The sequence below is a fragment of the Aquirufa salirivi genome, assembly GCF_045310485.1.
Taxonomy (GTDB): domain Bacteria; phylum Bacteroidota; class Bacteroidia; order Cytophagales; family Spirosomataceae; genus Aquirufa; species Aquirufa salirivi.
Genome location: NZ_JBEWZH010000003.1, coordinates 288357 through 346027, shown reverse-complemented (window position 1 = coordinate 346027; position 57671 = coordinate 288357). Strand labels below are relative to the sequence as shown.

At 38.0% G+C, this 57671-nt stretch carries 47 protein-coding genes and 2 tRNA genes (2 of these 49 cut by a window edge); 20 read left to right on the top strand and 29 right to left on the bottom strand.

Annotated elements, in window-relative coordinates; all coding sequences use genetic code 11:
* Positions 1-1227, top strand: the 3' portion of a protein-coding gene (locus tag U0R11_RS05930) for a M61 family metallopeptidase (RefSeq protein ID WP_406750520.1). Its footprint begins 573 nt before the window's first position; 1227 of the gene's 1800 nt are visible here — the last part of the coding sequence; its start codon lies off the left edge, out of view; it ends in the stop codon at positions 1225-1227.
* Here U0R11_RS05930 and U0R11_RS05925 read toward each other — a convergent pair.
* Together U0R11_RS05925 and U0R11_RS05920 are read right to left on the bottom strand one after the other, a co-directional pair.
* Positions 1220-1456 carry a hypothetical protein gene (locus U0R11_RS05925; RefSeq protein WP_406750519.1) on the bottom strand — a complete coding sequence of 79 codons (237 nt, stop codon included), beginning with the start codon at positions 1454-1456 and terminating at the stop codon, positions 1220-1222. The genes U0R11_RS05930 and U0R11_RS05925 overlap by 8 nt on opposite strands.
* Before the next feature lie 3 nt (positions 1457-1459).
* Positions 1460-1900 (bottom strand): peptidylprolyl isomerase, encoded by a 441-nt coding sequence (locus U0R11_RS05920; protein WP_406750517.1) that lies wholly within the window; start codon positions 1898-1900, stop codon positions 1460-1462.
* Positions 1901-1990: 90 nt separating this feature from the next.
* Here U0R11_RS05920 and U0R11_RS05915 point away from each other — a divergent pair, with 90 nt between their 5' ends.
* Positions 1991-2746 carry a tetratricopeptide repeat protein gene (locus U0R11_RS05915; RefSeq protein ID WP_406750515.1) on the top strand — a complete coding sequence of 252 codons (756 nt, stop codon included), beginning with the start codon at positions 1991-1993 and terminating at the stop codon, positions 2744-2746.
* Here the strand turns inward: U0R11_RS05915 and menD are convergent.
* From menD to U0R11_RS05885, 6 genes are all read right to left on the bottom strand, one after another.
* Positions 2732-4420 (bottom strand): 2-succinyl-5-enolpyruvyl-6-hydroxy-3-cyclohexene-1-carboxylic-acid synthase, encoded by a 1689-nt coding sequence (gene menD / locus U0R11_RS05910; protein WP_406750514.1) that lies wholly within the window; start codon positions 4418-4420, stop codon positions 2732-2734. The two genes, U0R11_RS05915 and menD, sit on opposite strands and share 15 nt — an antisense overlap.
* Before the next feature lie 34 nt (positions 4421-4454).
* Entirely contained in the window at positions 4455-5318 is an 864-nt protein-coding gene (locus U0R11_RS05905) for a sigma-70 family RNA polymerase sigma factor (RefSeq protein ID WP_377982372.1), read from the bottom strand.
* A gap of 56 nt (positions 5319-5374) precedes the next feature.
* The gene (pnp, locus tag U0R11_RS05900; RefSeq protein WP_406750511.1) at positions 5375-7522 is read right to left on the bottom strand and encodes a polyribonucleotide nucleotidyltransferase; all 2148 of its coding nucleotides are present in this window, start codon (positions 7520-7522) and stop codon (positions 5375-5377) included.
* A gap of 117 nt (positions 7523-7639) precedes the next feature.
* A complete protein-coding gene (gene rpsO, locus U0R11_RS05895) occupies positions 7640-7915 on the bottom strand; it encodes a 30S ribosomal protein S15 (protein WP_406750510.1) in 276 nt (91 codons plus the stop codon).
* Between the two features lie 77 nt (positions 7916-7992).
* Positions 7993-9453 carry an LptF/LptG family permease gene (locus U0R11_RS05890; RefSeq protein ID WP_406750508.1) on the bottom strand — a complete coding sequence of 487 codons (1461 nt, stop codon included), beginning with the start codon at positions 9451-9453 and terminating at the stop codon, positions 7993-7995.
* Position 9454: 1 nt separating this feature from the next.
* Positions 9455-9874: an START-like domain-containing protein gene (locus U0R11_RS05885; protein ID WP_406750506.1), complete on the bottom strand. Its 420-nt coding sequence runs from the start codon at positions 9872-9874 to the stop codon at positions 9455-9457.
* Between the two features lie 135 nt (positions 9875-10009).
* On the opposite strand from U0R11_RS05885, the gene U0R11_RS05880 reads away from it, so the two are divergent.
* Positions 10010-10083: transfer RNA gene (locus U0R11_RS05880), tRNA-Met, on the top strand.
* A 434-nt stretch (positions 10084-10517) separates the two neighbouring features.
* Positions 10518-10985: a deoxycytidylate deaminase gene (locus U0R11_RS05875; RefSeq protein WP_406750504.1), complete on the top strand. Its 468-nt coding sequence runs from the start codon at positions 10518-10520 to the stop codon at positions 10983-10985.
* 80 nt (positions 10986-11065) lie between these two features.
* On the opposite strand, the gene U0R11_RS05870 is transcribed toward U0R11_RS05875, so the two are convergent.
* A complete protein-coding gene (locus U0R11_RS05870; RefSeq protein ID WP_406750502.1) occupies positions 11066-11581 on the bottom strand; it encodes an FKBP-type peptidyl-prolyl cis-trans isomerase in 516 nt (171 codons plus the stop codon).
* Between the two features lie 122 nt (positions 11582-11703).
* Between U0R11_RS05870 and holA the strand changes: the two genes are divergently transcribed.
* Entirely contained in the window at positions 11704-12753 is a 1050-nt protein-coding gene (holA, locus tag U0R11_RS05865) for a DNA polymerase III subunit delta (RefSeq protein WP_406750501.1), read from the top strand.
* Here holA and U0R11_RS05860 read toward each other — a convergent pair.
* Positions 12750-13394, bottom strand: a complete 645-nt coding sequence (locus tag U0R11_RS05860) for a hypothetical protein (protein ID WP_406750499.1) — start codon at positions 13392-13394, stop codon at positions 12750-12752. The two genes, holA and U0R11_RS05860, sit on opposite strands and share 4 nt — an antisense overlap.
* Positions 13395-13621: 227 nt before the next feature.
* Between U0R11_RS05860 and U0R11_RS05855 the strand changes: the two genes are divergently transcribed.
* A tRNA-Lys gene (locus U0R11_RS05855) sits at positions 13622-13694 on the top strand.
* A gap of 64 nt (positions 13695-13758) precedes the next feature.
* Positions 13759-13971, top strand: coding sequence for a GDCCVxC domain-containing (seleno)protein (locus U0R11_RS05850; RefSeq protein ID WP_406750497.1), 213 nt, complete (start codon positions 13759-13761; stop codon positions 13969-13971).
* Between the two features lie 46 nt (positions 13972-14017).
* Here the strand turns inward: U0R11_RS05850 and U0R11_RS05845 are convergent, their stop codons facing one another.
* From U0R11_RS05845 to U0R11_RS05835, 3 genes are read right to left on the bottom strand one after another with little or no spacing between them, the layout of a single operon-like run.
* Complete coding sequence (locus U0R11_RS05845; protein ID WP_406750495.1) at positions 14018-15010, bottom strand: zinc-dependent alcohol dehydrogenase; 993 nt, start codon at positions 15008-15010, stop codon at positions 14018-14020.
* Complete coding sequence (locus U0R11_RS05840; RefSeq protein ID WP_406750493.1) at positions 15007-16212, bottom strand: MFS transporter; 1206 nt, start codon at positions 16210-16212, stop codon at positions 15007-15009. Before U0R11_RS05840 ends, U0R11_RS05845 begins: the two co-directional genes overlap by 4 nt.
* Positions 16212-17321, bottom strand: a complete 1110-nt coding sequence (locus U0R11_RS05835) for an alpha/beta hydrolase family protein (RefSeq protein ID WP_406750492.1) — start codon at positions 17319-17321, stop codon at positions 16212-16214. The genes U0R11_RS05840 and U0R11_RS05835 overlap by 1 nt, the downstream gene beginning before the upstream one ends.
* A 216-nt stretch (positions 17322-17537) precedes the next feature.
* On the opposite strand from U0R11_RS05835, the gene U0R11_RS05830 reads away from it, so the two are divergent.
* The 4 genes from U0R11_RS05830 to U0R11_RS05815 all read left to right on the top strand — a co-directional run bounded on the left by U0R11_RS05830 (position 17538) and on the right by U0R11_RS05815 (position 22430).
* Positions 17538-18911: a M20/M25/M40 family metallo-hydrolase gene (locus U0R11_RS05830; RefSeq protein ID WP_406750490.1), complete on the top strand. Its 1374-nt coding sequence runs from the start codon at positions 17538-17540 to the stop codon at positions 18909-18911.
* Positions 18912-18987: 76 nt separating this feature from the next.
* A complete protein-coding gene (locus U0R11_RS05825) occupies positions 18988-19839 on the top strand; it encodes a ThuA domain-containing protein (RefSeq protein WP_406750489.1) in 852 nt (283 codons plus the stop codon).
* A 147-nt stretch (positions 19840-19986) separates the two neighbouring features.
* The gene (locus U0R11_RS05820; protein WP_406750487.1) at positions 19987-21225 is read left to right on the top strand and encodes a YaiO family outer membrane beta-barrel protein; all 1239 of its coding nucleotides are present in this window, start codon (positions 19987-19989) and stop codon (positions 21223-21225) included.
* A gap of 5 nt (positions 21226-21230) precedes the next feature.
* Positions 21231-22430 carry a hypothetical protein gene (locus U0R11_RS05815; protein ID WP_406750485.1) on the top strand — a complete coding sequence of 400 codons (1200 nt, stop codon included), beginning with the start codon at positions 21231-21233 and terminating at the stop codon, positions 22428-22430.
* Here U0R11_RS05815 and U0R11_RS05810 read toward each other — a convergent pair.
* Positions 22404-23930 carry an LTA synthase family protein gene (locus U0R11_RS05810; protein WP_406750484.1) on the bottom strand — a complete coding sequence of 509 codons (1527 nt, stop codon included), beginning with the start codon at positions 23928-23930 and terminating at the stop codon, positions 22404-22406. The genes U0R11_RS05815 and U0R11_RS05810 overlap by 27 nt on opposite strands.
* A 660-nt stretch (positions 23931-24590) precedes the next feature.
* Between U0R11_RS05810 and U0R11_RS05805 the strand changes: the two genes are divergently transcribed.
* Together U0R11_RS05805 and U0R11_RS05800 are read left to right on the top strand one after the other, a co-directional pair.
* The gene (locus U0R11_RS05805) at positions 24591-24971 is read left to right on the top strand and encodes an iron chaperone (RefSeq protein WP_406750483.1); all 381 of its coding nucleotides are present in this window, start codon (positions 24591-24593) and stop codon (positions 24969-24971) included.
* Positions 24972-24990: 19 nt separating this feature from the next.
* Positions 24991-26178 (top strand): alpha/beta hydrolase family protein, encoded by a 1188-nt coding sequence (locus tag U0R11_RS05800; protein ID WP_406750481.1) that lies wholly within the window; start codon positions 24991-24993, stop codon positions 26176-26178.
* Between the two features lie 92 nt (positions 26179-26270).
* Here U0R11_RS05800 and U0R11_RS05795 read toward each other — a convergent pair whose 3' ends face one another.
* Positions 26271-27236 carry a zinc-dependent alcohol dehydrogenase family protein gene (locus U0R11_RS05795; protein ID WP_406750479.1) on the bottom strand — a complete coding sequence of 322 codons (966 nt, stop codon included), beginning with the start codon at positions 27234-27236 and terminating at the stop codon, positions 26271-26273.
* Between the two features lie 111 nt (positions 27237-27347).
* Between U0R11_RS05795 and U0R11_RS05790 the strand changes: the two genes are divergently transcribed.
* The 4 genes from U0R11_RS05790 to U0R11_RS05775 are packed head-to-tail and all read left to right on the top strand — an operon-like array spanning position 27348 to position 31198.
* Positions 27348-28115 carry a glucose 1-dehydrogenase gene (locus U0R11_RS05790; protein WP_406750477.1) on the top strand — a complete coding sequence of 256 codons (768 nt, stop codon included), beginning with the start codon at positions 27348-27350 and terminating at the stop codon, positions 28113-28115.
* 5 nt (positions 28116-28120) lie between these two features.
* Positions 28121-29332: an acyl-CoA dehydrogenase family protein gene (locus U0R11_RS05785; RefSeq protein WP_406750475.1), complete on the top strand. Its 1212-nt coding sequence runs from the start codon at positions 28121-28123 to the stop codon at positions 29330-29332.
* Complete coding sequence (locus tag U0R11_RS05780; RefSeq protein ID WP_406750473.1) at positions 29329-30354, top strand: phosphotransferase family protein; 1026 nt, start codon at positions 29329-29331, stop codon at positions 30352-30354. Before U0R11_RS05785 ends, U0R11_RS05780 begins: the two co-directional genes overlap by 4 nt.
* Position 30355: 1 nt before the next feature.
* The gene (locus U0R11_RS05775; RefSeq protein WP_406750471.1) at positions 30356-31198 is read left to right on the top strand and encodes a 3-hydroxyacyl-CoA dehydrogenase; all 843 of its coding nucleotides are present in this window, start codon (positions 30356-30358) and stop codon (positions 31196-31198) included.
* Between the two features lie 126 nt (positions 31199-31324).
* Here the strand turns inward: U0R11_RS05775 and U0R11_RS05770 are convergent, their stop codons facing one another.
* The 10 genes from U0R11_RS05770 to U0R11_RS05725 form a co-directional block, all read right to left on the bottom strand.
* Positions 31325-33412, bottom strand: coding sequence for a penicillin acylase family protein (locus tag U0R11_RS05770; RefSeq protein ID WP_406750469.1), 2088 nt, complete (start codon positions 33410-33412; stop codon positions 31325-31327).
* A complete protein-coding gene (locus U0R11_RS05765; protein WP_406750467.1) occupies positions 33409-35892 on the bottom strand; it encodes a PIG-L family deacetylase in 2484 nt (827 codons plus the stop codon). Before U0R11_RS05765 ends, U0R11_RS05770 begins: the two co-directional genes overlap by 4 nt.
* Positions 35893-35921: 29 nt before the next feature.
* On the bottom strand, positions 35922-37316 hold the full coding sequence (locus U0R11_RS05760; protein WP_406750465.1) for a sialate O-acetylesterase: 1395 nt from the start codon (positions 37314-37316) through the stop codon (positions 35922-35924).
* A 10-nt stretch (positions 37317-37326) separates the two neighbouring features.
* Entirely contained in the window at positions 37327-38697 is a 1371-nt protein-coding gene (locus tag U0R11_RS05755) for a Gfo/Idh/MocA family protein (protein ID WP_406750463.1), read from the bottom strand.
* On the bottom strand, positions 38694-40100 hold the full coding sequence (locus tag U0R11_RS05750; RefSeq protein ID WP_406750461.1) for a glycoside hydrolase family 30 protein: 1407 nt from the start codon (positions 40098-40100) through the stop codon (positions 38694-38696). Before U0R11_RS05750 ends, U0R11_RS05755 begins: the two co-directional genes overlap by 4 nt.
* A gap of 130 nt (positions 40101-40230) precedes the next feature.
* A complete protein-coding gene (locus tag U0R11_RS05745) occupies positions 40231-42096 on the bottom strand; it encodes a proton-conducting transporter transmembrane domain-containing protein (protein ID WP_406750460.1) in 1866 nt (621 codons plus the stop codon).
* 4 nt (positions 42097-42100) lie between these two features.
* Positions 42101-44605 (bottom strand): YbcC family protein, encoded by a 2505-nt coding sequence (locus U0R11_RS05740; RefSeq protein ID WP_406750459.1) that lies wholly within the window; start codon positions 44603-44605, stop codon positions 42101-42103.
* A gap of 91 nt (positions 44606-44696) precedes the next feature.
* Complete coding sequence (locus tag U0R11_RS05735; RefSeq protein WP_406750457.1) at positions 44697-46295, bottom strand: SulP family inorganic anion transporter; 1599 nt, start codon at positions 46293-46295, stop codon at positions 44697-44699.
* A 142-nt stretch (positions 46296-46437) separates the two neighbouring features.
* Positions 46438-46803: a hypothetical protein gene (locus tag U0R11_RS05730; protein ID WP_406750456.1), complete on the bottom strand. Its 366-nt coding sequence runs from the start codon at positions 46801-46803 to the stop codon at positions 46438-46440.
* 28 nt (positions 46804-46831) lie between these two features.
* Complete coding sequence (locus U0R11_RS05725) at positions 46832-50221, bottom strand: HEAT repeat domain-containing protein (RefSeq protein WP_406750454.1); 3390 nt, start codon at positions 50219-50221, stop codon at positions 46832-46834.
* 186 nt (positions 50222-50407) lie between these two features.
* Between U0R11_RS05725 and U0R11_RS05720 the strand changes: the two genes are divergently transcribed.
* Genes U0R11_RS05720 through U0R11_RS05710 form a run of 3 tightly spaced genes read left to right on the top strand, consistent with a single transcriptional unit; the run spans position 50408 to position 54929 of the window.
* Positions 50408-52594, top strand: coding sequence for a penicillin acylase family protein (locus U0R11_RS05720; protein WP_406750453.1), 2187 nt, complete (start codon positions 50408-50410; stop codon positions 52592-52594).
* A gap of 54 nt (positions 52595-52648) precedes the next feature.
* Entirely contained in the window at positions 52649-53872 is a 1224-nt protein-coding gene (locus U0R11_RS05715; RefSeq protein WP_406750451.1) for a PAS domain-containing sensor histidine kinase, read from the top strand.
* On the top strand, positions 53862-54929 hold the full coding sequence (locus tag U0R11_RS05710; RefSeq protein ID WP_406750449.1) for a response regulator: 1068 nt from the start codon (positions 53862-53864) through the stop codon (positions 54927-54929). The genes U0R11_RS05715 and U0R11_RS05710 overlap by 11 nt, the downstream gene beginning before the upstream one ends.
* Here the strand turns inward: U0R11_RS05710 and U0R11_RS05705 are convergent.
* The 4 genes in view from U0R11_RS05705 to U0R11_RS05690 are tightly spaced (at most 33 nt apart) and all read right to left on the bottom strand, a layout consistent with a single transcriptional unit that may run on beyond the window.
* On the bottom strand, positions 54913-55608 hold the full coding sequence (locus U0R11_RS05705; RefSeq protein WP_406750447.1) for a sulfite exporter TauE/SafE family protein: 696 nt from the start codon (positions 55606-55608) through the stop codon (positions 54913-54915). The genes U0R11_RS05710 and U0R11_RS05705 overlap by 17 nt on opposite strands.
* Complete coding sequence (locus U0R11_RS05700) at positions 55608-56063, bottom strand: FixH family protein (RefSeq protein WP_406750445.1); 456 nt, start codon at positions 56061-56063, stop codon at positions 55608-55610. The genes U0R11_RS05705 and U0R11_RS05700 overlap by 1 nt, the downstream gene beginning before the upstream one ends.
* Positions 56056-57459 carry a cytochrome c oxidase accessory protein CcoG gene (gene ccoG, locus U0R11_RS05695; RefSeq protein WP_406750443.1) on the bottom strand — a complete coding sequence of 468 codons (1404 nt, stop codon included), beginning with the start codon at positions 57457-57459 and terminating at the stop codon, positions 56056-56058. The genes U0R11_RS05700 and ccoG overlap by 8 nt, the downstream gene beginning before the upstream one ends.
* A 33-nt stretch (positions 57460-57492) precedes the next feature.
* A protein-coding gene (locus U0R11_RS05690) for a YgaP family membrane protein (protein ID WP_406750442.1) crosses the window boundary here: on the bottom strand, positions 57493-57671 show its 3' portion. 34 nt of this gene lie beyond the right edge of the window; 179 of the gene's 213 nt are visible here — the last part of the coding sequence; its start codon lies beyond the right edge, outside the window; its stop codon occupies positions 57493-57495.

Here is a 57671-nt window from a genome sequence, read left to right as displayed (position 1 = left end):
GATTCCCCGATTGAGATTGGAAATCATCAATTGTTTGAATTCAAAGTTGGAAATATTCCGCATCAAATTGCCTTTTATGGTCCTGCTAAGGTAGATACGACCAAATTCATAGCGGATGTGAAGAAAATGTGTGAAGAAGCAGCTCGCGTGATTGGCCAACATCCTTGTGATCATTATCTATTTATTATCCATAATTTACAAAAAGGATCAGGTGGTTTGGAGCACTTATATTCTACCACTTGTCAAGTTGCTCGAACGGCCTATGAAACAGAAAATGGTTACCATGGTATTCTGGGTTTATTATCTCATGAATATTTCCATTTATGGAATGTGAAGCGTATTCGTCCGAAGGCCCTAGGACCATTTGATTATGAGAATGAAAATTACACACATAATTTATGGTTGTCTGAAGGGATGACATCCTATTACGGAGCTTTGATTTTGCAACGTTCTGGTCAAACAAATACAGATGCTTATTTAAAAGGAGTTGCTGATGAAATCACAACTGTAGAAAATACACCTGGAAATAAGATAGAATCAGCCGCATCAGCTTCTTGGGATGCTTGGATTAAATACTATCGTCCCAATGAAAATAGTCGAAATTCCACGGTATCGTATTATTCCAAAGGATCTGTGCTTGGAACGGTATTGAATCTTTGGATTATCAAACATAGTCAAGGTAAAGCGAACTTAGATGATGTATTTCGTTATTTATACCAAAATTATTATGTGAAACAACAAAGAGGATTTACGGATGCTGAATTAGAAAATGCCTTTTCTCTAGTAGCAGGAATTTCAGCGAAATCGATATTTGAGCAATTGGTATATGGAACAGTAACACCTGATTATACTAATTTATTTAAGGAAGTTGGATACGAGTGGGTAAATGCCAATCTAGGAAAATCGACACCTTATTTAGGTTTTACTGTTATTGCTGGGAAAATTTCAACAGTCTTAAAAGGCAGTACTGCTTATGATCACGGGTTGAACGTAGGAGATGAAGTTTTAAAAGTGAATGCAGAAACTTTTGAAAGTGTGGATAAAACCTTGAAAGACAAACATGTAGGAGATACTATTTTGTTTACAGTTCGTCGAGATGGATTAGAAAGAACCTTAGCTATACCTGTGGGTAAATCCAATTTGGCAGCTTATAAAATTAGTTCACTGCCGAATTTGAAAGAAAGTCAGAAAACATTACGCATGAAGTGGTTGGGAAAAATTAATTGATATGTTTGCTCATTTCGGCATACATGGAATGGAAATTATTCAGGACATAAGTTTGAAAGGAGGAGCTGGATACCAGCTCCTCTATTTCTTTTTGAGAGGAAAAGTCCAAAACTGAAAATTTGTAGCTCTGTTCTACATTAGGCGCTTCAAACTTCACAATGTATTTGGAGTTCCATTCAAACAAGGAAATTCGCATGGATTCGTGGGGAATTTCTTTGATGAAATGCATATACTAAGCCTCTTCTACGATTTTGATACTTTGGATTTTATCTCCTTCACGGATTAAATCAATCACTTCTAAACCTTCAACCACCTTTCCAAAACAAGTATGCTTGCGATCTAAATGAGCTGTATTGTTTCTTGAATGACAGATGAAGAATTGAGAACCACCTGTATTGGGTCCACGGTGAGCCATCGACAATACACCACGATCATGGAATTGATTATTTCCTGTTAATTCGCAAGGAATAGAATATCCAGGGCCACCTGCGCCTGTTCCTGTTGGATCACCCCCTTGAATCACAAAATCAGCAAGTACTCGGTGAAATGTTACCCCATCATAAAATCCTTTATTGGACAAATCAATGAAGTTTTTCACGTGAATGGGAGCATCTTCCTCATAAAATTTAATTTTCATCAACCCTTTATCGGTTAACATTTCTGCGTATGCCATAATTTCATTTAATTTTGAGGCACAAAGATGCGAATGAAATTTGAATTATTTAAATTGAATTCTTTTAATTGACTAAACTAAAGCCACCACATGTTTTCTACCAAAGGACTAAGCTCTTTCATTTTCCTGCTGATTTTCGTGGGGCTATTTTCATGTGATACTGAAAAAGAGAAAAAAGAGGCAACTCAATTCTTTTTGAGAGGAAATCAAAAGTTTAAGGAAAAGGAATATTTTGAGGCTATTAAATGGTATAGTGAGGCTATTTTAAAGAAAAAGGATTTTTCAGATGCCTATTATAATCGTGGTTTGATTTATGAGCAATTGGAAAAAAATGAGGAAGCATTAACAGATTTTTCAGAAGCTGTTGCATTGGATGCTGAATTTGGTCCTGCCCTATTTAAAAAGGTGGAGATGCTTCAAAATATGAAACGTTTGGATGAGGCAGAGTTGGAGGTACAAAAATTAGTTAAGCTATTTCCTGATTCATCCGCATGTCATCGTTTGCAGGGTGACATCTTTTTTGAAAAGGAATCCAATAATCAAGCTTTGGCTTCTTATGAGAAGGCCATTCAATTAGATAGTAATTTGGTGGAAGCCTTGATTAATAAAGGAGTGGTGCTTCAGACGATGGGTGAGCTGGATTTAGCAGAAAAAGCATTTCGACGAGCTCTCACTAAGGGGAAATATAAGCATCTGATTTACAATAATTTGGGTTATTTGGAAATCGAAAGAAGGCAATGGAAGTTAGCTGAAAAGTGGGTGCGAAGAGCATTGGAAATAGAACCTAACAATGCCTTATTTTTGAAAAATTTAGAGAAAATCAATAAAGAATTAGCTCTTAAATAATGTCATATATTCGGCTAAAGCGGCTGCGTTAATGCTAGAATTACTTTCAATTTCCATTAACTGAGCCTTTTCTGATTCTAAGAAAAAGTAGCTTAAAGCATGAAGTAATTCATGTTTGTTTTTTACACTGATGTAATTGATACCTGCGTCCTTAGCTGTATTTTCAGCATGAAATACTTGCTGAGTTTCCATGAATCTTTCCAATTCAGGTAGGTCTTTGGCTCCATCTAAATTTCTGAAGATGCCCCCACCCTGATTATTCATCACGAAAATCCTTAAGTTATTGGGAATATACGCGTTCCAAAGGGCATTTTTATCATAGTGAAAAGCGACATCACCTATGATGGAAATCACCAAATTGGGATTGCCTTGGGCTGCTCCTAAGGCTGTACTCAAACATCCATCTATACCTGAAGTGCCCCTATTTGCCAATACCTCAATACCTTTTGGAACAAAATTTACCCAATTTAAATATCTGACAGAAAGCGAATTAGCTACGTGTATTTCCGCATTGGATGATGGTAATGCCTGAGCTATATTTTGAAAAATGCCTAGTTCATTCCATTCGTTCATGCTTGTTGATCGTTTTGTAGAAACGATTTCATCTGCCTTTTTCCATGCTTGGAAATAGGCCTGTTGTTTTTCAGAAAAGTTAAGTAGAACTAATTCATTCAAGAAGTCTACTTCATCAAATTCAAATACATGTTGCAATCCTTTGAAAGGATCGGAGAAGAGAGTTTGGGGGTATGGATTAATTTGCCACTCTTGTTTTTTGTCATTTGACCTTAAAAATTGCTTGATTCTTTTGGTCACAAAGCTTTTTCCTAAGTGAATGTGTAAATCAGGTTGGAGGCATTCCCAAGTTTTAGTGTTAGCCAGTATTAAATCATGGCTATCAAAGGCTATACCGGATAAATTAGCAATGGAATCAGCTATAACAGGAATTCCTTTCTTCATTAAATCAGCTATAGCCGATTGAATGGCAGGATTTTGTTGAAATTGACCTACTGTAACAACGATTTTAGATGAAATACTAATTTGTCGTTGGATGTATGTTTTGGTAGCTATATCCAAGGATTTAGGAGCAATCCATTTTTGAATTTTTCTAATTGGTTTAGCGATTGGAAGAGCCGCACCCTTTTCTGGATAAAATGGCTCTTTTATTGGAATATTAATTTGAACAGGACCTTGAGGAGCTGAAAAAGCAGACCAGAAAGCATCATTGGCTATTCTATTTCGGTACCAAATTTCATCTGGAGACTCGTGGTCTTGCGTCGAATAAGAAAAATATTGTTTGGCATTTGCTCCAAAAATACGCTCTTGATATATGGTTTGTCCATCCCATTGACCAATCCATTCTGCTGGACGATCGGCAGTTAGAACAATCAGTGGTATTTCTTGAAAATAGGCCTCTGCAATGGCGGGAGCCATATTTAGAGCAGCTGAACCTGATGTACAACAAAGGATGACAGGTTTCTTCGAATGAAGGGCTAAACCTAAAGCAAAAAAGCCGGCGGATCGTTCATCACTGATAGAAAATGATTGAATTGCCAAGTTACGACTAATAGCCAGCATGATGGGTGCATTTCGAGATCCAGGGCATATAACTGCCTGCTCTACACCATGTTGGCTAAGGGTTTCGATCAGTTCTACAAGTCCAGAGGGAAATGCCATAGGTAAAAAAAGCCTCGTGAGAGGCTTTTTAAAATTATCCAAGATATGTTTTCAGTGCTTTACTTCTCGAAGTGTGACGTAAACGACGAATCGCTTTTTCTTTGATTTGTCTTACACGTTCACGTGTTAAATTGAATTTTTCTCCAATTTCTTCTAAAGTCATGGCATGTTCTCCGTTCAATCCAAAATACAAGGTCACCACATCGGCTTCACGTTGAGTTAAGGTAGAAAGAGCACGTTGAACCTCTCTACGAAGTGAATCATTGATCAAACCTGAATCAGGTTTATCTTCTGAGTCATTCTCAAGTACGTCCAAAAGGGAATTTTCTTCTCCTTGCACAAATGGTGCGTCCATGGAAACGTGACGACCTGAGATTTTTAAGGTATCAACCACTTCACCGGTAGAAATTTCCAATACTTCGGCTAATTCTTCAGGTGAAGGTTCACGCTCGAATTTTTGTTCTAACTCAGAAAATGTTTTTGAAATCTTATTCAAAGACCCTACGCGGTTCAATGGTAAACGAACAATTCTAGATTGTTCTGCTAAAGCTTGTAAAATGGATTGACGAATCCACCATACGGCATAAGAAATAAATTTAAATCCACGAGTTTCATCAAAACGCTGTGCAGCCTTAATCAAACCTAGGTTACCTTCGTTGATTAAATCACCTAAGCTAAGTCCTTGATTTTGATATTGTTTTGCCACGGAAACGACGAAACGTAAATTGGCTTTCGTGAGACGTTCTAAGGATAATTGATCCCCTTCTCTAATTTTTTGAGCGAGGATTACTTCCTCGTCTGGGGTCAACAAATCCACCTTGCCAATTTCTTGTAGGTATTTGTCGAGTGATTGACTCTCCCTGTTGGTAATCTGTTTGCTAATTTTTAGCTGTCTCATAGGGGCTTACAAAAGAATGAATGGGTTATACAAGTATATAACCCATGAAATAACTATTAGTTGTCAGAATTTTCTGAACTACGTTCTGGTTTTGGTAATAACACTTTAGCAGATAAACGGAATTTTCCTGTTTTCTTGTCTACTTCGACCAATTTTACTTTCACTTTGTCTCCTTCTTTGAAAACGCCATCCATGGTTTCGATGCGATCCCAAGAAATCTCAGAGATATGAAGTAAACCATCTTTACCAGGTAAAAATTCCACAAAAGCACCAAATGCTTGAATGTTTTTCACTTTACCATCATAGACCTCTCCTACTTCAGGAATAGTCACGATACCTTTGATCATTCGAACGGCATGATCCATAGCAGCGCTATTCGCAGAGAATACGCTAACATAACCACCGTCTTCTTTTTCTTCAATAGTTACCGTAGCACCTGATTGCTTTTGGATATCTTGAACTACTTTACCACCTGGCCCGATTACCGCACCAATTTGGTCTTTCATAATTTTGATTACTGTAGCACGCGGAGTTTGAGGCTTGAAATCTTCTCTCACTTGAGGAATCGCTTTTTTCATCTCGTTTAAGATGTGTAAACGTCCTTCTTTAGCTTGAGATAAAGCTTCAACTAATACTTCATATGAAAGGCCTTGAACTTTAATGTCCATTTGACAAGCTGTAATACCGTTTTCTGTCCCCGTTACTTTAAAGTCCATATCTCCTAAGTGATCTTCATCTCCCAAGATATCAGAAAGAACAGCGTATTTCCCAGTTTTAGCATCTGAGATTAAACCCATAGCAATACCTGAAACAGGAGCTTTGATTTTTACACCAGCATCCATCAAGGCTAAAGTACCCGCACAAACGGTTGCCATAGAAGATGAACCATTGGATTCTAAAATATCGGAAACAATACGTAGCGTATAAGGGAAGTCTTCCATTTTAGGAAGTACTTTTCTGATAGCACGCATCGCTAAGTTACCATGACCTACCTCACGTCGGCCTACACCGCGATTTGGCTTCACTTCACCAGTTGAAAATCCAGGAAAGTTGTAATGTAGCATGAACTTATTATAACCTTGAGTCATAGGTTGATCAATGATTTGCTCATCCATCTTAGTACCTAATGTTACTGTTGTCAGTGATTGTGTTTCTCCACGTGTAAATACGGAAGAACCGTGAGGAGTAGGTAAATAATCTACTTCACAAGTAATTTGACGGATTTCATTCAATTTACGTCCATCCAAACGGTAGCGCTCTTGCAATACCAATTGACGAGCCGCTTCTTTTTCGATATCGTGTAAATATGTTTTTGCCATAGAAAGGTTCACTAAGTGATCTTCTGGCAAAGTTGCGATATACTCGTCAACGATGGCTTTGAAAGCAGCTTTACGTTCGTCTTTCTTTGGATTCGCTTGTTTGGCTACTGCTAAGTATTTTTCGTAGTAGTTTTTCCACAGTTCAGCACGTAACTCTTCGTTGTGTGATTCATGGGAATAAGTACGTTTTTCAGTTTTTCCGCAAGCAACGGTTAATTCATTCAGTGCTTGGCATTGTAATTTAATGGCATCGTGTGCGATACGTAAAGCCTCTAACATTTCTGTTTCTGAAACCTCGTCGCCTTCGCCTTCTACCATCAAAATGTCGTTTGCGTTGGCTGCAACGATTAATTCTAGACTAGCTCCAACTAATTCGCTAACGCTCGGATTTACTTTATATACTCCATTGATTTTCGCGACACGTACTTCAGATATCGGTCCATTAAATGGAATGTCTGATACGGCTAAAGCAGCAGCAGCGGCTAAACCAACAAATGCATCTGGTAAAACTTCTGAATCAGCGGAGATTAAGTTGATTAATACTTGTACATCTGCATGATAATCATCTGGGAAAGTTGGACGCAAAGCGCGGTCAACCAAACGAGAGATGAGAATTTCATAATCAGAAAGGCGTGCCTCTCTTTTTAGGAAAGAACCAGGAATACGTCCATTGGACGCAAATTTTTCTTGATAATCAACAGATAATGGAAGGAAATCTACTCCTTCTTTGGCCTCTTTGTTGGCTACTACAGTAGCTAACAACATCATATTTCCTGATTTGACTACAACGGCTCCATCGGCTTGCTTGGCTAATTTGCCAGTTTCGATTTGGATTTCCTTGCCGTCGGGCATTGAAATATGTTTCGTAATAATGTTAAATGACATACGTTTTTGAATAAATTGCTACGCCCTATGCGTAGAATAAAGATGTTTGTTTGATGATTCAAACTGTACCGCAATGAATAAAGCAGGGCTTCATGACATGAAACCCTGCAATTAATCTTATTTACGAATACCTAATTCAGCGATGATAGCACGATAACGTGAAATATCAGTACGAGTTAAGTAATCAAGTAAACGACGACGCTTACCAACTAATTTCAAAAGACCTAAGCGAGTGCTATGATCTTTCTTGTTTTTCTTAAGGTGCTCCGTCAAATGATTGATTCTGAATGTAAATAACGCAATTTGCGATTCAGCAGAACCAGTATCGATTTTTGACTTTGCTTTCCCTTTAGATTCAAAAATTTCTTGTTTTTTCTCGGGTGACAAATACATCTTTTACCAGTTTTTAAATTGTGAAAAATTAATTTGCAAAAGTAGGAATTTTAAAGAGAAATTCCAAATGGTAGATCTTATGCTTTGGATGATATCTTGTTCCTGCGATTCTCCCAATAGGTTTTTATACGATCCCAAAGGATTTTGTAGAAGTCAGATTCAAATAGTCGGGAGTCTTTTAAGGCTATGTTCAAGAAATAAGCCCCAATCAGTGCCAGAATGCCATTCGAGATCCAAGCTCCAATTTCAACCAACACCTTCCCTTCCTTAGCCATTTTATCCCCTTGTTGGGTTAGGATATACATCAAAATAAAGAAGGAAACTGCTACTACAACTGGAATCCCAAATCCGCCCTTTTTGATAATGGCTCCCAAGGGAGCGCCAATGAGAAACATCACTAATACAGCCAATGAATTGGTGAATTTATGATGCCATTCCAAATCGGTCTTTTTTAATTCCGTGACACGTTCGGCCAAGTTGACTTCATTGGTTTGTCCGAAAGCAATTAAATTTTGGACTTCTTGTTTGGCCAATTCCTCCATGGGTCTATAATCTTTGCTATTTTTAGTCTTTTCAGCGATTTTAGGCCCTATCCATTTCGTATGGTGATTCATGCTTCTTAGTGATGCGCCTACAGGTTTACGGAAATAGACATAATATACGCTTGAAGCTAAACTAAAACCTTTTTTCATGTTGCTAATGTTCCTCGACAAAGAATCAGCATCATCAGCCAATTGATTGTTATTGCGCATGATTTGGTGATGAGCAAACTGGTTTTCTTCCGTTTTTTGTAAATCAAATCCAGATAAGGACATCACAATTTTACTACGCTTAAAGCTATGAATGGCAAGCTCGGACAAATCATTTCCAGGTCCTCGATCAGCATCTTCAATGTAATCCTTTCCATTAAATAGTTCAAAAATCAGATATTTTCTGTCTAAAATGGTGTACATCTGGGCGGAGTCAGCCACGGTGACATGTCGATTTCCGTCATTTCCGGTATGGTCATAGATGATAAGCGACTTCAGTGTTTTATTGTCAGGAAATTTCTTTACCACTTTGATGGAATATCCAGGAAGGTCATTGTAAAATATTCCTTCTTTGATATTTAAAGTAGTTTTAGTGGTTTTGATGTCATATAATAGGCTCCACCCTTTCAAATTGGCCCAAGGGAGAGCTACATTGACAAACCAAAACATGAATATACTGATGAGGACAGTCGTGACAAAAATAGGCCTAAAGATGCGAAAAATGGAAATTCCAGCACTTTTTAGGGCTGTTAATTCAAAATTTTCACCCAATTTACCAAATGTCATCAGAGATGATAACAAAATGGAAAGAGGCATAGCTAACGGAACTGTGATCAGGGAAAAGTAAAAGAAAAGTTCAACATAAACGGTCGCACCAAGGTCTTTTCCAAAAAGATCGGCAAAGTAAAATAGGACCAATCGTAATAGGAAAATGAAAATGACAATAAGGAAAGTAAGAACAAATGGCCCCCAAAAGGCATTGAGGACTAGTTTATCTATTTTACGCATATTAGCTCCCGACGATTTCTTTTAATTTATCGCAAAGATAATCCCAAAGTTCGGCAGCATCATCGTCTGATTTAAAAGTTGATGCACGATCGGTCACTTTTAAATAGGTGGTATTAGAAAGTTCGCTGACATCTAATTTGAGTTCGATAAAACCTTTGGAAGTATCATCTTTGGGATTTAAAAACTCGAATCGAACAAATTTATTTAATTTACTTTGAACTAATACTGCAGGATGATTTTCGTCATCCCAGTAAAAGTGAAAGGTGCTGGCGTTAGGAACAGTGACTTTATCTGCAAACCACTGTTGAAGTCCTGAAGCGGTACTTAAATAAGGATAAAGTACTTTTGGTGAGGCTTTTACCTCGTATTCAAACTCAAAATTGTTTGCTGGCATATTTTTATCTATTAATGGATTAGGCATGACACACTTGATTCTAACCCGCTATTAGCAAAGGTATTATTTCTAAGCTAAATCCCAAATCTGCCACAAAATTAATCAATATTAAGAAATTATTTGTGACTCTAATCGCTTTCTGCTACCTTTGCAACGCAATTTGGCGGGGTAGCTCAGATGGTTAGAGCGTTGGATTCATAACCCAAAGGTCGGCAGTTCGATTCTGCTCCCCGCTACAATTAGAAAGACAGGTCGAAAGATTTGTCTTTTTTTATTGGGGGTGGCTTCGAGAGCCTCAGCCACCTTCGAGAGCCGTAGGCAACCTGCTTACGGGGTCCTCAGATATTATTTTAAATGATAAGGTGGCTTCGAGAACCTCAGCCACCAGATGAAATATTCAAGTGCCACGACCACAAGAAATATTCCAAAGGTGCCTGAGACTCTCTAAGGCACTTGCATGACCTCAGCAATTTAATGATGCTACAGGTGCCTGAGGCTCTCGAAGGCACCGGATAGTGGTGTCGAATTTTCAGAATTTTTAAATTGAGATTTTTTAGGAGCATCTTGAACAGCGAGCCTTACCAAATATATAAAGTAGGCTCACTACTATTCAAATGAAAAATTAAATGGATATTTGTGGTCAATTTGCCCCACCGATTCTTTAGCCTTTATGAATAAACCACCATTCGATGCGATTTTCATGGAATTAGCTCAAAATTTAGCTTTGAGATCGCATTGTACCCGAGCCCAAGTGGGTTGTGTTCTCACCAAAGAAACTCGAATTATATCCATAGGTTACAATGGCCCCCCAGCCGGTACCCATAATTGCGATGATGAATTTGGTGAAGAAGGTTGCCCAAGAGATTCCAAGGGTTCTTGTTCTCTAGCCTTACACGCTGAACAAAATGCGATTTTGTATGCCTCTAAAAATGGTGCTGATGTGGAAGGTTCAACGATTTATGTGACCCTCTCCCCTTGTATTTCCTGTGCCAGAATCATTTATAGCATGAAAATCAAGCGAGTAATCTACCTAAATTCTTATGCTGCCTATAAAGGTCTTCCTTCCGACGAAGGTGTAGACTTTTTACGCAAATTTGGCGTAGAAGTTAAGGCTTATGCTGAAATGGAGTTGCAGTAGAATGAAGAATGTAGAATGAAAAATGTAGAATGTAGAATTGGTTATAGCTCCAAAATTCATTCTACATTCTACATTACTAATTAATGATGATGAACCCCACCTTCACCATGAACATGGCCATGAGCAATTTCTTCGGCAGTAGCTTCTCTTACTTTAATTACTTTTCCACTAAACATTAAGTCTTTTTCTGCCAATGGATGATTGAAATCCATGGTAACGTTTTCAGTACCTACTTGTACCACCATACCTTGCATGCGGTTTCCTTGGTCGTCGGTCATGGGAATGAAGTTCCCAACTTTCAACATATCACTCGTATCTTGGCCTTCAATTTGAAAGATGGATTTCGGTAATTCTATAATGGCATTCGGGTCAACTACACCATAAGCGTCTTCCGCCTGAATGGTAAAATCAAAGGTATCGTTTACGGAAAGGCCGTTTAAATTAGCCTCAAAAGCCTCAGGCAATCCACTTAATCCATGGATGAATACCATAGGTTCATTTTCGTCGACAATTTCTACCACTTCTGGCTCACCTTCTTCATTTGGGAAGGATAATTGGTAAGAAATGAATACAACGGAGTTCGGTTTAATCTTCATATTGTTCTATTTTGCAGCAAACCTACGGGATTAATTTGTAAAGCTTGATGCTCCTTGATTAATATTTTTGGATCAAAAGCTTTTGATTAGCTTTGTAATTCGATTTAAATTCTAAGATTTCCATGCAAAAAAGTGCTCAAGACGTATTAAAAGACATCAAACAACAAAAATTGGCACCTGTATACCTGATACATGGAGATGAACCATTTTTTATTGATCAAGTGGTGGATGCTTTTGAAAATAAGGTGTTGAGTCCAGATCAGCAGAGTTTTAATCAGTTTGTCATGTATGGCAAAGACCAATCTTTAGGTGAGGTAATATCCTATGCTAGAAGATTTCCCATGATGTCGGACAAACAAGTTATTATTGTGAAAGAAGCCGTCTTTTTAGAAGTGATGGCCAAGGGGAAAACGGATACCAAAGACAAAGGGAATTCCGATTGGAAAGCTTGGGTAGATTATTGTGAAAGACCAACGGAGTCGACCATCCTCGTTTTTACACTCAAAACATTATTGACGGATAAATCCAAAATTTTAGCGCCTCTAGATAAAAAGGGGGTGGTAGTAGCTTCGAAGAAAATCTCTGAAGATCGTCTTGGAGTTTGGTTAAAAGATTATTTGGGTTCCCATTCTTTGCATATTCAGGCGAATGCCCAAGAATTAATGGTTTCCTTTGTAGGGACAGATTTGAAGAGAATGGCACATGAGGCTGATAAGTTGATCGTGAATGTCCCACAGGGCAAAGAAATAGGCCTAGATGAAGTTGAAAAGTACATTGGGATCAGTAGAGAATATAATTACTTTGAATTTCAAAAAGCCATCATTCAGCGAAATGTCGAAAAGGGTCAGAAAATTGCCTTTTATTTTGCAGATAATACCAAACAGAACCCTGCGGCACCCATGTTGATCATGTTATTTAATTTCTTTGCCAAGGTTTTACAAGTTCATGATTTGGGTTCAATCTCTGAGGGAGAAATGGCCAGCGCAATTGGAGTCAATCCTTACTTTGTCAAGGATTATACCTTGGCTAAACGTAATTACCCTCTTGGAAAGGTCGTTCGTATCATAGAAGCCATTAAAAATGCCGATTTACGAATAAAAGGTGTGATAGGAAACAGTGACAAAGAGCGAGAAATTATTCTCGACTTGAGTTTTGAGATTTTTAATCTTTAGTTGATAGGTTGGTAGTCATCCGCTTTCACGTATCCTAATTCCCCTTCGAAATAGCAGTTTACCCAGATGTCTTTTTTCTGCCAGTGGATAATTCGATTTCCCTTTTTTAGCATTTGTTTAACAGGTGCAGCAGAAGAGGCATAATCTCTCAAATAGGCTTTTTCCTTGGTAATAATGCCATATTGAAGCAAAGCAGGGAAATTGGCGAACCAAGCTAAAAATAACAGGTAAAACCCCAGATAATACAAGCTATAAGCTTTGATCTTCATCTTTTTGACTTTTTTGAAGCTTAGAATACCAACGACGTAGAAGGCCAAAGCAAATAAAAAGCCCATCAGATATGGGAAATAAGTAAAATAAATCCAAAGAAACTGGTCCATGAGATTGATTTGAAAACCAGATAAACCTTGCCTATCCCCTATTTCTTGCAAGCGTTTGGCAATTGCCGGTCGATCTTGCTCTGCTTGTAAGCTGGATAGATAATATAACTCTTGTAACCAATCATTTTTGGCTTTGGCGATGTAGGCTAATTTTAATCGGATGGTTTCATTTTCGCTGCGTTGGGTTTCAACGATGGGCAAATAAATTTTTTCTGCTTCCAATAATCGATTGCTTTTAAACAGAGAATCTGCCAGGGTCAATTGATTTCTATCTATTTGGCTATAAGCAGGTTGCCAAATGCAGAAAGAAAAAAGTGCAAAAAATATAATTTTATTTAGATGGTAGACTTGCATAATTCGAAAAACCGTACTAGTTTTGCACCGCAATAAGGGGAAAATGTTCTGCTTTTGCAAACAGAAGTTGGCCAGTGGCTAAACTTCATTTCGACTCCAGAGTGGGTCAATTAACATACAAGCGTAAGCTTGATGATTCCGTAGCTCAGTTGGTAGAGCAATACACTTTTAATGTATGGGTCCTGGGTTCGAATCCCAGCGGGATCACTTCTAGTTAAGAAACCTTGTCAATTTGGCAAGGTTTTTTATATTTAAGACTAATCGATCGATAATGTCAAAAGCCATAATTTTAGCATCCATCATCACCTGTCCGCATTGCGCTCAACAGGCTACTGAAATCATGCCAGAAAATGCCTGTCAATATTTCTATGCTTGTACTTTTTGTGGAGAACTGTTAAAACCTAAGCCAGGAGATTGCTGTGTGTTTTGTAGCTATGGAACTGTTCCATGTCCTCCCATCCAGCAAGGAATGGATTGTTGTTAACTCCTTCGATTATAACCTGAAATAGTATTGATGGAAGATATAATCCTTATTCCATATCCAAAACAACCTTCGTAGCTATTCCACTCACAGCCAAAGCCATAGCTTCCTCTATCCTATCCAAAGGAAAACGGCCAGAAATAATTTGACCCGGATGAATTTTATCCTTTGCTATCAAGTCAATTGTTTCCGCGAAGTCAAAAGGATGATCGTAAATGATGGAGGGTAAAATGGAAATTCCTTCTCTCGCGATTTTTAAAGGTACAAACTGTGCTGATTCATTGGCTAGTCCAACTAAGATGATCTCTGAGCCTCTAGGTGCAGTTTCTAAGATTAAATTGGTGGCCTTAGCTACACCGACACAATCAAATATAGCAGCAACTTCTTGATCATATAAAAATGATTCCAATCCTTCTGCAGGCAATATGCCTGCTCCCATGGCAACAGCCAAGCTTTGTTTGTCTTCATTTAAGTCTTTTACCCAAACTTGGTAGCCTTTTGTCAGCGCTAATTGACATAACAATAAACCAATAGCTCCTAATCCAAATATGGCTATAGGGCCTTTTGAGCTAACAGAACTTACTTTCAAAGCATGTACAGCAACTGCCAAAGGTTCAATGCACACCGCATCTTCATCCGAAATGGAATCAGGTAATTTCCAACAAAAATCAGCGTCCAAACAGATGTATTCTGCAAAACAACCGGGGGAATTAACTCCTATGACTTGTTTATTTGGACAAATATTTCCTCTGCCCTGTTGACAAAAACGACATGAACCGCAGGGAATATTGGGCTCTATAACGACTCTTTGACCTATCTGAAAACCTCTAACCAGAGATCCGATAGCCTCAACATTTCCTAGTCCTTCATGACCCAATACCGTGGGTACAGGCAATAATCGATCGCCTAAGAATAAATGCACATCAGACCCACAAATCCCTGTTGACTTCAAACGAATCCGTATTTCATTCGCTTTGGGAACTGGTTTTTCAAGGTTTTGTACTTGAATATAATTCGGTTTTTCTAAAACGGCTGCTCTCATAATTTGTTGGAAGGTAAGGTTCGAATAATGAAACCCATCACCAATAGTGGTAAAGAAAATAAAACAAACAATACCGTATTGCTCACTTGATTATCCGATAAAATTCCGAAGACAGCCGGGCCTAAAATGGCACCTAGTCGACCGATACCCACCGTATACCCAACTCCCGTAGCACGAATGGACGTGGGATAAATACGGGATAATATAGGCCAGATACCGTTAAATCCACCTTGAGCAAATACACCAATGAACATGACCAAGATGAATATTATTACCGTATTTAGAGGTAAAAAAGCATATAATTGCATGACGATAAATGCCGCAAGCATGTAAATAAAATGGGTTTTCTTCAATCCGAATTTGGAACCCAAAGCACCAATGGACGAAGAGCCTATAGCAGCGCCAATATTAAGAGAAATACCTACATAAGTAGCTAGTTCAAAAGGCATTCCTGAATCTTTGGCTATGGTAGGAACCCAACTCATCACGGTATACAAGGTCATAAAGCCAAAAAAGGCCGCTAACCAGAGTCGCCAAGTATTTGGTTTCAATTCTTCTGTTAATAATACTTTGATCCCTTGCTCTTCTATTTTTTTAGTTTGAAATTCTTCCGAATCTTGCATGACAAAGAACACCAAAATGGTCATCATGGCTGAAAAACAACCTGCCAGAAAGAAGGCATAATGCCATCCTTTGATCGGAATTAAATCAGCACAAATGAGGCCCGTTAAAATGGCTCCAATGGGCCATCCTGCCTGAATTAAGCCTACGTTAAAATCTCGGTATTTATCGTTGGAATACTCGGCTGCTGTAGTGGCAATGGTGGGTAAAATACCTCCTATGCCCAATCCTGTTAAAAAACGCCAAGCCAATATGGGTAAATAATCTTGGGCAAAAGCCACACCAAACATCCCTAGGCTGATCATAAGCAAGGATATCAAAAAGATTTTCCTTCTGCCATATTTGTCTGCCAAGGGGGCTAATGAAAAACAGCCCAAGGTCATACCTGCTAAGCCTGCACTGAAAATATAGCCCATTTCTGTTTTGGATAAACCAAACTCTCGAATGATTTCAGAACTAGAAAAAGACACGATTAATACATCTATTCCATCATTGAAATTCATTAAAAAACAAAGGGCTACCATTAAAATCTGAAATCCCGACATGGGGCCATTCGAATGTATTTTGACTGGATTCTCCATTATTTTAAAAATCCTCCCTGTGGTTTCACGCCATTTTTTGCCCAATTTCTCAATAAATCAAATGAAGTAGCCATTTGCTGGGGGGTAAAAGCACAATGTGCCTGTCCATTGGTATATTTAACGGTGAAATATTGATCTTTTTGTTGTTGATGCACCATGTTTTCATAATTCACCACAGCATAACTAGGAGGAATTAATTGATCATAAATGGTATGTACCAGTAAAACTGGCTTATTGATGTTTCCTGTACGATCATACCGGGAAAATAATAGATTCGGGTTTTTCGAAGCGGCTAATCTTTCTGCTACTTGGTTGGTCAATAGGTCATCTGGAAAACCTGAATATACTGTTTGTAAGTTATCAAATGGGTTTCCTCCTAACCTGACCGCAATATCTCTCAATACGTTTTGATTGAAAAACAGCGATCCCCCTAGATCTTTTAATTTCAAATCAAATCTTTTAGCAAATGCCTTTGCCAATGTTGAATCTTTCTCCATGATGGCTTTCATGATCTGTCCAATTTTGGGACCAGCTTGAGATAGATTGACATATCCAACTTGTGAATTAACATCAAATATATCTTTCAGGCTGGGTATGATGCCAGGAAAAAGGCCATTGAAAGTCGCATACATATCATATTCCTTCCTACATTGAAGATAAGGTCTAGAGGCTAATGGACATAATGGAAGAGCCCCATGGTAATTTTCACCAAAATTTTCCATGATTCCCAAAGTAACGCCCCCTCCCATGGAATGCCCTACCATGAAGGTAGAATCAGGTTTCCCCATGTTTTTGACAAATGCTTGTCTTAATTCTTCTGTCGCATCAATACCTTCAGGCATCACAAAGCCTACCGCAGGATAATCCGAAGCAGCAATGGCAAAACCACGATCTAGAAAAACTTGTAATCGTTTTTCTAATCCGACATTGGCTTCTTGAGGTTTTTGACCTTGAAATTGGTATCCATGGGCATACATGACCAATTTTTTATTCCAATTGTTGGGAATTAGGATTTGATAAGTACCACCTTTTAAGGGTCCAACATCTTTTTTTTCAATTTGGCCCAAAAGTGAAAAACTGGCTAATGCGAGTAAAATGAGATACTTCATGATGGAAAGGATTAGGTATTTAAAGGGTTTTGTCCATTTTTAACGCTCCAATTTACTATTTTTTCCTGCGAATTTTTCTAATGTAATTCCTAAAAATAAACGAATGATTGCTTGAGGTATGCCCATGTCCAAAATTTCAATAGTTGGAATTTGAAAGGCAGGTCAATATATTCCTGATTGTTTTTTAGATTTATATCTCAACAAACGAATTCTTTCATGCGCAAACTACTTATTTTACTTTTCACTGTTCCTTTTTTTGCAAACGCCCAATCTTCACAAGATAGCTTGACGATTAAGAAAATGGCTGATGAAATCATGAGGCATGGAAAAGCCTATGATAAATTGAGGGAATTAACTAAACAAATTGGAGGCCGATTGGCTGGATCGCCGCAGCAACAAAATGCAGCCATTTGGGGAAAAAGAAGTCTAGAAGAATTTCAAGCAGATAAAGTCTATTTTCAAGCTGTAAAAACGCCCAATTGGAAGCGTGGAGGAAATGATTTTGCTGCTATCGTGGGATTGAATGGGAAATCACAAATTCGTCCTATGAAAGCGCTTGCCTTGGGTAATTCTATGGGTTCTAATGGATTATTAGAAGCTGATGTAATTGCATTTGCGAGTTTTGACGAAATGGAAAAGCGCAATGATGAAATCAAGGGTAAAGTTGTTTATTTTCATAGTGTTTTTGACCCAACCAAGTTCCAAACCTTTAAAGCCTATGCTGAGTCCGGTGTTTTTCGTCGGGCAGGTCCTAGTCGCGCCGCAAAATACGGAGCTGTTGGAGTGATGATTCATTCCTTAAGTTCTGCCACAGACAATGAGCCGCATACTGGAAGTACAAGCTACGATGAGGCTTATCCTAAAATACCCGCATTAGCTTTAGGTCCAGAAGATGCCAAAGAACTATATGAATTGAGTAAAAAGTCGACCGTTCGTGTTCAGTTGCAGACTTACGGATATTTTTTGCCAGACGTGGATGAAAATAACGTGGTGGCAGAATTAAAAGGATCTGAATTTCCAGAAGAAATCATTACGGTTGGAGGTCATTTGGATAGTTGGGATATCAATGAAGGTGCGCACGATGACGGTGCGGGGATCGTGCAAACGATGGAGATTCTTAGAACAATGAAAGCGATCCATTATCGACCGAAGCGGACTATACGCTTTGTTTTATTTGCCAATGAAGAAAATGGGATGCGGGGAGGAAATGAGTACGCCAATCAAGCGAAATTAAATCATGAGAAACATATTTTTGCCTTGGAAAGTGATGAAGGAGGATTTACACCTCGATCCATTGGAATTACTTGTTCTAAAGAGCAATGGAAGAAATTTCAAACTTGGTCTCCCCTGTTTAAGCCTTTTGGTGGTGAACTGACTTTAGGAGGTACAGGAGCCGATATTGGGCCTTTGGTGAAAGTAAACCCGTCGATCGTTTTGTCAGGTTTAATTCCAGATAGTCAACGTTATTTTGATTTACACCATGCAAAAACGGATGTATTTGAAAATGTGAATAAACGAGAATTACATTTAGGTGCTGTTAATATGGCGGCTATTATTTATTTGATTGACCAGCATGGTACCAATCCATAAATTTTTAATCGATCAATTTTGAGTAAAAATGAAGTGCATTTGGGTTTTAAGCGTAGTTCATTGATTAAAAAATAATATGAAATTTTCCGTCTACCATCGCCTTTTGTTACTCGCTTTCGTTTTTTGTACCCTACTTTCTCCCTTATGGGCTCAAAAAAATAAATTAAAGAATAGTCGGGTTTTAGTGTATACCAAAAACGGTGTAGGCTATGTGCATGATAATATTCCTTCCGCGGTAGCTAGCATTCAAGAACTGGGGGCCGAAAATAAGTTTATAGTAGATGTATCAGATGATCCAAGCATTTTTACGGAGGCTAATTTGAAAAAGTATTCTATGCTTATTTTCACTAGTACCAACAATGATGTTTTTGCCAATGATGAGCAGCGTGTGGCATTTAGGCGCTACATAGAAGCTGGAGGAGGTTTTGTAGGAGTACATTCTGTGACGGGCACGGAAAGAAAGTGGGCTTGGTTTAAAATGATGGTAGGGGAAACATTCACATGGCATGCTAATTTTCAATCATTTTCTTTAATCAATATTGATCCTAAGCATCCATCGATGAAGGGAATTCCTCGTGTTTGGACCAAAGAAGATGAGTGTTATTTTGGAAGAGAAATGTATCCAGGTATCCGTGTTTTGATGATGCATGATGTAAACACTCTAGACAAAAAACAATCGGATTTAATTCTTAAAAATACAGGTACTTTTGGGGATTATTTTCCAGCAGTTTGGTACCAAAATTTCCAAGGAGGACATGTTTGGGTGACTACTTTAGGACATGCCAAAACAGATTATCAGAATCCATTGTACAGAAATCATCTTTTACAAGGCATTAAGTTTATTGCTAATCAGCACCAAGGGATTGATTACAATAAAGCTTTTTCTACGGGAAAAGACGATAAATTAATGGTAAATGATAATTTTTAAATTATTAGGGTTTAGATAGCAGAGCTCAATGAGCATTCCAAACAACTAATCCCTAATAACTAACACCTAATCCCTAATAAAACTCCCAAATCACTTTTTTTTCGCTTTTTTTTATAATTTTATAGAAATACGTTTTTCGTTCCTGCTATGTCTTTAAAATTATCAATTTCTTTATTTGTCATATTCTTATGCAACTCATTTTCGTCCTTGGCGCAAAATGCAGAGGAATTTTTCAGCCAAGCGAGAGCAGCAGCTTTTGAACAGAAACAGTATCCATTGGCCATACAATTAGCCAAAGCAGCTTTACAAAAATCTCCTAATTACTATGATATTCGTATATTTTTAGGTCGAATATACGCCTGGGAAAAGCAAGTTGATAGTGCTAGAAGGGAATTTGATCTTGTCCTTCAACAAAAAGCAGATATCGAAGATGCTTATGTTGCTTATGCCAATTTAGAATTTTGGAATGACAATTCTGAAAGAGCACTATTTTTAAGTAATCAAGGATTGGGTTATTTTCCTTCATCTGTTGAATTAGCCATCCTAAAAGCTAAATTTCTTAATGATTTAAAAAAATGGTCAGATGCGGATCAAGTAATAAGCGAGGTATTGGCCAAATATCCAAAACAAGCTGACGCACGAGCTTTGGCTACCCGTATAAGAGAAAATAGCTCTGCGAATAGGATTGGTGTAAATTATACTTTTGTTTCGTTTGATAAACAATTTGATGATCCTTGGTATTTAACAAGCCTTGATTATGCTAGACAAACTTCGATTGGTTCTATTATAGGAAGAATTAATTATGCCAATCGCTTTAATGAAAATGGTGTTCAATTTGAAGTGGATGCTTATCCCCGCTTATCGAATACTTTTATGGCATATGTCAGTGGTGGATATTCTCCCAATTTGGGTGTTTTTCCTCAATCTAGATCAGGCTTCTCTCTGTATGCCAATTTACCTAAGAGCATGGAAGCTGAAGTTGGATTTCGTTATTTAAGGTTTGGCGATAATACTTGGATTTATACAGCTTCTTTGGGAAAATACGTCAAATCATTTTGGTTTAATTTGAGGACATATTTAACTCCTTCTTCTGGTCAAGTGAGTCAATCGTTTGCCTTCACTACCCGATATTATGTAGGTGGAACCGATGATTTTTTAAGTTTAGTATTAAGTACAGGACTTTCTCCTGATGATCAAAGAAATATAGTTCTAATCAATGCTTCTGCTTATAAATTACAATCTACTGGTTTAACCTTGGGATATAGACGTTCGATTAATTCTTTTCATATCATCAATTTTAAAGCGAGTTGGACTAATCAGGAATACAGAAAAGATACTCGTGGGAATGCCTTTGAATTAGGAGTTGGGTATATTCGTCGATTTTAGAACTCATGGCTAAAATTCTTAAGAGTAAGATTTTTTGGTTTTTTAGTCCAATCTGGCTTGTCCCACTTATCATGTTCATCCTATGGTTTTTTGCTCCTAGAACCGTATGGAATGTGGTGATCATTGATAAATCTTCCTCAAGCAAGGATGGAAATGAGCATATCAGTTTGTTTTGGATATTGAATCAAAAACGCTTGACTAAAACAAGTTCGGATTACTATAAAATTGACCACGACTATTTTGGTTTTTTTCCTAAAGATAATGAACAGTTTAAAATCAAAGGACTAGAAAGATTTTCATCGAATCAATTAAAGCAATTAAGTGAAGACGCTGTTATGACTTATTTTACCGATACCTATGGGATTTATAAACAAGAGTGGTATCACAAAAGTGTCGGTGAGACTGTTGGATTTGGAATGCTTTATGGAGGATTAAGTAAACAAGATTTAGAGTTTCTTCAGTTGATGAAGAATAAGAAAAAACTGGTAGTCGCAGAATTTAATACTATTGGTTCGCCGACAACAAAGGAGAATCGAGAAAAATTTGAATCCATGTTTGGTATGCGCTGGTCAGGTTGGACTGCGAGGTTTTTTGATAATTTAGATACAACTGTGAATTTGGAATTACCTCCTTGGATGGTAAAAAATTATAATTCCACTCACTCCATAAAATGGAATTTTAAAAAGTCGGGAATAGCTTTTGTACATGAGGAAAAAGGGCAAGTGGTTGTTTTGGAAGATCAAAATCATTTAAACAATCCTATTCCATATATTGAAAGTGGGGAATTGGGTCAGATAAAATATGGTTTGCCCCAGGAGATGAAATATCCATTTTGGTTTGATGTGATTGTACCTGATACACATATGAATGAGGTTGTATCCCAATTTGTTTTAAAAACCAATGCTTTAGGATCAGCTGAGTTGAAGAAATACGGTATTCCTAGAACATTTCCTGCTGTCATAAAAGCCAAATCGGGTTTTGCTCCCTTTTATTATTTTTCAGGTGATTTTTGCGATAATCCTGTTCAAATGAACTTCTCCTATTTTAAGGGTATCGACGCCTTTAAATTTTTATTCTATAATGATAATAATCCTATGGAACGAAGGAGTTTTTTTTGGGAATTTTATCGCCCATTAATGAATCAAATTCTTGATGATGCAAGTCAAAATTCTAAAGTATCAGTTAATTCCATATCGACTGATTAATGAATCTGGAACTAGTTTAAATCCGGGTTTGACTTTAGCATTTTTCTCTTTAAAGCGATTAAATTCTGCTTGTAATTGTTTTAGTTTAATTTCATCACTAATTGGACTCTCATCCATATTTTCAGTGATTTTGAATAGACTATTTCCATTAATATGATATTCATTCATGATAAAATCTATTAAGGTAGATTTATTTTGCATCAGGGGAAATTGGTGAATATTTCTAAAGATTCTAAAGGTATCTAATCCATCTCCCATCCAGCTATTTCCTGCCTTAGGAAGTTTTATATTTGTTTGTTTCTCTAACAAGGAAAGTACACTTGGAATAATATCAAAATGTGTGGATACAGAAGCAAATTGAGCATTTCGCTTTAACATGGGTGAATAAATCAGCAGCGGAACATGGTATCGATCAATCTTGGTACTTATTGGTATTTCAGGCATACGGTGATCTCCTGTAATAATAAAAATGGTTTGGTTATAGTCAGATCGTTTGGCATATTCCTGAAAGAATTTTTTTATGGATTCATCAGCATACATGATACAGGAATATTGATGTAAGAAATTGTGGTTTTCTGCTTTTTTTTCCACACCAAGACTTAATTTATCAATCCTAAGCTTAGCCATATTAATGTATTTTTCTTGATTTTTAATGAGAAATGGATCGTGAGTAGCTACGGTCAAAATCACATTAAGTTCTGGTTTTTTATTAACTGATTTATTTTTCCTCTCAAAGTATAATCGATATAATTGGTCGTCAGAATAGCCCCAAGTGAAATTTTGAGAGGTAACAGGCAATTTGGTATATCCATCAGGGAATGATTTTTCTTCTATGATTTGATCAACATGATTATTGATTAAATATGATTTCATGTTATCAAATTCAGTATTACCGCCATAATAAAAAGAAGTTTGATACCCATTTCTTTTTAATATGCTATATAAAGAAAGATGACTAGGCATATTAGGGGCCATTTCCAAAATACCATTTTTACCAAAAGGCATAGAACTCATGAGGGAGGGAAGAACGGCAAATGTTCTTCCTCCTGCACTTAGCATGTTTTTCCAATAGAGACTTTTGTTAGCCAATGAATCTAAAAATGGAGTGAAACTGCCTAAATAGGCCTCTTCATTTGAAAACGCTCTCCCCAATCCTTCCACCAAAATGATGACAATATTGGGTTGACTTTTTATGGGTTGAAAAAATGGTGATAATACATCTGGAGCTTGGTTACTATGATAGAAAGGATACTCATATTCAAATGGATAGGTCGTTTGACTCTTTTTAGAATCCATACCATCATAATCACCAATATAACTATCAGCATAGATATCAATTTCATCAAATGAGGGAAAAATATAATCAACACTAGCAGATAAAAAAAAGGCAGTTTTATTAATAGTTAGGTTGTTTTCATATTCTGAACCTAGGTGAAACGCGGTTGATTTACTTGGAATAAAATAGAAAAATATAGAAACTGCTGGAAATAATAGGGCCATTCGGGGAGACATCTTCACCTTTTTAGGCAGAAATTGAATTGTAATATATAATAATACCCATAGTCCCAAAAATATAAATATAACGGAGTTGCTAAAACCTGAGGATGCGCTTATTATAAGAAAAATATCTCTCAACGAATAACTGAATAAGTCGGATCCTAAAGGCACAGAAGTCGTGTAGAAATACACCATTAAAGCCAATTGTAGAGCAAAAAATAAGAGGAGTCCAAGTTTAGCTAGTAGATTGGCTAAACTAAAAGATATATAGGAAATGAATAAATAGAAGAAATACAAACTAAAGAGATAGGAGATCCAAAAATTGAAATCACTAACAAATGCAAAAGCTATTACCTGAAATATTTTAGAGGGAAATTGTTTACTTAAGCTATTTATTGTGATTTCTAAAAGACTCAAGAAAAAGATAGAAAGTAGCCAAACTAGTGTTAAACGTATGAATGAAATGCTGTAAGCAGCGACTCTTGACTTTTGGTCTTTTATCTTTTTGAATAGGAAATTCATATAAATAGCATATTTAATGATTTTGATTGAATAAAGTAAATATAGATTACCCAATTCAATATGAATCTATTTTGAAATGATAATTCTCAAGATTTACTAGATAGCATTATTTTTTTCTTTACATTTTGGAAAAATTTAAACATGGATAAATTCAATTATCAATCCATTGACCACTATTTTGAATCTCAAGATTTCGATAAACAAGGTCATTTGCAGGAGATTCGGAAGATCGTGAAGCAATTACTGCCTGATGCAGTAGAAGTAATCTCGTATCATTTGCCTGCATTTAAATGGAAAGGGAAAATTGTAGCCTATTTTGGTGCATTTAAAGAGCACATTAGTTTATTCCCTCATGCTGGCTGCATTGAAGCCTTTCAAGACCAGTCTAAGCAATATGTCATGTCAAAAGGTACCATTCAATTTCCCATGACTCAACCATTACCCAAGGAGTTGATTCGTGAAATGATCAAGTATCGGATCCAAGAGATGGAGCTCCAAATCAAATTGAAAAAAGCAAAATAGTATTTAAACCTATTATACCATGAACATCAAACGTAGACATTTTTTACAATCTGCTAGCCTTACTTTAGGATCATTTTGCCTTCCTTCTTCCACTCGGGCCATGGCTGGCGATGAACCCGAACTTTGTCGAGGAGGCTATTTTACGGAAGCCCAAGGAAAAGCCTTTTTAGAGCAACATAAACCAGCAAATCTTAAAGCGTGGAATAAGCGTTCAGAACAAATCATCAAGCAAATCAAAGCGGGCATGGAGTTAAACAATATGCCCTCAGCGCCTAAATCAGCTCCTATCATTCATAGTAAAAAGGAATACAGTGGTTATACGATTGAAAATGTGGCTTTTGAAAGTATTCCTGGTTTTTATGTGACAGGCAATCTTTACCGTCCGGCTGAATTAGTGGCAGGCAAGAGTTACCCAGGAATATTGTGTACTCATGGACATGACGGTGCAGCAGAAGGAAGATTTAGAGAGCAAACTCAAAGGAGATGTGCTACGCTCGCTCGCATGGGTGCTATCGTATTTGCTTATGATATGTTGGGTTATGGAGATTCACAACAGTGCTCACATCAAATCAAGAAATCGTTAAAATTACAGACCATCAATGGTACAAGAGCCTTGGATTTTCTTTTAAATATACCCCAAGTAGATGCCGAACGTATCGGCATGACAGGTGAATCCGGTGGAGGTACTCAGACTTTCTTATTAGCAGCCCTAGATAAAAGAATTAAAGTAGCTGTTCCTTGTGTGATGGTTTCAGCTCATTTTTTCGGCGGATGTAACTGCGAAAGTGGCATGCCAATCCACAAGAAGGGAGATTACCAAACCAATAACGTGGAAATAGCGTCTTTAACGGCTCCTAGGCCTATGTTGTTAATTTCAGATGGTGCAGATTGGACGAAGAATACTCCCAATGTAGAATACCCATACATCAAGCATATTTATTCTTTATTTCAAAAAGAAGCCATGGTTGAAAATGTGCATTTAGCCAAAGATGTACATGATTATGGCGTCAATAAACGCATGGCTTTATATCCATTTTTAGCTAAGCACTTAGGAATGGATATGAACCTCGTTTTAAACAAAAAAGGCGAAGTGGATGAAAACAAATCAGTGATTTTAACAAATCAAGAATTACGTGTTTTCAATGCTCAGCATCCTATCCCAGCCAATGCCTTGCAAGGGGATGATGCGGTGATGTCGATGTTGTAAAATGTAGAATGAAGAATGTAGAATCAGGAATAACTGGTAAATTATGTAATTCTTTTCAGTCAATAGTAAATAATAATTCTACATTCTTCATTCTACATTAAAAGAACCTTCCCATTCCTCCCCGGGGTTTCATAAGCACAAATGGCTTCTTGGAATTTTTCTAATGGGTAGGTGCTGGCAAGGTCAACTTGGATACTTTCTTTACTCAAGTGCTCAAAAACAGTCTTGATGGCTGTTTTTCGTGTTTCAGGACTAGCATTTTCCATCCAGCTGCTAAGCCAAAAACCTTTAACGGTCAAATCTTTAAATATTAAAAGGCCTGAATTTAGTGGAATGTTTTCCAAGCTTAAAAGTCCGAACACATGTAGGGTTCCTCCTACAGCTAAACAGGATAAAGCCTGCGCAGCCAATGTCCCTCCTACTGCATCAAATACAGCTTGAACACCATTAGGGGCATGTTCCTTGATGATTCTTGTAACTTTTTCATTTTCGGTATCAATCACTAAATCTGCACCTAAATCGTATAAATGCATCTTTTGTGAGGCTTGTCGTACCGTTGCAGCTACCCATATCCCTTTTTGTTTAGCCATTTGTATCACCAATTTTCCCCAAGCAGATGCTCCAGCTGTAATCAATAGTTGATCGCCTTCTTTCAATCCACTTGCTTCTAACATGGCATAGGCCGTTAAGGGATTAACAAATGCCTGACAAGCCATTTCGTTACTCATGTTTGCAGGTACAGGAATCACCGCATTGACAGGTACACAAACATATTCCTTCCAAGTCCCTATCGTGGTAAATATCACTCGAGTACCTACAGGAAAAACGGATGTACTATCCGTGGTTTCTATCATCCCCATGGCTTCAAAACCAGCACTGCAAGGTAATTGGGGCTGTATTCCATATAATCCTTGAATAAACATAATATCCGAAGGATTGATGTTTCGGGCTAATACCTGAATTCTAACTTCATGCGCTTTGGGTTCGGGCATGGGAGCATCGACCAGTTTAAGTACATCTTTCGGTAATCCAGTTTGTTCAAAAATGACTTGTTTCATGTCAGTGAAGATTTAAAAGGGAAATTAAATAGGAAGGTAAAAAAAATCGCTGATAGCCAATTCAAATCTAGCTTAGAATGCTTAAATTGTTTCTTAACAAATGAATATTTTATGCATCCATTCACCTTATTTTCTTTGGAAGGAAAAGTAGCTTTAATTACAGGTGCTAGCAAGGGCATCGGTTTAAGTATAGCAGAGGCTTATGCCCAAGCAGGAGCTAAAGTGGTTATCAGTAGTAGAAAGCAAGAATCTTTGGATGAAATGGCTCTAGAACTCCGAGAAAAAGGATTGTCGGTGGAGGCTATCGCCTGCCATGTGGGGCACATGGACGAGTTACAAGCTCTGGTTGATCAGACCATCGAATTTTATGGACAATTGGATATTGTAGTCAATAATGCCGCCACAAATCCCGTTTTTGGCCCTGTGGAAGATACCAGTTTAGAAGCCTTTGATAAAATCATTGAAGTGAATTTAAAAGCTCCCTTTCAATTGATGAAGATATGCTTTCCTTATTTAAAAAAATCGGACGGCGCCTCCGTTATTAATATTTCCTCCATTGGTGGATTATCTCCTGAGGCTGGCTTAGGAATTTACAGTGTCAGTAAGGCGGCCTTAATTTCCATGACAGAGGTATTTGCCAAGGAATGGGGAGAACACGGCATCCGAGTCAATGCCATTTGTCCGGGATTAATCAAGACGAAGTTTTCGGAAGCTCTTTGGGATAATGAACATATCCTCAAACACATGATGAAAAACTTAGCCATTAAAAGAGTGGGAAAGCCAGAAGAAATAGCCGCAGCGGCACTTTATTTGGCTTCTGAAGCATCTTCTTATACTACGGGTACCGTTTTGACTGCCGATGGCGGATTTACGATTTAAGCGATATGGAATCAATACCAGCTATTTATATGTCTGAACGAGTGGCTCAACTTTTGCCCCTTTATCAGCAATTTGTCAAAGAGCATCTAAGACCTTTGGAACAAAGTGCTATTTATGGGTCATTTAAGGCTCATTTGCCTGTGTTAGGTGACTTAAGAAAAAAAGCGAAATCATTGGGCTTATTTGCTCCGCATCTTACAGTAGAGGAAGGAGGATTAGGATTAAGCCTATTGGAATTTGCTTCGATTTCGGAAGTTTTGGGACAAAGTCCATTAGGGCATTATGTGTTTAACTGCCAAGCTCCCGATATTGGCAATATGGAACTGATGCATCGATTTGCTTCTGAGGATTTGAAAGCACAATACCTTCATCCATTACAAAAAGGAGAAATCCGTTCTTGTTTTGCCATGACTGAACCCGAACATGCAGGAAGTAATCCCATCCATCTTTCTACCCGTGCCGTATTGGATGGAGGTGAATATGTCATCAATGGACATAAATGGTTTACTTCTTCTGCCGATGGGGCGTATTTTACCATTGTGATGGCCGTGACAGATCCTGACCATAGCAATCCCTACCAGCGGGCTAGTATGATTTTAGTTCCATTGGATAATCCAGGCTATCGCCTGATTCGAAATATTCCTATCATGGGCGATGTCGGAGAAGATTATTTATCTCATGGGGAGATTGAGTTTAAGGATTGTCGGGTTCCTAAGTCGAATTTAATCGGTGAAGCTGGATCAGGTTTTGCCTTGGCTCAAGAACGACTTGGGCCAGGTAGAATTCATCATTGCATGCGCTGGATTGGTATTTGTGAACGGGTATTGGAATTGACTTGTAAAAGGGCAATGACTAGGGAATTGAACCCAAATCATGTTTTGGCGGATCAGCAAAGCATACAGCATGGAATAGCGGAAAGTGCCGCAGAAATTAAAGCCTCTCGATTAATGGTTTTGCAAACAGCCTATTTGATTGAAAAATATGGAGCTAAGGCTGCCAAAGAAGATATTTCTACCATCAAATTTTATGTTTCTAATGTGTTGATGCGAGTGATTGATAAGGCGATTCAAGTGCATGGAGCATTGGGAATTACAGATGATACGCTTTTGTCATTTTGGTACCGTCATGAGCGAGGAGCCAAAATTTATGACGGACCCGATGAAGTTCATAAAACCGTTTTAGCGAAGCGAATCATACAATCCTATAGCGCTAGATGATTAATTTAAGCAATCCCACTTTATTGGAATATTTGTCGGATCATTTACATGTTCCTGCATCAGATTTTAAATTAAAACCATTTAAAGGAGGTTTCTCAAATTTGACCTATGGCTTAGAAGCCCCAGGTGAAAAATGGGTTTTGCGGAGGCCACCTTTGGGAAAGAAAATTTCCAAAGCACATGATATGGTTAGGGAGTTTCGGATTTTAGAAGCTCTGGAAAGAGCAGGATATCAGAAAATACCTAAACCTATCCTATGTTGCGAAGATGAAAGTGTATGGGATGCACCATTTTTCATTATGGAACATGTAGAAGGGCCAATTTTACGTAATAAAATGCCGGAAGGGCGATCCCTCTCTCCTCCCTTTTTTAAGCAACTTTCGGCTACATCATTGGATGTTTTGTTGGAATTGCATCAATTGGAATTGGAGAAATCAGGTTTGGCAAATTTAGGAAAGCCTGAGGGTTTTGTTGCTCGTCAAGTGATGGGTTGGTCGGATCGATATTCTAAGGCCGAGACAGAAGAAATCTTGGATATGAACCATCTGGCTGATTGGCTAAAACAGCATATTCCAGAAGAAGAGCATGTAGGATTCATCCATAATGATTTCAAATACGATAATTTAGTTTTATCCAATTTTGAAAGTCCAGAGATTAAAGCGGTGCTAGATTGGGAAATGGCCACTGTGGGAGATCCATTAATGGACCTAGGTACGGTTTTAGCTTATTGGGCGGAGGCCAAAGATCCTGAAATTTTAAAAATGTTCAATTTATCCTATGCTGAGGGTAATTTTACCCGAGCCGAGGTAATTGATTATTATGCTCAACGGAGTTCATTGAATGTAGATAAGATACATTTTTACTATGCTTTTGGTTTATTTAAAGTGGGTGTGATAGCCCAACAAATCTACCAAAGGCATGTCCAAGGTTTTGCCTCAGATCCTCGCTTTGCAGCTTTGATTCATGTGGTTAAAGCCTGTGGAAAATTGGCTGTTCAAAGTATTTTAACTCATCGGATATAATATGGAAATCAAACAGGTGTGTATTTTAGGCGCAGGTACTTTAGGGAGCCGAATAGCCTTTCAAGCTGCATTATCGGGATATTGGGTCAAAGTATATGATATCAAAGAGGAATCATTTACTATATCCCAAAAGATGATTTCCAAGATAGCGAAAGGATTAATTGCTTCGGAATTGTATACGCAATTAGCGATCGACGAAGCATTCACTAGATTATCCTATACCTTGAATGATGAGGAGGCTGTAGCTGAGGCAGATATCATATCCGAGTCGGTTACGGAAGACCTCGCACTCAAACAACAAGTTTGGACAAGAATGGGTCAAATTGCTCCTGAAAAAACGATATTTACCACCAATACTTCTTATTTACTTCCCTCCTCTTTAGCTTCATTTACGGGGCGCCCAAGTCGTTTTTGCGCCTTTCATTTTCATGATGTATTTTATTCGAAAATTGTGGATATTATGCCTCATCCAGGTACAGATGCAAAGGTGATTAAAATATTACAAGATTTTGGTCAAAAGCTAAAACAGGTACCTGTCGTTCTCAAAAAAGAGAATCATGGATATATTTTTAATGCCATGTTATTGTCTTTCTTAGGAGCTGCTGGAAAACTGTTGGTGAATGAGGTGGCTACAATAGAGGATATTGATAAATCATGGATGGTGAATTTTCATGTTCCTATGGGGCCATTTGCTATTTTGGATTCCATTGGACTAGATACGGCATGGCATGTCACTCACCAATTACCTGACGCCAATTCAAAAGCCTTTGCAGCCCTATTAAAAACCTATGTAGATGCAGGAAAATTAGGCGAAAAATCGGGGGAAGGGTTTTATAGGTATTAGGAATGAAGAATGTAGAATGAAGAATGTCTTGTCCTGATATAGGTTGACATTTGAGTTTATAATTGCCCCCCTATTTTTAAATAAATTACTAGTTTGAAAAATTCTTCATTCTACATTCTACACTGATTACTCCGGATGATATATTCGCTTGGCTTGCTCCAGGACTATTTTTTTATCCAGTGTCATGGGTTTAACTTGCTGAGCTTGGTAAAGCGGTCTTTGATCAGCAAAGTGCGGACTATCTGGATTAGAACTTGCTCCAAATGTATTGATAGATTCAATGAAAGGAAGTCCTCCATCTTTGGGGAATCGGACAAATTGGATATATGCATCACCGCTATTCATTCTTCTTTTTCCACCTTCCATCTCAACGGACATAACAGCGGCTAACACATCCGGCATACCACCCTGAGGCCAATTTTCTTTCCCACGTACTAGTCTTTGAACTTCACCTAAAGCCAAGTCTGTCCGTTTGAAATGCTGCATTAAAGTCTTTTGAATATATTCATACACTTGAACGGCTTCCACTGAAGTCAGTTTTTGATCTTGTCGACCAGCCATAATTTTAGGAATGTGGTAATAAGCCATCAAATAAATCAAAGCTCCCTGACTTTCAGGAGAAGCCACATGGTCCCAAGCTTGTAGTTTTTCAATCAAAGGTTGAATTTGTGGATATTTCGAAGCATTCATTAAAAACAAGGAGTCTGCCGCATAACCATAAGGAAACAAAATTTTCTTAGGCAATTGACGGTCAAACTTGATGCGCTTTAGTTCTTGGTAACTGATTTTATCCTCAACTTCCAATAATTCCTTGGCACGGGCACTTCGGTTATTATGGTATAATTCATACCCATCATTGGCATCAAAATCCTTTGGATTTAAGTTTTCTTGGTCTGCAGTAGCTAAAAAGGGAGAATGATTGGTATTGAACAAATAACCGCTTTTAGGATTATGGTATTGCGGTAAAGCTGAAAATGGTTTAAAAGAAGTCCACAAACTGGCTTTGGTATTTCCTGCCAGGGTAGATGCCCAATTAAATTTTTTATCAGGATTGCGATAGGGCATTTTTCCATTGGAAACATAAAAAATGTTACTTTCCTTATCTGCATATAGGATGTTAAACATGGCCAAATGATTTTCCTCCAATGCCTTTTTAAATTCAGAGAAGTTGTTAGCACGATTCATATGATACCACTGTTCCAATGCTTTGGCATCCATTAAAGAGGGTAATCGCATAGAAAAATAGGCTCCTTGTGGGCCCTTGACGGTAGGCCCGTAAATGGAACGATAAGCCATTTTGGAAAGGGATACCGGTAAACCTTTGATTTTTAGCTTGATTTTTCTTTTTTCTAATGGCAACCATTCCCCATCAACTTGATACATTCCTGGGTGTTTGGCATCTGTTTTTAATTGATATACGTCTATTTTGTCTTGAAAGTTGACCGTATGAGCCCACGCTAGATTTGGACTTGTTCCATGAAAAATTAAAGGTGCTCCAGGAAATAAGCCACCTAACATATTCCAACCTTCCTCACTTTGAAGATGAGCCTCATAAAAAGCCGTAGCGCCTTCAATGGGTTGGTGTGCATTGATAACCAACATGTTTTCTCCGCTTTCTGATTTGGAGGCATGTATGGCAAAAGAATTACTTCCCTCACCCGTAAATCCTGGTAAAGTGGCTATGCTTCCATTCAAAAGTTTGGGTAATGTCCTTTCAACTCCACAAAATACAGCGACAGAAAAAACGGTGGTGGATAAATATTCTTCTACACTGATAGGAAAAACATGCTTATTCAGGACTTCTTTTGGATGGGCTTCTGCATATGCAGTTAAACCTAAAAGATATCCTTTGATCAATAAAATGAACTTTGGATCCATGGTACTTATTTGTTCTTCTACTAATTTTTTAGTTTGTAGAAGTCCAAATACATAATCCACTGGGGCACCTTTCTTCCCCAAATAAGTACCTAATTTACCTTTCCCGGTCAGAACTAAGGTTTGAATCGTCTTAAAATCATCTTCGGCATGTGCCCATGCCAAGCCATAAGCTACTTCTGGATCGGTAGGCGCAAAAATATGAGGGACTCCATAAGAATCCCTCGCAATTTGAATTTTATCTGTTCTAATGATAGGAAATGAATAGGTTTGCGCCAATGAATTGAATGGTGCTATCACAAATACAAGACAAGCTATCCTTAGAATGCTCAATTTCATTTACTATTTGGGTTACTAATTAAATTGGCAAATAAACGATATGCACCCGGTACTGCCGCAGGTAATTCACGGAAGAACACAAGTCCTGTATAAATGAATCGGCCTTTTCCATACTTAGCTACAGCAATATTACCTTTTTCGAGTTTTTCTCCCGGATCAGTAAAACCCAATGGAAATTCTACATGTGGGTCACTGGATTCTCCCAAATAGATGCTGCGTTCTTGTACCCAACCTTGGAAATCTTCTGATGTGATTTTGTTTGGTTGATTCAATACGGCATGGCTAGCTAGCAAAAATTCAGGCTGCGCATTTTCACGGGTAATCCTAGAACGACCTACTTGAAATGGATATGGTGACATTTGAGCTTTCATGGGTCCTAAGAAACTAGCTGTATTGTATTGAACCACATAATTGCCTCCATTTTCGATGTATTTCATCAATTCAGGGTGTGCATTACCTAAATAATCCTCCGTATTGTATGCTCTAATTCCAGTCAGGATGGCATCATATTTCTTTAAGGATTCAAATTTCAAGTCACTTTCCTTCAAAAAATCCACTTGATAACCCATTTGCGACAAAGCCTCTGGAACCTTATCCCCCGCTCCACGAATGTAGCCAATACGCTTACCTTTACTCACAATTGGGCTATGAATGAGATTCAATCCTACTCCCGTAAAATATCGTTGAGTCGGAATATGTGCATATTCAATCGAATGAAGCTCTAATGAATCTATCCAATTCCCTCGCTCTGTGGTGTAAGCCAAGGATAACTGATGATGGATTTTGCCTGTTTCTTTTAAAGAGGATTCTTGAAATGTGATACCAAAGGATCTCTTCTCCCCTTTTTTTAGTCCTTTTTCCAATGAAATATGGGCTAAAATTTCCCCTAATTCATTTTTAATTTGAACGCTACCAGGACTTATTGTCGACATGGCTGTAATATTTACCGAGGTACTTTTACTAGCTTTTGAGCCAATGGGTAATAAAAGCACTTGGGAGCTTAAAGAGAAAACACTTTTAGGTGTAATGGCTATAGGCTGATAGATTTCCCCTTTGACAGGATCCACAAACATTTGCTGAATTGCTTTTTCAATAGTAAAGTTTTCTCCTTCTAATTGAAAACTCAGCTGAACCTTGATAGCTGGGTCCACATCAGCCTGTCCTATTTTCATGGGATCCTCTACCACAAAATTGCCTAAATTTCTTGCTTTTTGTAACCAATAAGGTTGTGTATAAGCTTGATTTACAGGTATTTTAGCATTCCAAATGAGTTTTCTTGAACTGTTAATTTTGCCGGCAAAAGTCGTATCTTTTTGAAGTACTTTAACTTGTACATTTTCTAAAGTCAATGGACTTCTTAAGATAATTTCTGTTTTGAAATTCAAGGTATCCCCTGTGGCAATGGTACTTTGTTGGGTTGTTCCAGCTACATACAAAGCGGCTGCCTTCAGTATCCAATTTTTCACTTGGACCAATTTTTTTTCTTGATAGGTCGATTTTGGTAAAGCTTCAATGGCTTTTTTCAAAGCAATCATGGCCTTTACACTGGCATAAGGCTTTTCCCATTGATAAGATCGAATAATCTCTTTCAATTGGGTCTCAACAGTTTCTGATCCTGGTATTCTTGACCAAGATGTAGAAACACCATCCCAAAGCTGTTGCTTGGGAGCCTCTCCTGCCAAGGTTTCAAAATATTCGGTAGTCAATCCTCTATCTGCTGCAAATCCAAAGCCCTGGCATTTATGTTGGCTTCTACTTAAGGCCGCTAGTTCTCCAGTACTTACACCCAAAGCAGGTAAAAAATTACCTATTTGAATTTTAAATTGGTTTTCATTGATGGTATTGTTGGCAGAACCCGGAAAGCGAAAAGTATTCCATAGTAAGCGTTTGGCTTGCCAAGTCTGCACACCTCGACTTAATTGTTCAGGAAAGCGCTTAGGATCAGCCGCAGCCGCATAAGCCTCTATGGCTAATGCAGCCGAGGCGGAATGATGTCCATGTCCTGCTCGAGCATCTGGAGGAAATCTAGTGAAAATAATATCAGGTTGTAATTTCCGTATTACCCAAACTAAGTTGGACAGTATTAATTCATGATTCCAAGTACTCAAGGCTTCATCGGTCGATTTAGAGAAACCAAAATCCAGGGCTTGAGAAAAATATTGATGTGCACCATCTATTTTTCGAGCCGCTAATAGTTCTTGCGTTCTCAATAATCCTAAGGGAACTCCTTGTTCATCTCCTATTAAGTTTTGTCCCCCATCTCCACGAGTACATGAGAAATAATTAGCTTCCCAATGCTGTTCTTGGGCAAACCAAGTCAACATGTGTGTACTTTCATCGTCGGGATGAGCTGCCACGTGCAAGACTGTTCCTAAAACTTGAATGGATTGTAAATCCTCATATAATTGAGCATTGTTGCTTTGCTGAGCAAAACTAGAAAAACTACTACAGGCTAATACGTAAAGAAATATTTTTTTCATGAATTTAAGGTAGGCTATGGTAAATGGGTTTAGTTATCCCAATGATCGGTTCTAAAAAGATTAACGGGCAATCCTTCTCGACTGAATAAATTAGGTATGGCATCATTGCTAAAGGAGTATCGAACAGCTACAGGATTGGGAACCTCAGGAGAAGAAACCAAAAGGGTATTACCATCGATTTTGCCTTGTGCAGGATAGAATTTTTGATCTTCTCCGGCGATCATTAAATGGGAAGGATCTCCATCTTTAGCCACTAATTTGCCGTTTAATTCTCTAAAATAGATACGGATTTTACCTTTTTCTACCCGATGTCTATCATATTTGGGATAAAAGATGGGTCCAGCTTCTTGACCATAATTTTTTACTAATGCCAAACTAGCAAAGCGATGAGCGACTTCAATTTTTTTTGTGGGGTGAATGTTGCTTACATCAGGGACTAAATCACTCAAAACCACCATAGCTGTTTTTTCAATGGCTAAATTCTTGGTTTGAGCTTCCCGTAATTTGGCTCCCAAATTATTGTCGCCATACTTGGAATATGGTGCAATTTGCGCAAAATAGAAAGGAAAATTATTTTTAAAAGCCGTTCTCCATGAGCCAATCATCGTTTCCATAAGTTCGGCATAGGTTTGATATTGGCCAACATTACTTTCTCCTTGATACCATAATGCGCCAGCAATGGTATAAGAAGTAATAGGCGCAATCATGGCATTGTAATTTAAGCCCGGATAAACGGACCAAAAGGCATTTGGTCTCAATTGTTTAGCCGCCTCCCACAAATTGCTTTTTTTGGCCAAAATATCTTCAGGAGTCCAAACTTCGGCGGGTGTTCCTCCCCAATTGGAATTAATTAAACCCATGGGTACCCCCAATTTTTGGTTTAATTCTTTTCCAAAAAAGTAACCAATGGCTGAAAAGGATTTCATAGCTTCTGGATTACATACCACCCAATGCGCTCTTACATCCTCTTGAGGATAAGATGAGGTAGCTTTCGGGATATAAAATAAGCGAATTTGATTATTGGTAGCATTGGGCATTTCATCCAAGGTTTCTTGAAGATTTTGATCGCCACTCCACTCCATATTACTTTGACCAGAAAAAATCCAAACTTCCCCAAAGACCACATCGGTGATTTTTATGGAATTTTTACTGCCTTGAAATTCAATCTGATGGTTTCCTCCTGCTGCTGGCGTAGGAATTTGAATACTCCATTTACCTAAAACAGCTTTGGTTTTAAAATGTGTCGTATCCCAATCCACATTGATTTTGACAGTTTCCGTAGGGCTGGTTGTCCAACCCCATAAAGTCACCTTACTTTTTTGTTGCAAGACCATGTGGTCTCCTATGATAGCAGGTAATTGTACGTCTGCACGGGCAATAAATCCTGCGCAAAGTAATACCAGCGAATAAAATATTCTTTTCATGTAAGTAAAATTATGATTTTAACATGTTTCTATTCCACGGTCCACGATAAGGTCTTGCTAATAAAGCAGTAGCCTGTGGATCATTGACAATGATTTTGGCACTAGGATCATAGATTAATGGTCTACCTCCTAATTCCATGGAAACATTGGCTAATAGGCAACTAGCTGTAGAAATATGCCCCTCACTGATGTCGGCTATTGGTTTGGATTTTTTATCTATGGCAGCTAGGAAATCCAACATGTGTAAACGAGTTGCTGGTGCTGCATTTAATTCAATACGCTCTTCAGTCAGATCTTCTGGATATTTTTCTTTCTCATATACGACATCCATGTGTAGACTTTTTTGCTTTGAATCTGTAGGAGTGAAATCATATTTCATGGTACTGGCACGTAAGGTGCCTTTTTCTCCGTAAATGGTTAATCCCCATGGATATTCGGGATCATTTGGTGTACCCCAGGAACGATGCTGCCATACGCAGTTTAAACCATCGTATTCAAATACTGCCGACTGAGTATCTGAAATATTGGATTTTCCTTCTTTTTGAACATAAATACCTCCTTGAGAACTGATGCGTTTTGGCCAGCCTAAATCCAACATCCAACGAGCCGTATCAAACATGTGGATACACATGTCGCCCATGATTCCATTTCCATATTCCTTGAATGTTCTCCACCAACGGATATGTGGACTGCCATCGTATGGTCTCATAGGTGCAGGACCTGTCCACATCTCATAATCAAAATAGTCTGGGACTGCCTGAACAGGTGGATTTCCGTTATTTCTCATGTGATAATAACAGTACATTTCCACGTGTGCAACTTTTCCTAAAAGGCCTTTATCAATGATTTCTTTTTTGGCATGAATGAGGTGCGGCGTACTTTTTCTTTGCGTACCCACTTGCACGACTTTACCATATTTTCGGGCAGCAGCTACCATGGCCTCTCCTTCTAACACATCCACCGAAATAGGTTTTTGCACATAAACATTAGCTCCTGCTTTTACCGCATCAATCATTTGTAAGGGATGCCAGTGATCAGGACTGCCAATTAATACAATATCCAATTCATTTTCTTTCAAAAGCTGACGATAATCGCCATACAAGCGAGGCACTTTACCCGATTTTTGTCGTTCACTGACTAATTTACCAGCTTGGTTTAATTGGTTTTTATCGACATCACAAAGGGCAATCACCTCGACGGGTACTACTTGGATGAGTCGGAATAGATCACTTTTTCCATACCATCCCGTTCCAATTAAGGCTACACGCAATGGTTTGTCTGGATGTATCAAATCAAGGCCATAAGCACCGAATTGAGACAGGGCTAAACTGGCAGTGGCACCTTTTAAAAAATGTCTTCGATTAATGTTGAATGTTTTCATAGCTTGAATAAAAAAGTTGAAACAGATGAGCCTGGAATGTCCAGTTCAATGGTTTTATTTAGATATTGAATAGGTAATTTTTGTTTTTCAAGACCTTCATTTTGAACTAATAAACAAATTTGTTTATCGGGTCTGAGAAAGGCTACCATGGGTAAATGGGCTATTGAGTTTAATTTAATACGTTTAGAATCCGCTGGAATAAAGGAGGAAGCTTGAGCAATGATGTAATAAGCGACATTTCGTTGTATTCCTTGGCTCAGGGTAATGGCTCCCAAGCATTCGGTGCAGCCACCCGGACTATGAGGACCTAGGTTTTGATCATTCGCTAGATTCCATTCCAAAGCCGTTTTAGCACCTTGATTCATGGAACCTATGATGACGTTTTTTACATGCCACATAAAATCTCCATAAAAATCGCCCTTCACCCCTGTCCATTGTTCCGTGAAATAGAGATTTTTATCTGGATGCTTTGTCCTTACTTGTGCTAATGCGCTTATGTTTCCTTGATATAAATGAAAAGCTGAACCATCAACGAACTTTCTCGCTTCTGGATCATTTAATATAGTAATGGGGTATTCAGGTTTATCACAATTATGGTCGTAGCAAATGATTTTTGTTGAAATTCGGTTTTTTCGAAACTGCGGACCTAAATAATCACGTATAAAAACCAATTGTTCCTCCGCTGACATGGATAAACTGGGGTTATTACCCGGATGCAAAGGTTCATTTTGTGGAGTTATGGCATGTATCTTAATCCCCAATTTCTTCATTTCTTGGATATAACGAATGAAATATCGGGCATATACTTCATAATACTTGGGTACTAATTTCCCTCCTTTGGTTTCTTGATTATCTTTCATCCAAGTAGGTGGACTCCAAGGAGTTGCAAATAATTTAATCCGAGGATTAATCCCCAAAATTTCTTTTACAAGTGGAATTAGCGCTTTTTTGTCTTCATGTAAGCTAAAGCTTTGAAGTTTAAGATCTTCATTTTCCTTTGGTATATCGTTATACGAAAATACTTTTTCATCCATATCGGATGCCCCTATGCTTATTCTCAATACCGAAATCCCTAATTGATTGGGCTTATTCCCAAACAGTTCTTGTAAAAGAGCTTGTTTTGTTCGAGCATCCAAGGCTTGAATTAAATAGGCACTCCCACCAGTTAGGGTATATCCAAATCCATCAATGGTTTGGTCTAAAGCTGTAGAGTTAATGAAGATGCTGTTGGATAGAAGCCTACTTTTTCCACTGCTCCAGGCAAGATTGGGCATTTTTTGAAACATCTGCTTGTTCTTTGGATAGGAAATCCAGTTTTCAATGGATTGTCCAAATATGCCCAAAGGAACCAACAGCATAAAAAGCATCCAAATCGACTTTGGATTAGCTTTTACTTCATTCATAAACTAGGTATTAGATTGCAAGCTTAAAGATATTCATATTTTGAAATTGTTCAATTCTATCTTACTATTTTTCAATAAAAAAAGCGAACCTGGGTGGGGTTCGCTTTAAACATGAACGGTCTTGGTTTTATTAAAAATAGCGGTTGGAGAATTCCGTATGCGTTTTGGAATTTGGACCCATGAAAATACGGGCGTAAATGCGCATAATGGAAAGGCCATCTAATATAAAGCTTAAAGAAACTACCGCTGCTAATGCAAATTGATCCTCATGAATATGGGAGAAAATGACATCTTCCCCAATAAATGTAGGTGTGATAGGAAATCCTGTCAAACCTAAACAAGCCAACAGAAAGACCAAGGCAATTTTTGGATGCTCTGCAGAAAGGCCATGGAAGCGGTTCAACTGTATTTTGCCTTCTAAATGAAATAGTCGCATGATACTTGCATACCCTATTAGTCCAGCCACAAGAATACCACTTAAATAAATCCATGTTTCTTTAAGTTCGTAATTTTCATTGAAAGAGATGGCTAAAGCAATGGTCATGTGGTTGATGATAACCAAAATCCAGCTTAAACGTAGACTTCTTCTTTGTGTAAATGATTTCAAAACAAAAATTAATCCGATAGATCCAAGAATAAGAGGCATGTAAAGCGTCCAGTCATTGTTAAAGTAGTTTCCCTCTTTCATGATGAAAATACCTACTAATATTGGAACAAAAATTCCAATTAACCTTTTGACAGTCAAGAAATTAAGTTTGTTTCCTGCCCATTTCATGGGATTCCAAAGATATTGATACATGATGGAGTCTAAGTTCCATTCCTTCAAACAAAGTAAATACAACGTATTTTGGATTTTATCAGGGAAGGAATCTTCTATAGTCTTATCTTTTGGTTCGAAATGATAAAACTGCTCACGAATTAAATAGCTCACCACCGAGGGAGATACGAGCAATTGGTAGGTTCTTAAAAAGGCATTTCCTGCAAAATGAAACAAAGCTAATTTTTCGAGTCCCATTGATATTTCAATGAAAATCAGGCCAATTTGTGCGATGGATGAATAAGCAATTTGGCTTTTCACGGAAGATTGCACTCGAGCTATTCCAGTGGTAATTATCGCTGTAATCAATCCCATGGCTGCAATGAGGATACGAATGGAAATTTGGTGCTCCCAAAATGGAAATGTTCTCAACATTAAAAATACACCAATATGCACCGACAAAGACCCATAAAAAATTGCACTTGAAGGTGTTGGACCTTCCATAGCTCTAGGAAGCCAGGAAGAAAAGGGCAATTGGGCTGATTTTGCACTGGCTGAAAGGAGTATCATTAAAGATATAAATACACCAATGAAGCTATGTGTTTGTAAGTGTTCATGTACTAATTCTGCATTATTTAATTGAGAAAAAGTAATGTTTTGATGCCATAAATGATGGCTGGCCCACATCGCTAAAATAATACCTACATCCCCTATTCGATAGATCGAAAACACTTTTACTGCATTTTTAACTGGCAAATACCGTTCACGATAAAAGGAGATTAATAAAAAGGATGAAATCCCAAGCATCTCCCAGCCTATGAATAGCGTTTCCATATTTCCTGCCAAAATGGTGATACTATATCCCAGATAGAAGAAAAGTGTCGTATTGAAAAAGCGCTTATATCCTGGTTCTCGATGTAAATAATAGCGTGAATACAGAGTAACCAAAAAGGTTAACAGAGCTCCCACCAAAAGGTACACACTGGTGATATAATCAAATAAAAAATCAAGTTGGAAGACATAATCACTGTTTTTAAACAGGATCCAACTGTTCATTTGCCAATCTGGAGCACCCAAGCTAATCCAGTATACAACAAACAATAAAGCTAAGAGCAATTGAACCCCCAGGGTACCAAATGCCGTAAACGATATTTTCCTTTCATCGTTTTTTGCCAAGACTAAGCTTATCAAAAAACCTACCAGAGGAATTAAAATAAATATGGGAAGGTAATTTTGCATGGTATTAGTCTTGTTGGATTAAATACACGGGAAAATTCTCTTGATTGCTTTCTAAAAGGCTTTCAATTTCACAGACATGTTCCAATGGCTTATTGATTGGATTGTATGGATAGAATTCCCCTTTTTCAAATAGTTGAACCTCTCGGGTTTCTGGATGAACAGACACCAAGATCACCCAATTGTTCATGAACCATTCATAGGTTTCAGGGGATTTTTGAATGGTTTTTAGCACAACTTCAGGGAAGTGTTCCACCACAAGTAGTAAACGTATTGGATCATGGACCTCCGTCATTTGAGATGGTAAACCTGGACGCAAATCGCCATCGATACCATTGGCTACTCCGAAAAGTCCCATCACATTATGCGGTAATTTGGTTCCCGCACCTAATTTTTCACTATCTACTCGGGAGAAGTAATATTCCAAATTGATACCTCCACATACTGGAGCAGCCGCTTTTAGGATGTTCAATAAATATTCACCCGCTGGATCTACCCGATAATCAAAAGAGTTCAAGAAAGACCTTCTATCCAAGAAAATACCTTTAGAAAGCTCTCGACGGCCTACTAAACATAAGGCATTGGTAGCATGGTTTAATTCTGGACGAGGCTCAAAAAGAGATACCGAACGTAAGCGGATTTTTTCATGAATTTCCTTTGGACTCAGCTCGGTATTGATGGATTCAAAACGCCTAGAGCGCTCTTTGGCATTTAAATCTAATGCACGTTCAAATACCTGAACATGTTGAGCATGTAGCGTCAAATAATGGTTGTCCTTGATTTCATCCGTATAAAAAACTACCTCATCTCGGGTTGTATCATGTAAAGCCCCAACAAAGGTGGTAGAATCTGGGATTTCAATGCCTCTTTCTCTTAAAATGGCCCTAACCTCAGATTTATTGGCCATTTTGCTCACGACACGGGCATTGACAGAACCCGCTCTACCTGAACAGGCCCCACAGTCATAAGCCGCATAGTGAGGATTATTGACCGAACTGGCTCCGTGACCTACCACATAAACAATCGGTGCAAAATCTTTGACTAAGCCTATGCTTTTTAGCATGCCTTCTACCCGATTGGCCATTTCATCAATTTTAAAGCCAATTTGCAAGCCATTTTCTTGTTGGATCAAGGCATCGTAATCAACCTGTAGTTGAGAAAACTTATCCATATGACGCAAAGATGAAGCCGTAGCCGGGCTCATACTGGGTTTGAATATATTGCCAAATAATTTGAGAGCAGACCAAAACCCTAAGGTTTGGGAAATAATCCAACCCGTATAAAAATTGTGGCTATGTTTGGAGAAATAGAGGTCTTTTTCCCTTTTCTTCTCATCTCCTATTTCTTTAATTAAGAACTTGGGCGTTACAGGTGCAGGACAAAGCTTGGAATAAAACTTACCTCCTATGGGTTGATAAAAGAATTCCACACTGAAGAAACCTGGAGTTCCATAGGTATCACATTGAGGATCAACGGATTCTAAATATCTTCTAAAAGAACATTCCCGATCATCGATACAAAATAATCCTTGAAAGCTTTTAGGACCACCCCATGTAGGATTTCTAGAACTTTGTTGAATACCTGCTAAAACTTGATCGTAATAGGTCCACTCAAAGGCTTCTTGGAAAATAGATAGAATTTCCATGACCTCAGAATAGGCTATTGGATCCAATATAGAAGGAAGAGGCATTTCTAGTGTATTTCCCAAACCAGTCCATCCGTCGGAAAGTAGGTAATCAATGGTATCTATTTCCAACAAGCATTCCAGCATGATTAAATCATGCAGACTGATTTGCCTACGATCCAACAGGGTTTGTGGTAAATCCTCGACGGTAGAGACCATACCAGACCATCCCTGATGGGCAAATTGCTGGTCAAAAAGGTATTGTTCATACAGATGAGGATGTGAACCTACCAGGATACTTATTACATCTTCTAGAGTAGTATGTTCATCGAGCAACAGATTTTTGGCTCTTTTGCCTTTGAACAAACTAATCCAGCTCTTTTTTTCGAGCTCTTTGATAGCTTCTAAAAAGCTTTTATTCTCAATAGGAAAATGCCAAATGGAAATTCCTTGATCTAAATAACTGGATATTAAACGGAATAAATTAGGATGCACCATCGAATCCAAATCAATGTTGTACACCTTTTTCCATTGACCACGTAGCGCCCCAATTCTAGGATTGGGAACGTTTTCTAAATCTTGGTGTATTAATTTGTATTTCCACTCAGCGGTTTTTTTCGCGCCTTTTTTCTTTTCAATGACATGATTTAACATAGCGTCATTGATACGATTAGCATGGTATAGCTCTCTAAACTGATCTATACTTAGGTAAACTTGATACCCCAGACTTGTTTGTGCTTTCCTAAGTGCCTCGTGAAATGGTAAATGTTGAAAAGCATGCAAGGTATTATGATGTACAAAATCCATTAATGGAGCCTGTGCGGGTAAATAATGTTTCAGTTCATGCAGAACATGCTCTACATGGAACCCTTTATGTGTTGTAGTCATCTTCCTTAATTTTTTATTCCCATGATAAATTTTTTTATCATGGGAACGTATGAAAAATGTTGACCTGATGAGATTTGACTCTCAAAATGATTTAAGAAACGATCTGCTTCTTTTTTCTAGCTGCCAATTTGTGTTTTGAAAGTAAAATATGCTCGTCAAAGCCAATGATGGTAAAAGTACCCCCAGCGGCATGGTAATCAGCCTCAAAATGGTGCAAATTCTCCATCACGGAGTGATCTACCAAGTGGGTATTACTAAAATCCATTGTGACATGCATACCTTGAGGAATCGCGTCCAATTTCGCTTTTAATCCCATATAATTCGTAAATACCGCCGCCTTATTAACTTCAACTAAATATTGATCATCATGAAAAGAAACCGTCACATTGGATTTAAAGAAGCTGGATATTGGAGCCCCATTTACGATATGAATCAGTATTTTAACTAACATTCCTGCTGCTATACCAATTAATAAATCTTCATACAAGGTAAAGAAAATGGTAACAAGAAAGATGGCTAATTGACCTTTACCAATCTGGAATATATGGATGAATTCCTTTGGATGGGCTAATTTGATACCTACAGATACCAACATGGCTGCTAATGCGGCATTGGGTATCAGTTCAATAACAGGTGCTGCAAATACCACAAACACTAAAATAAAGAAACCGTGGAAGAAGTTAGCCCAGCGTGTTTTAGCTCCGTTGTTGACATTCGCCGAACTACGTGCCACTTCAGAAATCATGGGTAAACCACCCAATATTCCAGCCAAGGTATTTCCAATACCTACGGCAATTAAATCTTTATTTGGATTGGATTTGCGCTTGTATGGATCTTGCATGTCTATGGCTTTAACGGTCAGTAATGACTCCAATGATCCAACTAAGGCAAACATGACTACATATTTGATAAATACCATTTTATGGGCCAATCCCGCAAAGTCAACATTGACATGGATATTATCGATTAAGCTTCCAATTTTCACTAAGGCAGATGCAGGTTCTGTGTGCTTGAAATCTAAAAATATCTCCGCAGGAATGGCAATGCACAAAACGATTAAGGCTGCAGGAATTTTACGCAAAAAATTTACTGGAATCTTTTGCCAAGTCATCATGATGATAAAACTTAGCATTCCTACAATGGCTCCATTCCGATCTAAATTCATCACAAATTGAGGAATCGAAGCCGCTAATTCAAAGGGACTTTTCCCTTTCGCTAATATGGGGTTTACATTCAACAAAACAGGTATTTGCTTGAATATAATGATTAATCCAATAGCAGCTAACATACCATGAACGGCTGATAAAGGGAAGAAATCAACTAATTTTCCGAGTTTGAAAACTCCAAAAAGTATCTGAACAATACCGGCGGCGACTATAGCCCCTAGGGCATAATGCCAGCCCTGTTCTCCCCCTCCAAAATCAGCTACGGCTCCTACAATAATGACAATAAGTCCAGCTGCTGGCCCCTTGATAGTTAATTGTGAACCTGAAAATAAACTGACAATAATACCACCAATAATGGCAGTTAATAATCCCATCAAAGGCGGGAATTCGGAAGCTTTGGCAATACCTAAGCTCAAGGGCAAGGCTAATAAAAATACAATAAAACCAGAAACAGCATCGGCACTAAAATTCTCTTTTAAACCAGCTATTCCATCTTTTGGGATTTGAGACGTTACATTTTTCATTTTCATTTTTTCATGTGCGCGTTCATTCCTCTTTTGCAGCAAAATTGAGAGCAATTTTTAAAGAAAAATCAACGAGCAGTGGTAAAATTTGGATAGAATCCAATGAGGCGAATTGAATAAAGGATAATCTTTGGGATTAGTCCTACAGCCTGATATTCCTGAAAAGTATGAAAAATGGTGTGGAAGAATAGCTATTAGCCATCAAAGATGGAATAGCTTCAGATCTTAATGCCCCTGCATAGGGATTATTGAATGAAAAATGGCTAGGTAAATCATAAAGGGAGAAATAAAAATGATGGCTTTCTACTTCATCATCCTCCTCGGTATTATCTCGGTCTTCTTCAATTAAAAGGTTAAAAAAACTAAGCTCTTTTTGCTCCGTTTTTTTAACCTTACTATTGTTTTCAATGGTACTTTCTTGGGTTAGTCCAATCACCTGCTTCATCGAGGCCGTGACCAAGAAAAAGAAGATACTGATGAACAATAAGAAAGGACGATTGAATTTCATATAGACCTATAACGTCACAAATGTATAGTTAATTTCTTAAAGATGATAAAAATTCTACGACATCTCTAATTTCCCTCTTCGACATCAAGCTAGCCATAGCTGGCATACTGGAAGGAAAATTCTCTCTTGACTTAATCCGAGATATAGCAATTTTCAAAGGTTCAGCATCAGAAGTTTTTAGCTGAATCATGCTTTCTGTTTCAGAAATAACGGTTCCACTTACTTCCTGGCCATCGGTTAATTTCAAACTAATGGTGCCATAACCTGGGGCAATTCGTGCGCTTGGCTCGATTAAAGCTTGTAAAATTTGCTCTCTGCTTAAGCGAGAACCAATTCCTTTTAAGGATGGTCCCACTATCCCTCCTTCTCCTCCTACATTATGGCAACGAACACATTGAACCGTTTGGTTTCTATTGAAAATGAAATTTCCAGCTTGAATGCTTCCTCCAAACAAAGCATCCTTAAATTCATCGGTCAAAGTTCCTTTGGTTTTTAAGGCATCTAATTTGGCGATCAATTTTTGCGAATTGCTTGCTTCTACCGCTTCCACTAAATCCAATCGGATATCATTGGATAATTTATTTCCTATCATTCGTTGGATTAAATCAGCCAAAACATCGTCCGTTTTGTCTACAGGCATTTTACCGATACTTTGCAATAATTGTTGCTGTTCAATCACACTACCTTTTTCCATGATGAGATTCACCACGCTGGGTAATTGTGTTTTCGACAAATCCACTTTATCCAAAAAACCTAAAGAGGCCCCACGAACACTTCTATCTACATCATTCATTCCTTTTTGGATAATCAAGGATAAATTGGCATCCTTTAAAGCCACCAATGAACTCAAATGTGCCGCTCTCACCTTGGCATTAGCATGGTTTAAGAATATCTGGGTTTGCTCACTCTTAAAATCAGTGATTTTTAATTCAGATAATAATTTGGCTGTGGCTACTAAAACTTCTGGATTATTACTTCTTAAAAAGTTGGCAATCTTAGGATAAATTCGACCCACCACATCAGCTGGATTTCTTTGTAATACACCTCTATGTCGACCATCCACGCGATCTAATACAGAGGGATTTGCCCATGAACCTAATGTAGCAATGGCTTCTGCACGAATGACATCAGAAATGTCATTTCGTTCACTGAACTGAATCAAAGCATCGATTTCTTTGCTCGTTCCAACACGTAAAGAAGCGTTGATGGCACGACGAAGCAAAGGCTCTCCTTTCCACGATTTATTGTTTAATGCGGCTGCTAATGCTGGTAAAGCTGCCGGAATAGACTCATCGTCATTAATCGCTCTAGCGGCTTCCGTAGCAATGTATTCATCGGAATCTTGTAAAAATAGAGCTAATGTTGGACTTGATAAACGGCGTAAAACCAGCACAGCAGCTGTTTTCAAAGCTTTATTGGAAGAATTAGTCAATGCAACAATAGGCTCTTCTTTTCCGATTCTTGCTAAAGCTAAAACGGCTGCATGGCGGATATAATGATCTTCGTCGTTATTTTTTTCAATAAGTTTCAATAAGGCAGGAATAGCATTTTCTGATTTTATTCTACCCAAGGCCTGACAAGCAAAGAAACTAATACGAGGATTTTTGGAATCAATTAATTGAATCAAACGAGCCTCATGATCTTTATTGAATATATCGCCCAACACTTTTGCCGCTTGAGCTACGATCTCCTCATCTTGATCTTGCAATTGTTCACCAATCATGGTGCCTACTTTAACATCCGTAGCCCCAAGCTGTCCCATTCCCCAAATTGCATGAATACGAGCCAATTGATTGTCTTTTTGTTGAATGGCTTTTTGAAATAAAGCCACAGATGCATTCCCTCTTTTAGCCAACTCAAATTGGGCTTTCATGCGAACGCGTAAATCAGTGTAAAATAGTAAATCATAAAAGCTATTGGCGTTTTGTTTCTCATAATCCAGTTGAATCAAACGTTTCGTTTCAGCTCTTTCTTGTTCTAAATCATTGTTTTTAGCATCTACATCAATCTTCCAAACTCGGCCATAATGTTTTACATCCCAACCATTTACCCAGTCAGCAGCATATAATGCTCCATCTGGACCAAAGCGCATGCCCGTAGGTAAAATTCCACTCACCACATCTTCTTCCGATTTGAAATCAAAGCTGGCACCTTTAGGTTTTAAGTCAAAGGACCAAATGTGCGAAGCATTGGGATTACCCACAAACTCCACTAAAAAGAATTTATTAGTCCATTTCTTTCCTAAAGCAGTTCCAGGGTTGAACAACATACCTGTAGGACCGTTATGGTAGTTTCTGATGGGAGGTATAATGTAGGCAGCTTGCCCTTTCCAACGAGGCACATACAATTTTTCGTCCATCCATACTTTGTACAAATTATTACCTGGGTCTGTATATTTTCCGTATTGCCAATTGGATCTCCAACCCGCATCAGAACCTTCTACAATATGGACTAAACGCTCACTTTCGCCCGGATGATCCCCATCATTGTCTGAGCTTATCAAATTTCCAAATGGGTCAAAAACAAATTCGTGCGTGTTGCGTAATCCAGAAGCAAAAACCTCAAAATTACTTCCATCTGGATTAGAACGAACGATTACCCCAGAATTAGGATATTTATATTGTTTTCCATCCAATGCCGTAATATTGGCTCCAATGTCTCCAATTTGCCAATAAATCTTGCCATCTGGACCTTCAATTACCCCCGACATACCATGTCCACCAAAACCAATGTGAACCGCATAGCCCGTTGAAATGGATACTGGCTCCGTTAAAAGACCGTTTTTCTTCGTGTTTTTTAAACGCCATAAATCAGGGCCAACGGCGATAAAAGCATCTTTTTTACGTACCAAAATACCTCCAGCTACGTCCGTAAATTCCTCGTGAAACCCGTTGTAAACGCGAGTGGCTTGGTCGGCTAAACCATCTCCATTTTTATCTTCAATTTTCCAGATTTCTTCTTTTTCAACCTTTAGGTCATTGACATCATGAATTCCATCTTGATTCAAATCAGGTAACCATTCATTTTTAGCTGAATTTTCTGGAGCAAAAGTTTTATGTAAAAAGGCCTTTCTGTCAGCTACTGACTGAAATCCAATAGATTCTGTCATCCAATCACGATGCCCACGAATATCGAACTCCGAATACTTTCCACGGTTTGTACGGGTAATGTACACAGCACCCTGATCGTCCATGTCCATAGCTACCGGATCTGGAGCCAATGAATCTGAAGCAAAACGAGTAATTTGTAATCCAGAGGCAATTTTAATGGGTAATTTCTCTTTGGCCAATTTAGCCTTTTCAGCTAAATTATCTTGATCTTCCAATATCACTCGATAGGTATCTTTTTCTAAGGAATGACTACAAGAATAGGAAATTGCGGAAACAAGCCCTAGAGCGTAAAGAAATTTATATTTCATCGTAAAATTGGTTTTTCAAAAGCAAATTCTTCAATCAGAACTACAAACATAAAAAGACAATACCATATAATTTATACCCAGCTAACTATAAATAATGGAATCTCAACGTGGAATTATTAATCCACCCAGCATTTATGAGCCTGCTAATGAAAAAAATGTATTTTTGCTATCATCTACATCAACACTATGAAATCTCGCTTCCTCCTACCCTCTCTTTGTCTCGTATTCACCTTATTCCTGCTACATCCCTCTTTTGCCAATAGCCCTATTCAAATTAAAGCGTGGAAAGCCCAATCCAAACGGGTAAACATCATTCGAGATGAATATGGAGTTCCACACATTTATGGAAAATCAGATGCGGATGCGGTATTTGGTTTATTATATGCCCAATGTGAGGATGATTTTATGCGTGTAGAAATGAATTACATCGAAAAGCTAGGACGGAAAGCAGAGGTCTTTGGTCCAACTGAATTAGCCAATGATTTATATCTCCGTTTAATTATCAGTCAAGAAGAAGCCAAGCAAGAATATAAAACGAGCCCCCTTTGGCTTAAGAAATTGTTACATGCCTATGCTGACGGAATTAATTATTATTTGTACAAACATCCAGATATTAAACCTGCTTTATTAACGAATTTTGAACCTTGGTATCCCCTATTATGGACAGATGGGAGCATTGGCGCCATCTCCACCGGAAGCGTTAATCAATCCGAAGTAGCTAAATTTTATGGTCTATTGGGAAATAAGTTAAGTTATATCAGAAAGAATCCTTTGGATCCTGAAGCTGATTTAACAGGTTCCAATGGATTTGCTGTTGGCCCAACAAAATCAAAATCAGGCAATTCGCTTTTTTACATCAATCCTCATGTGACCTTTTATTTTAGACCAGAAGTACATGTGAACAGTGAAGAAGGACTGAATGTGTATGGTGCAGTTACTTGGGGCCAAATCTTTGTTTATCAAGGATTTAATCCATACGGAGGATGGATGCATACTTCCAGTCAAGTCGATGTAGCTGATAATTACGCCGAAACGATTCGCGATGGCCAAAAAGGAAAAGAATACTTATTGGATGGCAAATGGCTTCCAATCAAAGAACAATACATCACCTTACGTGCAAAAGGGCAAGCACCACAAATTATTCATGTTTATTCCAATCACCGTGGACCCATTATGGCTGAAAGAGACGGCAAATGGATTTCTGTGAAATCCTATAATCGCTCCATCAAAAGTTTAATTCAAAGTTGGGCTAGAACCAAAACCAGAAGTTTTGAGGAATTTCAAAAGGTTATGGACATGCGGGCAAATACGTCTAATAATACGGTCTATGCTGGTCAACATGGTCGAATAGCTTATTGGCATGGGAATTTTGTTCCTAGGCGACAGCCCGAAATAGATTGGTCACTGGTTCAAGACGGGACTAAATCATCTTTGGACTGGAAAGGCTTACATCCTTTGAAAGATATTGTCCAATCCATAGATCCTGCCAGCGCCTGGATACAAAATTGTAATTCTACGCCATTTACCGTTTCAGGTTTGTCGAGTCCTAAAAGAGCTCAATTTCCTGTCTATATGGCTCCAGATGCAGAAAATTTCCGTGATAAAAATGCGTTTCGCTTATTTTCTGAATCGGGTAAATTGGATTTGGACGATTTAATTCGAATCGGATATGACCGAAAATTAATTGCTTTTGAATACTTAATTCCTGCTTTGGTGAAAGCTGGAGAGAAAAGAAATGCAGGAGGGAATGCTTCTTTTAGATTAGCCATTGATACCTTGAAAAAATGGGATTATCAGGCCAGATTAAGTTCTGTGGCTCAAACCTTAGCGATTCAATGGGGCCAAAAAATGCTCATGAAAATTCCTAGAAAGCACCTGTTTGGTGGTGAAATAGACCTCATTCAGAGTGTTGAAGCCTATCTTGCTTCTGGTAAAGAGGAAGAAATGTGTCAGGTCTTGGAGGTTGTTTTGCAAGATTTGGACAAAAATTGGGGAACATGGCAAGTGGCTTGGGGAGAGTTAAATCGTTTACAACGTATTGGAAATCAATCAGAATTTTCTTTTGACGATGCACAAGCTAGCTTTTCAGTACCATTTGCTTCTTCTACCTGGGGCATGTTACCATCTTACAATAGCAAAGCTTTTCCGAATACTAAAAAATGGTATGGTGTCAATGGGAATAGTTTCATTTGTGCGGTGGAATTTGGTCCAAAAATTAAAGCTAAATCCCTTCTTGCAGGTGGACAAAGTGGGGATATACGTTCACCACATTTTTTTGATCAAGCAAAGAACTATGCCGAAGGAAAATTCAAAGAGGTTCATTTTTATGTAGAGGATGTTTTAAAGCATCAGAAATCAGCTTATCATCCCTAAATTCATTGTTTAAGCAGTCAATTTTTGTAAATTAGAAGGATTAATACAGTTGATATGTCGCTACCTTTAGTTTCCAGATTTCAATACGAAGCCATTTTTAATGAGGCGGCGATTGGCATCTTGGTGACGGATTCCTTGAGTAATGTCATCATGACAAACAATTTTGCGGATCGACTATTTGGTTATGAAACCAATGAATTAAAAGGTAAAAATATAGATATTTTGATTCCCAATCATTTGCGTTCAAGGCACCATGGACACCAAGCAAAATACGCTGAACATCCACAAGATCGCCCTATGGGGGTAGGTTTAGATTTAAAGGCCAAAAGAAAGGATGAATCTTTATTTCCTGTGGAAATCAGTTTGAGCCATTTTAAAGAGAATGACCAAATGTTTTACATTGCTTTCATCAGTGACGTCACCTTGAAACGCAAAGTGGAAATGGAATTGATTTTGAAAAATCAGGAAATTAATCAATTGAATGAAACCCTAGAAGAAGAGGTAAAGGCAAGGACTCAAGCTTTGCAGAATACATTAGAGAAGTTAGAAGCCAATACCCAAGAATTGGAAAATGCCTTACAAAAGGAGAAGGAATTGGGGGATTTGAAAACTCGTTTTGTATCCATGGCTTCTCATGAATTTAGGACTCCCCTCACCTCTATTTTAAGTTCAGCTACCTTATTGGAAAAGTACCAAAAAGCAGAGGAACAAGAAAAAAGAGAGCAGCATATTCGAAGGATAAAGGCTTCCGTGAATCATTTGACCATGATTTTAGAGGAATTTTTATCCGTTGGCAAACTAGAATCAGGACATGTAGAGATTCATGCTTCCACCATCGAATTAGAGCCTTTATTTTTAGAAATTAAGGCGGATTTAATTCCATATAAGAAAGTCAATCAAAAAATCATATTGGATTTTAATGCTTCTGAAACCTGGGTCAGTGATGAATCTGTTTTGAGAAAAATATTATTGAATGCCTTGTCTAATGCGCTCAAGTTTTCGAATGAGAGCGTCGATTTAATAGTGAAGGAAGAAAACAATAGGTTAAAAATTACCATAAGTGATAAAGGTATAGGAATCAGCGATGATGATAAAAAACATTTATTTGAACGATTTTTCCGAGGCAGTAATGCCACCGTCATTCCAGGGACAGGTTTAGGATTACATTTGATTGACCGATATTTAGAACTGATAAATGGTCAGCTGAAATTAGAATCGACTTTGAGCCAAGGAACCACGCTTACCATAGAAATACCGAGATTAAACCATGATGAATAAAATATTACTTATAGAAGACAGTGACGATATTCGTGAAAACACGGCTGAGTTGTTGGAATTATCTGGTTACGTTGTAGAAACAGCAGCAGATGGCATAGAAGGTGTTCGTATGGCTCAGCAAAACCTACCGGATTTAGTGATTTGTGATATTATGATGCCCCATTTAGATGGTTTTGGTGTCTTGCAAGTGTTTTCAAAACATGAGCAACTATCCCAAGTACCATTTATTTTCTTAACGGCCAAGACGGATCGGTCTGATATGCGTAAGGGAATGGAAATGGGTGCGGATGATTTTTTAACTAAGCCATTCCAAGAGGTAGAATTATTGCGTTCCATTGAAACTCGTTTAAAAAAGAAATCGCTTCAGCGAACCGAAGGTCAGGTGGATGTGGAATTAGAATCTGAAGTTTCTTTGGCTCAAAAAGCACTCGATTTTCTTGATTTTAAGCACTTTGACGGAGAAAAAAGAACACATCATTTGCAGAAGAAGCAAAGCATTTATTCTGAGGGGGATAGCCCTTCTCGCTTGTATTTCTTAGAAAAAGGAAAAATTAAAACCTTTCATACCAACCGTGAAGGCAAATATTTTATCACGTCTTTCATCAAAGAGGGCGAGTTTTTTGGTTATGTGGATATTTTAGAAAATCAGATATATCGTGAAACAGCCGAAGCCTTAGAAGAGTCAGTTGTATTAAGTATTTCTTCCAATGAGTTTAAAGATTTACTCAAACAAAATATTCATTTAGAAATCTATTTTAGAAAAGCCTTAACCACCTACCTCATGAAAAATGAGAAGATATTGGTTTCCATGGCCTATCAATCTTTACGTTTACGTGTGTCAATGGCCTTGGTCGAATTAGCTAAAACTTATGGAAATGATATCAATGGGCCAGTAGTTATCCGACTTTCACGAGAGGATTTAGCGTCACGAGTTGGAACAGCTACCGAAACAGTTATTAGAACTTTAAGTGATTTTAAAAAAGAAGGTTTATTGGAAATTAGAGGTAGTGAAATGACCCTCTTGGATGTCAATAAACTGGCTAATTTGCGCTATTAGAACTAAAGGGGTGACAAATGATGGGACTGAGCGAAGAGTTTTTCAAATAATTGGAATGGCTCATTCCTATACCCCAAGCACCACGGAATAAGAGTAAAAATGCAACGCCCCAACTTATATATTTGACATAGTACATCAAGTTCCCTTGTTTTTTCTCCAACCACCGAAAACCCAATATAGCTGTTGTGATCGCTGGTAAGGTACTTAGTCCAAAAATAAACATGGTCCAGGCTCCCAGCATAGGACTGGGTTGAATCAAGGCCAAACTTAAACCACCAATCACCAATCCACAGGGCAATAATCCATTGCCCATACCCAAGAAGAAATGGCCTAACACGCCCATTCCCCTCCCCGATTTTTGTAAGGGTTTTCCAAACCAACGATATAAAAAATCAAAGGTACTATCTTTCAATTTTCCTGTGGATAAGAAAAGTAAGACGATGCCAGCAAATAAGTAGTAAAAATGCCACCACGTAGGAAAAATCCAGATGGAGCCCATGCTGGCAACGATTAATCCGAGGATGGAATAGGTTAAAATACGGCCAACTTGATAAATGACGGTACTGATATTAGCTTGCTGGTTCTTTTGCCTCACATGAAGCATAATGGGACCACACATGGCTACACAATGCCAACTGCCGGCTAATCCTATTAAAAAGCTGAGATACCAGGTTTGCATTATGGAACTAAAATACGCTGATCATTCAAATAGGTTTTATCGGCTATCATCCATTCTATATTAACTTTCCAAGGACCTTTTGACAAGAATTCACCTGAAATGCTCCATGTGCTATCACTTGGATTTTTTAGCGTAAATGACTTGTCTAGAGCCGCTGAAGAGGGACGAAAGAAATTGACTTTGACATCATGCGAACCTTTTGGAATACTCAATTTGACTTCCTTACTCTTAGAATTAAACTGAAGCTCAACCTTTTCTGCCAGCAAAGCAGTTTCTTTTCTTTGATCTATTTTCTTTTGAAATTTCTGCCCATCCTCATAATAATGGTCACCCACTAGTTCGATGGTTTCATGTGTCATGTTGACATAAAAATAGGCCATAAATGCGCCAAAAAGTATAAATACTCCAATGATGGCATGACCCCAATTCAACGATTTTTTTACTGTATTACTCATCAGGCTGTATAAATCTAGTTTTGATTGTTTCTATTTCTCCTTCTTTATTAAGGATATGAATTTCTATTTTGTCCTTACTTTTCCATGCACCAATGGGAGCTTTAATGAAAAATTCGGACTTAACCATTTTTCCTGGTTCAATACCCTGTGGCGGTGTACCTACCCATTGAATACGCATGGGAGCTTCAATTTGGAACTGCAAATTTTGTAAATCCAGTGATTTGTTCAAAATCTCAATGGAATACAAATTACTCACTTCCTTATTTTTCTCGTCCAATTGGAAAGTCATTCCTGGGGTCCTTAATAAGGTGGTTTCCCAAGGACTCCTAGTTAACAAAAGAAAGGCAATAGCACCGATTAACAATAATAAAACGCCACTATAAGCCCCAATTCTTACATTGAACTTTAATTTCTTTTGTTCATTGATACCATTCACGGAATCATATCGAATCAGGTTTTTAGGCTTATTGACTTTTTCCATCACCTCATCACATGCATCAATACAGGAGGTGCATCCGATACATTCCAATTGATTACTTCCATTTCGTATATCAATACCTGTAGGACAAACTCGTACACACCAGTGACAATCGATGCAATCTCCCTGCTGACTTTGATCTATGCCTTTTTGAATTTTTCCTCTTGGCTCTCCACGTTTGTGATCATAAGATACAAGAATGGAATTATTGTCTAATAATACTCCTTGAAGTCGACCATAAGGACAAACAACGATGCATACCAATTCCCTAAATCTGGCGAAAACAAAGTAAAATGTACCCGTGAATAATAGAATTGCAAATAAGCCAGTCAAGTGATCCAAAGGAGGTTCAGTTACTAATTTGATCCATTCCTTTTTACCCATGATGTACATCAAAAAAGTATTGGAAATGGCAAAAGACAAAACAATGAACAAACTATGTTTACTTACTCGTTTGATTATTTTTTGGCTATCCCAAGGTGCGGCATCTAATCTTTTCTGTGCTTTATCATCTCCATCAATCCAATACTCAATCTTACGGAAAAGCATTTCCATAAAGATGGTTTGTGGACATGCCCATCCACACCATACCCGACCAAAAAGTACGGTAAACAAGCTGATGAAAATTAAGGAGGCCACTAATCCCAAGGCTACTAAGTGGAAATCTTGGGGAAAAAATGGAACTCCAAAAAAGATGAATTTTCTTTCAATTACATTGAACAAGAAAACAGGCTCACCTTTTCTTTCTATCCAAGGAAGGCCAAAAAGTAATAACATTAATAGGTAAGAAAAATAGGTTCTTAGGCGATATAAACGACCTATAATTCTACCCGGGTAAATCCAAATACGTTTACCGTCTTTTGTTTGATTGTATAGATGATTCCGATAATCATCATTTTCTAAACTGATATTTGACATAAAAAAGAAGGTCCGTTTCCGGACCTTTTTATTTTAAAATGGAGCCTTTTCTCTACAAGTACTTATACCAAAAGGTTTATACAGGGGACAAAAACGAACGATTCCTGTTAAGGCAATGATACCCGCAACAACATACACTACTACGGATAAGTTATCTGGAATAATACCAGCATAAGTCAGGATGGCTAGCGCTACTGCAGCTGCTAAGCGAG

What these genes read in the sequence shown, in the direction of transcription:
- U0R11_RS05820 (WP_406750487.1), top strand. Translation starts at nt 19,987, where the DNA reads ATGTCTTTAAAATTATCAATTTCTTTATTTGTCATATTCTTATGCAAC.
- U0R11_RS05740 (WP_406750459.1), bottom strand. Translation starts at nt 44,605, where the DNA reads ATGACTACAACACATAAAGGGTTCCATGTAGAGCATGTTCTGCATGAA.
- U0R11_RS05805 (WP_406750483.1), top strand. Translation starts at nt 24,591, where the DNA reads ATGGATAAATTCAATTATCAATCCATTGACCACTATTTTGAATCTCAA.
- U0R11_RS05825 (WP_406750489.1), top strand. Translation starts at nt 18,988, where the DNA reads ATGAAATTTTCCGTCTACCATCGCCTTTTGTTACTCGCTTTCGTTTTT.
- U0R11_RS05760 (WP_406750465.1), bottom strand. Translation starts at nt 37,316, where the DNA reads ATGAAAAGAATATTTTATTCGCTGGTATTACTTTGCGCAGGATTTATT.
- U0R11_RS05795 (WP_406750479.1), bottom strand. Translation starts at nt 27,236, where the DNA reads ATGAAACAAGTCATTTTTGAACAAACTGGATTACCGAAAGATGTACTT.
- U0R11_RS05810 (WP_406750484.1), bottom strand. Translation starts at nt 23,930, where the DNA reads ATGGCCCTATTATTTCCAGCAGTTTCTATATTTTTCTATTTTATTCCA.
- U0R11_RS05845 (WP_406750495.1), bottom strand. Translation starts at nt 15,010, where the DNA reads ATGAGAGCAGCCGTTTTAGAAAAACCGAATTATATTCAAGTACAAAAC.
- U0R11_RS05765 (WP_406750467.1), bottom strand. Translation starts at nt 35,892, where the DNA reads ATGAAAAAAATATTTCTTTACGTATTAGCCTGTAGTAGTTTTTCTAGT.
- U0R11_RS05710 (WP_406750449.1), top strand. Translation starts at nt 53,862, where the DNA reads ATGATGAATAAAATATTACTTATAGAAGACAGTGACGATATTCGTGAA.
- U0R11_RS05715 (WP_406750451.1), top strand. Translation starts at nt 52,649, where the DNA reads ATGTCGCTACCTTTAGTTTCCAGATTTCAATACGAAGCCATTTTTAAT.
- U0R11_RS05885 (WP_406750506.1), bottom strand. Translation starts at nt 9,874, where the DNA reads ATGCCTAATCCATTAATAGATAAAAATATGCCAGCAAACAATTTTGAG.
- U0R11_RS05915 (WP_406750515.1), top strand. Translation starts at nt 1,991, where the DNA reads ATGTTTTCTACCAAAGGACTAAGCTCTTTCATTTTCCTGCTGATTTTC.
- U0R11_RS05840 (WP_406750493.1), bottom strand. Translation starts at nt 16,212, where the DNA reads ATGGAGAATCCAGTCAAAATACATTCGAATGGCCCCATGTCGGGATTT.
- U0R11_RS05705 (WP_406750447.1), bottom strand. Translation starts at nt 55,608, where the DNA reads ATGCAAACCTGGTATCTCAGCTTTTTAATAGGATTAGCCGGCAGTTGG.
- U0R11_RS05850 (WP_406750497.1), top strand. Translation starts at nt 13,759, where the DNA reads ATGTCAAAAGCCATAATTTTAGCATCCATCATCACCTGTCCGCATTGC.
- U0R11_RS05925 (WP_406750519.1), bottom strand. Translation starts at nt 1,456, where the DNA reads ATGCATTTCATCAAAGAAATTCCCCACGAATCCATGCGAATTTCCTTG.
- U0R11_RS05775 (WP_406750471.1), top strand. Translation starts at nt 30,356, where the DNA reads ATGGAAATCAAACAGGTGTGTATTTTAGGCGCAGGTACTTTAGGGAGC.
- U0R11_RS05780 (WP_406750473.1), top strand. Translation starts at nt 29,329, where the DNA reads ATGATTAATTTAAGCAATCCCACTTTATTGGAATATTTGTCGGATCAT.
- holA (WP_406750501.1), top strand. Translation starts at nt 11,704, where the DNA reads ATGCAAAAAAGTGCTCAAGACGTATTAAAAGACATCAAACAACAAAAA.
- U0R11_RS05790 (WP_406750477.1), top strand. Translation starts at nt 27,348, where the DNA reads ATGCATCCATTCACCTTATTTTCTTTGGAAGGAAAAGTAGCTTTAATT.
- U0R11_RS05725 (WP_406750454.1), bottom strand. Translation starts at nt 50,221, where the DNA reads ATGAAATATAAATTTCTTTACGCTCTAGGGCTTGTTTCCGCAATTTCC.
- U0R11_RS05870 (WP_406750502.1), bottom strand. Translation starts at nt 11,581, where the DNA reads ATGAAGATTAAACCGAACTCCGTTGTATTCATTTCTTACCAATTATCC.
- U0R11_RS05735 (WP_406750457.1), bottom strand. Translation starts at nt 46,295, where the DNA reads ATGAAAAATGTAACGTCTCAAATCCCAAAAGATGGAATAGCTGGTTTA.
- U0R11_RS05920 (WP_406750517.1), bottom strand. Translation starts at nt 1,900, where the DNA reads ATGGCATACGCAGAAATGTTAACCGATAAAGGGTTGATGAAAATTAAA.
- U0R11_RS05905 (WP_377982372.1), bottom strand. Translation starts at nt 5,318, where the DNA reads ATGAGACAGCTAAAAATTAGCAAACAGATTACCAACAGGGAGAGTCAA.
- U0R11_RS05800 (WP_406750481.1), top strand. Translation starts at nt 24,991, where the DNA reads ATGAACATCAAACGTAGACATTTTTTACAATCTGCTAGCCTTACTTTA.
- U0R11_RS05875 (WP_406750504.1), top strand. Translation starts at nt 10,518, where the DNA reads ATGAATAAACCACCATTCGATGCGATTTTCATGGAATTAGCTCAAAAT.
- rpsO (WP_406750510.1), bottom strand. Translation starts at nt 7,915, where the DNA reads ATGTATTTGTCACCCGAGAAAAAACAAGAAATTTTTGAATCTAAAGGG.
- U0R11_RS05700 (WP_406750445.1), bottom strand. Translation starts at nt 56,063, where the DNA reads ATGAGTAATACAGTAAAAAAATCGTTGAATTGGGGTCATGCCATCATT.
- ccoG (WP_406750443.1), bottom strand. Translation starts at nt 57,459, where the DNA reads ATGTCAAATATCAGTTTAGAAAATGATGATTATCGGAATCATCTATAC.
- U0R11_RS05785 (WP_406750475.1), top strand. Translation starts at nt 28,121, where the DNA reads ATGGAATCAATACCAGCTATTTATATGTCTGAACGAGTGGCTCAACTT.
- U0R11_RS05830 (WP_406750490.1), top strand. Translation starts at nt 17,538, where the DNA reads ATGCGCAAACTACTTATTTTACTTTTCACTGTTCCTTTTTTTGCAAAC.
- pnp (WP_406750511.1), bottom strand. Translation starts at nt 7,522, where the DNA reads ATGTCATTTAACATTATTACGAAACATATTTCAATGCCCGACGGCAAG.
- U0R11_RS05755 (WP_406750463.1), bottom strand. Translation starts at nt 38,697, where the DNA reads ATGAAAACATTCAACATTAATCGAAGACATTTTTTAAAAGGTGCCACT.
- U0R11_RS05770 (WP_406750469.1), bottom strand. Translation starts at nt 33,412, where the DNA reads ATGAAATTGAGCATTCTAAGGATAGCTTGTCTTGTATTTGTGATAGCA.
- menD (WP_406750514.1), bottom strand. Translation starts at nt 4,420, where the DNA reads ATGGCATTTCCCTCTGGACTTGTAGAACTGATCGAAACCCTTAGCCAA.
- U0R11_RS05815 (WP_406750485.1), top strand. Translation starts at nt 21,231, where the DNA reads ATGGCTAAAATTCTTAAGAGTAAGATTTTTTGGTTTTTTAGTCCAATC.
- U0R11_RS05890 (WP_406750508.1), bottom strand. Translation starts at nt 9,453, where the DNA reads ATGCGTAAAATAGATAAACTAGTCCTCAATGCCTTTTGGGGGCCATTT.
- U0R11_RS05720 (WP_406750453.1), top strand. Translation starts at nt 50,408, where the DNA reads ATGAAATCTCGCTTCCTCCTACCCTCTCTTTGTCTCGTATTCACCTTA.
- U0R11_RS05750 (WP_406750461.1), bottom strand. Translation starts at nt 40,100, where the DNA reads ATGAATGAAGTAAAAGCTAATCCAAAGTCGATTTGGATGCTTTTTATG.
- U0R11_RS05730 (WP_406750456.1), bottom strand. Translation starts at nt 46,803, where the DNA reads ATGAAATTCAATCGTCCTTTCTTATTGTTCATCAGTATCTTCTTTTTC.
- U0R11_RS05835 (WP_406750492.1), bottom strand. Translation starts at nt 17,321, where the DNA reads ATGAAGTATCTCATTTTACTCGCATTAGCCAGTTTTTCACTTTTGGGC.
- U0R11_RS05745 (WP_406750460.1), bottom strand. Translation starts at nt 42,096, where the DNA reads ATGCAAAATTACCTTCCCATATTTATTTTAATTCCTCTGGTAGGTTTT.